General features: G+C 64.7%; 55 protein-coding genes (2 of these 55 only partly in view). 24 read left to right on the forward strand and 31 right to left on the reverse strand.

The window, feature by feature from the left end:
* The 3 genes from D6B98_RS25515 to D6B98_RS25525 form a co-directional block, all read left to right on the forward strand.
* On the forward strand, positions 1-133 hold the 3' end of the coding sequence (locus tag D6B98_RS25515) for an MBL fold metallo-hydrolase (protein ID WP_126259652.1). The gene continues 671 nt to the left of window position 1, outside the view; 133 of the gene's 804 nt are visible here — the last part of the coding sequence; the start codon falls outside the window, past its left edge; it ends in the stop codon at positions 131-133.
* Positions 134-272: 139 nt separating this feature from the next.
* Positions 273-1,289: an alpha/beta fold hydrolase gene (locus D6B98_RS25520; protein ID WP_126259653.1), complete on the forward strand. Its 1,017-nt coding sequence runs from the start codon at positions 273-275 to the stop codon at positions 1,287-1,289.
* Between the two features lie 16 nt (positions 1,290-1,305).
* Positions 1,306-2,298, forward strand: a complete 993-nt coding sequence (locus tag D6B98_RS25525) for a fatty acid desaturase (RefSeq protein ID WP_126259654.1) — start codon at positions 1,306-1,308, stop codon at positions 2,296-2,298.
* A 10-nt stretch (positions 2,299-2,308) separates the two neighbouring features.
* Here D6B98_RS25525 and D6B98_RS25530 read toward each other — a convergent pair whose 3' ends face one another.
* Both D6B98_RS25530 and D6B98_RS25535 read right to left on the reverse strand, forming a co-directional pair.
* Positions 2,309-2,557 carry a hypothetical protein gene (locus tag D6B98_RS25530; protein ID WP_035997328.1) on the reverse strand — a complete coding sequence of 83 codons (249 nt, stop codon included), beginning with the start codon at positions 2,555-2,557 and terminating at the stop codon, positions 2,309-2,311.
* Positions 2,558-2,694: 137 nt separating this feature from the next.
* Positions 2,695-3,675, reverse strand: a complete 981-nt coding sequence (locus D6B98_RS25535; RefSeq protein WP_126259655.1) for a helix-turn-helix transcriptional regulator — start codon at positions 3,673-3,675, stop codon at positions 2,695-2,697.
* Positions 3,676-3,764: 89 nt separating this feature from the next.
* On the opposite strand from D6B98_RS25535, the gene D6B98_RS25540 reads away from it, so the two are divergent.
* Positions 3,765-4,409 carry a glutathione S-transferase family protein gene (locus D6B98_RS25540; protein ID WP_126259656.1) on the forward strand — a complete coding sequence of 215 codons (645 nt, stop codon included), beginning with the start codon at positions 3,765-3,767 and terminating at the stop codon, positions 4,407-4,409.
* A gap of 83 nt (positions 4,410-4,492) precedes the next feature.
* Here D6B98_RS25540 and D6B98_RS25545 read toward each other — a convergent pair whose 3' ends face one another.
* From D6B98_RS25545 to D6B98_RS25555, 3 genes are all read right to left on the reverse strand, one after another.
* On the reverse strand, positions 4,493-5,278 hold the full coding sequence (locus D6B98_RS25545) for an enoyl-CoA hydratase/isomerase family protein (protein WP_126259657.1): 786 nt from the start codon (positions 5,276-5,278) through the stop codon (positions 4,493-4,495).
* A 13-nt stretch (positions 5,279-5,291) separates the two neighbouring features.
* A complete protein-coding gene (locus D6B98_RS25550) occupies positions 5,292-6,398 on the reverse strand; it encodes a cyclic nucleotide-gated ion channel (protein WP_126259658.1) in 1,107 nt (368 codons plus the stop codon).
* Between the two features lie 286 nt (positions 6,399-6,684).
* Complete coding sequence (locus D6B98_RS25555) at positions 6,685-8,130, reverse strand: TAXI family TRAP transporter solute-binding subunit (RefSeq protein ID WP_126259659.1); 1,446 nt, start codon at positions 8,128-8,130, stop codon at positions 6,685-6,687.
* 415 nt (positions 8,131-8,545) lie between these two features.
* On the opposite strand from D6B98_RS25555, the gene D6B98_RS25560 reads away from it, so the two are divergent.
* Positions 8,546-8,893, forward strand: coding sequence for a DUF3307 domain-containing protein (locus D6B98_RS25560; RefSeq protein WP_049820470.1), 348 nt, complete (start codon positions 8,546-8,548; stop codon positions 8,891-8,893).
* Positions 8,894-9,113: 220 nt separating this feature from the next.
* Positions 9,114-9,512 carry a hypothetical protein gene (locus D6B98_RS40105; protein ID WP_164718860.1) on the forward strand — a complete coding sequence of 133 codons (399 nt, stop codon included), beginning with the start codon at positions 9,114-9,116 and terminating at the stop codon, positions 9,510-9,512.
* On the opposite strand, the gene D6B98_RS25570 is transcribed toward D6B98_RS40105, so the two are convergent.
* Positions 9,509-9,832, reverse strand: a complete 324-nt coding sequence (locus D6B98_RS25570; protein WP_164718861.1) for a YkgJ family cysteine cluster protein — start codon at positions 9,830-9,832, stop codon at positions 9,509-9,511. The two genes, D6B98_RS40105 and D6B98_RS25570, sit on opposite strands and share 4 nt — an antisense overlap.
* Positions 9,833-9,837: 5 nt before the next feature.
* Positions 9,838-10,536: a helix-turn-helix transcriptional regulator gene (locus D6B98_RS25575; protein ID WP_126259662.1), complete on the reverse strand. Its 699-nt coding sequence runs from the start codon at positions 10,534-10,536 to the stop codon at positions 9,838-9,840.
* A gap of 113 nt (positions 10,537-10,649) precedes the next feature.
* On the opposite strand from D6B98_RS25575, the gene D6B98_RS25580 reads away from it, so the two are divergent.
* Entirely contained in the window at positions 10,650-10,910 is a 261-nt protein-coding gene (locus D6B98_RS25580; protein ID WP_126259663.1) for a hypothetical protein, read from the forward strand.
* Positions 10,911-10,948: 38 nt separating this feature from the next.
* The gene (locus D6B98_RS25585) at positions 10,949-11,677 is read left to right on the forward strand and encodes a glutathione S-transferase family protein (RefSeq protein ID WP_126259664.1); all 729 of its coding nucleotides are present in this window, start codon (positions 10,949-10,951) and stop codon (positions 11,675-11,677) included.
* 274 nt (positions 11,678-11,951) lie between these two features.
* Here D6B98_RS25585 and D6B98_RS25595 read toward each other — a convergent pair whose 3' ends face one another.
* The 10 genes from D6B98_RS25595 to D6B98_RS25640 form a co-directional block, all read right to left on the reverse strand.
* Complete coding sequence (locus D6B98_RS25595) at positions 11,952-13,103, reverse strand: ABC transporter substrate-binding protein (protein WP_126259665.1); 1,152 nt, start codon at positions 13,101-13,103, stop codon at positions 11,952-11,954.
* 79 nt (positions 13,104-13,182) lie between these two features.
* Positions 13,183-13,602 carry an acyl-CoA thioesterase gene (locus D6B98_RS25600; RefSeq protein ID WP_061029942.1) on the reverse strand — a complete coding sequence of 140 codons (420 nt, stop codon included), beginning with the start codon at positions 13,600-13,602 and terminating at the stop codon, positions 13,183-13,185.
* Between the two features lie 10 nt (positions 13,603-13,612).
* Positions 13,613-14,374, reverse strand: a complete 762-nt coding sequence (locus tag D6B98_RS25605; RefSeq protein WP_126259666.1) for an SDR family NAD(P)-dependent oxidoreductase — start codon at positions 14,372-14,374, stop codon at positions 13,613-13,615.
* 234 nt (positions 14,375-14,608) lie between these two features.
* On the reverse strand, positions 14,609-16,492 hold the full coding sequence (locus D6B98_RS25610) for a feruloyl-CoA synthase (protein WP_126259667.1): 1,884 nt from the start codon (positions 16,490-16,492) through the stop codon (positions 14,609-14,611).
* A complete protein-coding gene (locus tag D6B98_RS25615; protein WP_126259668.1) occupies positions 16,489-17,298 on the reverse strand; it encodes a crotonase/enoyl-CoA hydratase family protein in 810 nt (269 codons plus the stop codon). Before D6B98_RS25615 ends, D6B98_RS25610 begins: the two co-directional genes overlap by 4 nt.
* Positions 17,299-17,426: 128 nt before the next feature.
* On the reverse strand, positions 17,427-18,050 hold the full coding sequence (locus D6B98_RS25620) for a DUF2270 domain-containing protein (protein WP_235884909.1): 624 nt from the start codon (positions 18,048-18,050) through the stop codon (positions 17,427-17,429).
* 280 nt (positions 18,051-18,330) lie between these two features.
* Entirely contained in the window at positions 18,331-18,792 is a 462-nt protein-coding gene (locus tag D6B98_RS25625) for a DUF3237 domain-containing protein (RefSeq protein WP_126259670.1), read from the reverse strand.
* Between the two features lie 12 nt (positions 18,793-18,804).
* Positions 18,805-20,124, reverse strand: coding sequence for a TRAP transporter large permease (locus D6B98_RS25630; protein WP_126259671.1), 1,320 nt, complete (start codon positions 20,122-20,124; stop codon positions 18,805-18,807).
* A 2-nt stretch (positions 20,125-20,126) separates the two neighbouring features.
* Positions 20,127-20,636 carry a TRAP transporter small permease gene (locus D6B98_RS25635; protein WP_126259672.1) on the reverse strand — a complete coding sequence of 170 codons (510 nt, stop codon included), beginning with the start codon at positions 20,634-20,636 and terminating at the stop codon, positions 20,127-20,129.
* Positions 20,637-20,852: 216 nt separating this feature from the next.
* Positions 20,853-21,869: a TRAP transporter substrate-binding protein gene (locus D6B98_RS25640; RefSeq protein ID WP_126259673.1), complete on the reverse strand. Its 1,017-nt coding sequence runs from the start codon at positions 21,867-21,869 to the stop codon at positions 20,853-20,855.
* Between the two features lie 259 nt (positions 21,870-22,128).
* Here D6B98_RS25640 and pobA point away from each other — a divergent pair, with 259 nt between their 5' ends.
* On the forward strand, positions 22,129-23,298 hold the full coding sequence (pobA, locus tag D6B98_RS25645; RefSeq protein WP_126259674.1) for a 4-hydroxybenzoate 3-monooxygenase: 1,170 nt from the start codon (positions 22,129-22,131) through the stop codon (positions 23,296-23,298).
* Positions 23,299-23,522: 224 nt separating this feature from the next.
* On the forward strand, positions 23,523-23,942 hold the full coding sequence (locus tag D6B98_RS25650) for a PaaI family thioesterase (protein ID WP_126259675.1): 420 nt from the start codon (positions 23,523-23,525) through the stop codon (positions 23,940-23,942).
* 87 nt (positions 23,943-24,029) lie between these two features.
* On the opposite strand, the gene D6B98_RS25655 is transcribed toward D6B98_RS25650, so the two are convergent.
* Positions 24,030-24,914, reverse strand: coding sequence for a LysR family transcriptional regulator (locus tag D6B98_RS25655; RefSeq protein WP_126259676.1), 885 nt, complete (start codon positions 24,912-24,914; stop codon positions 24,030-24,032).
* A gap of 122 nt (positions 24,915-25,036) precedes the next feature.
* Here D6B98_RS25655 and D6B98_RS25660 point away from each other — a divergent pair, with 122 nt between their 5' ends.
* Positions 25,037-25,666 (forward strand): pyridoxamine 5'-phosphate oxidase family protein, encoded by a 630-nt coding sequence (locus D6B98_RS25660; RefSeq protein ID WP_126259677.1) that lies wholly within the window; start codon positions 25,037-25,039, stop codon positions 25,664-25,666.
* Positions 25,667-25,844: 178 nt separating this feature from the next.
* On the opposite strand, the gene D6B98_RS25665 is transcribed toward D6B98_RS25660, so the two are convergent.
* Genes D6B98_RS25665 through D6B98_RS25675 form a run of 3 tightly spaced genes read right to left on the reverse strand, consistent with a single transcriptional unit; the run spans position 25,845 to position 29,390 of the window.
* Positions 25,845-26,576 carry an ABC transporter ATP-binding protein gene (locus tag D6B98_RS25665; protein ID WP_126259678.1) on the reverse strand — a complete coding sequence of 244 codons (732 nt, stop codon included), beginning with the start codon at positions 26,574-26,576 and terminating at the stop codon, positions 25,845-25,847.
* A complete protein-coding gene (locus tag D6B98_RS25670) occupies positions 26,573-28,342 on the reverse strand; it encodes a branched-chain amino acid ABC transporter ATP-binding protein/permease (protein WP_126259679.1) in 1,770 nt (589 codons plus the stop codon). The genes D6B98_RS25665 and D6B98_RS25670 overlap by 4 nt, the downstream gene beginning before the upstream one ends.
* 7 nt (positions 28,343-28,349) lie before the next feature.
* Positions 28,350-29,390: a branched-chain amino acid ABC transporter permease gene (locus tag D6B98_RS25675; RefSeq protein ID WP_164718862.1), complete on the reverse strand. Its 1,041-nt coding sequence runs from the start codon at positions 29,388-29,390 to the stop codon at positions 28,350-28,352.
* A 177-nt stretch (positions 29,391-29,567) separates the two neighbouring features.
* On the opposite strand from D6B98_RS25675, the gene D6B98_RS25680 reads away from it, so the two are divergent.
* The 8 genes from D6B98_RS25680 (at position 29,568) to D6B98_RS25715 (ending at position 37,802) form a co-directional block, all read left to right on the forward strand.
* Entirely contained in the window at positions 29,568-30,113 is a 546-nt protein-coding gene (locus D6B98_RS25680; RefSeq protein ID WP_126259680.1) for a MarR family winged helix-turn-helix transcriptional regulator, read from the forward strand.
* Between the two features lie 303 nt (positions 30,114-30,416).
* Complete coding sequence (locus D6B98_RS25685; protein WP_126259681.1) at positions 30,417-30,689, forward strand: helix-turn-helix domain-containing protein; 273 nt, start codon at positions 30,417-30,419, stop codon at positions 30,687-30,689.
* Between the two features lie 13 nt (positions 30,690-30,702).
* Positions 30,703-32,703, forward strand: coding sequence for a hydrogenase 4 subunit B (gene hyfB, locus D6B98_RS25690; protein ID WP_126259682.1), 2,001 nt, complete (start codon positions 30,703-30,705; stop codon positions 32,701-32,703).
* On the forward strand, positions 32,700-33,656 hold the full coding sequence (locus D6B98_RS25695; RefSeq protein WP_126259683.1) for a respiratory chain complex I subunit 1 family protein: 957 nt from the start codon (positions 32,700-32,702) through the stop codon (positions 33,654-33,656). The genes hyfB and D6B98_RS25695 overlap by 4 nt, the downstream gene beginning before the upstream one ends.
* A gap of 1 nt (position 33,657) precedes the next feature.
* Entirely contained in the window at positions 33,658-34,320 is a 663-nt protein-coding gene (locus D6B98_RS25700) for a hydrogenase-4 component E (protein WP_028138582.1), read from the forward strand.
* Positions 34,317-35,756 carry a hydrogenase 4 subunit F gene (locus D6B98_RS25705; RefSeq protein ID WP_126259684.1) on the forward strand — a complete coding sequence of 480 codons (1,440 nt, stop codon included), beginning with the start codon at positions 34,317-34,319 and terminating at the stop codon, positions 35,754-35,756. The genes D6B98_RS25700 and D6B98_RS25705 overlap by 4 nt, the downstream gene beginning before the upstream one ends.
* 3 nt (positions 35,757-35,759) lie before the next feature.
* Positions 35,760-37,274, forward strand: a complete 1,515-nt coding sequence (locus tag D6B98_RS25710; RefSeq protein WP_126259685.1) for a hydrogenase large subunit — start codon at positions 35,760-35,762, stop codon at positions 37,272-37,274.
* 3 nt (positions 37,275-37,277) lie between these two features.
* Positions 37,278-37,802, forward strand: coding sequence for an NADH-quinone oxidoreductase subunit B family protein (locus D6B98_RS25715; RefSeq protein WP_126259686.1), 525 nt, complete (start codon positions 37,278-37,280; stop codon positions 37,800-37,802).
* Between the two features lie 56 nt (positions 37,803-37,858).
* On the opposite strand, the gene D6B98_RS25720 is transcribed toward D6B98_RS25715, so the two are convergent.
* The 4 genes from D6B98_RS25720 to D6B98_RS25735 form a co-directional block, all read right to left on the reverse strand.
* A complete protein-coding gene (locus tag D6B98_RS25720) occupies positions 37,859-39,142 on the reverse strand; it encodes a glycerate kinase type-2 family protein (protein ID WP_126259687.1) in 1,284 nt (427 codons plus the stop codon).
* Positions 39,143-39,331: 189 nt separating this feature from the next.
* Complete coding sequence (locus D6B98_RS25725; RefSeq protein WP_126259688.1) at positions 39,332-40,561, reverse strand: ABC transporter substrate-binding protein; 1,230 nt, start codon at positions 40,559-40,561, stop codon at positions 39,332-39,334.
* 169 nt (positions 40,562-40,730) lie between these two features.
* Positions 40,731-41,960 (reverse strand): ABC transporter substrate-binding protein, encoded by a 1,230-nt coding sequence (locus tag D6B98_RS25730; RefSeq protein ID WP_126259689.1) that lies wholly within the window; start codon positions 41,958-41,960, stop codon positions 40,731-40,733.
* A 258-nt stretch (positions 41,961-42,218) separates the two neighbouring features.
* The gene (locus tag D6B98_RS25735; protein ID WP_126259690.1) at positions 42,219-43,445 is read right to left on the reverse strand and encodes an ABC transporter substrate-binding protein; all 1,227 of its coding nucleotides are present in this window, start codon (positions 43,443-43,445) and stop codon (positions 42,219-42,221) included.
* A gap of 47 nt (positions 43,446-43,492) precedes the next feature.
* Between D6B98_RS25735 and D6B98_RS42000 the strand changes: the two genes are divergently transcribed.
* Positions 43,493-43,588 carry an MYXO-CTERM sorting domain-containing protein gene (locus D6B98_RS42000; RefSeq protein ID WP_430644599.1) on the forward strand — a complete coding sequence of 32 codons (96 nt, stop codon included), beginning with the start codon at positions 43,493-43,495 and terminating at the stop codon, positions 43,586-43,588.
* Here the strand turns inward: D6B98_RS42000 and D6B98_RS25740 are convergent.
* The 6 genes from D6B98_RS25740 to D6B98_RS25765 form a co-directional block, all read right to left on the reverse strand.
* Positions 43,563-44,798, reverse strand: coding sequence for an ABC transporter substrate-binding protein (locus D6B98_RS25740; RefSeq protein WP_126259691.1), 1,236 nt, complete (start codon positions 44,796-44,798; stop codon positions 43,563-43,565). The two genes, D6B98_RS42000 and D6B98_RS25740, sit on opposite strands and share 26 nt — an antisense overlap.
* A gap of 38 nt (positions 44,799-44,836) precedes the next feature.
* The gene (locus D6B98_RS25745; RefSeq protein ID WP_126259692.1) at positions 44,837-45,856 is read right to left on the reverse strand and encodes a branched-chain amino acid ABC transporter permease; all 1,020 of its coding nucleotides are present in this window, start codon (positions 45,854-45,856) and stop codon (positions 44,837-44,839) included.
* Between the two features lie 2 nt (positions 45,857-45,858).
* Positions 45,859-46,737, reverse strand: a complete 879-nt coding sequence (locus D6B98_RS25750; RefSeq protein WP_126259693.1) for a branched-chain amino acid ABC transporter permease — start codon at positions 46,735-46,737, stop codon at positions 45,859-45,861.
* Positions 46,738-46,750: 13 nt separating this feature from the next.
* A complete protein-coding gene (locus tag D6B98_RS25755; RefSeq protein WP_035711291.1) occupies positions 46,751-47,464 on the reverse strand; it encodes an ABC transporter ATP-binding protein in 714 nt (237 codons plus the stop codon).
* Positions 47,461-48,258, reverse strand: coding sequence for an ABC transporter ATP-binding protein (locus D6B98_RS25760; RefSeq protein ID WP_126259694.1), 798 nt, complete (start codon positions 48,256-48,258; stop codon positions 47,461-47,463). The genes D6B98_RS25755 and D6B98_RS25760 overlap by 4 nt, the downstream gene beginning before the upstream one ends.
* 66 nt (positions 48,259-48,324) lie before the next feature.
* A complete protein-coding gene (locus D6B98_RS25765; protein ID WP_164718863.1) occupies positions 48,325-49,191 on the reverse strand; it encodes an IclR family transcriptional regulator in 867 nt (288 codons plus the stop codon).
* Between the two features lie 130 nt (positions 49,192-49,321).
* Between D6B98_RS25765 and D6B98_RS25770 the strand changes: the two genes are divergently transcribed.
* The 4 genes from D6B98_RS25770 to pimC all read left to right on the forward strand — a co-directional run.
* Complete coding sequence (locus D6B98_RS25770) at positions 49,322-51,418, forward strand: 3-hydroxyacyl-CoA dehydrogenase NAD-binding domain-containing protein (protein WP_126259696.1); 2,097 nt, start codon at positions 49,322-49,324, stop codon at positions 51,416-51,418.
* A gap of 166 nt (positions 51,419-51,584) precedes the next feature.
* A complete protein-coding gene (pimA, locus tag D6B98_RS25775) occupies positions 51,585-53,267 on the forward strand; it encodes a dicarboxylate--CoA ligase PimA (RefSeq protein ID WP_126259807.1) in 1,683 nt (560 codons plus the stop codon).
* Positions 53,264-54,451: an acetyl-CoA C-acyltransferase gene (locus D6B98_RS25780; protein WP_126259697.1), complete on the forward strand. Its 1,188-nt coding sequence runs from the start codon at positions 53,264-53,266 to the stop codon at positions 54,449-54,451. Before pimA ends, D6B98_RS25780 begins: the two co-directional genes overlap by 4 nt.
* A 148-nt stretch (positions 54,452-54,599) precedes the next feature.
* Positions 54,600-54,954: the beginning of a pimeloyl-CoA dehydrogenase large subunit gene (gene pimC, locus D6B98_RS25785; protein ID WP_126259698.1), read on the forward strand. Its footprint extends 836 nt past the window's final position; only the first 355 of its 1,191 coding nucleotides appear in the window; its start codon is at positions 54,600-54,602; the stop codon falls past the right edge of the window.

Here is a 54,954-nt window from a genome sequence, read left to right on the forward strand (position 1 = left end):
GCGGATCGCGGCAGCCGTCGAGCCGCTCGCCTTCGATCGCATCTATGGCGCGTGGTGGGGACGCAACATCGCCAGCGGCGCCAAGGCCGCCTTCGCGGCGTCGGTTGCGCGCTATCTGGCAGCCATCGCCTGAGCCGGATTTATGTTGCTCGTCCTAAATAACTGTACTATAAGTACAGTATAAACTGCAATGACGCAGATGCGAGCTCGGCATGATCGATGCATCGTGGAAGCCGCGGCACCCTGCGGCCGCGTGAGCGGGAGTTGGACGCATGACGGGGCAGCAGGACTACGAGATTTTCGACGCCGGCGACGTCGTGCTGCAATCCGGGGCCGTCTTCCCCTCGCTGAAGCTCGCCTACAAGACCTATGGCACGCTGACCCCGGCCAGGGACAACGTCATCCTTTATCCGACCTCGTTCGGCGCGCAGCACGTCGACACCGAATGGCTGATTGGGCCCGACGGCGTGCTCGACCCCACGCGCTACTTCGTCATCATCCCGAACCTTTTGGGCAACGGCCTGTCATCTTCGCCGTCGAATACCCCCGCGCCATTTCCCGAGGTGACCTATCACGATGCGATCGCGGTCCAGCACCGCCTCCTCACCGAGCGCCTTGGCATTTCGAAGCTGGCCTTGGTCTATGGCTGGTCGATGGGCGGCATGCAGGCCTATCACTGGACGGCGCTGCATCCCGAGATGGTTGAGCGCGCGGCTGTGGTCTGCGGCAGTGCGCGTTGCGCGCCCTACAACTACGTCTTCCTGGAAAGCGTGAAGGCCGCGCTCACCGCCGATCCCGCCTTCCGCGACGGTCGCTTCGCCGAGAAGCCGGTCGCCGGCTATCGCGCCATGGGGCGGGTCTATGCCGGCTGGGCGATGTCGCACGGCTTCTATCGCGACGAGCTCTGGCGCGAGGCCGGCTTCAATTCGCTGGAGGATTATCTCGTCCGCACCTGGGACGCGACATTTGCCCGGCGCGACGCCAATGATCTCCTGGCGCAGGTCGGCATCTGGCAGAACGGCGATATCAGCCGCTGCGCGACGTTCGCAGGCGATTTCGATCGCGCGCTGGCGGCAATCAAGGCCCACATGCTGCTGATGCCGGGCGCGACCGATCGCTATTTCGACCTGCGCGACAACGAGGACGAGCTCGGCCGGCTGGTGAACGCGAAATCGGCCGTGCTGCGTCCGATCCCGTCGCTGCATGGCCATCGCGCCGGCAACCCAGTCAACAATCCGCGCGACCAGGCCTTCCTCAAGGCCGAGGTCGCGGCGCTTCTCGGCAAGTAGGACAGGCATTTCGATCATGACCGATGCGACCGTTTCAGAGACTGGCAACCGCCTGAAGCCGCTGACGCCGGCGATGCTGCGCGAATTGTCGGTCCGCTCCGATCTCAGGGGCGCCATGCAGACCCTTGGCCATTATGGCGCGATCGTGCTGGTGGGCGCGCTGATCTCTATGGTTTCGTCGAGATGGGGCGTGCTCTGGGCGCTGCCATTGATGGCGGTGCAGGGCTATGTCGTCGCCTTCCTGTTCATGGCGGTGCACGAGACCGCGCACAAGACCGCGTTCAGGAGCCGCGGCCTCAATCTCGCCGTGGGCCACGTCTCGGCCTTCATCATCGGATTGCCTTACGAATATTACTGCCTGTTTCACTGGGATCATCACCGCTACACCCAGGATCCTGACAAGGATCCCGAGCTGATCGTCGGGGTGAAACCGACATCCGGCACGCAGCTCGCGATCGCCTATAGCGGCCTGCTCCAGGTCGCCGGCCGTCTCAGGCTGATGCTCGGCCATGCCATCACCGGCAGCGTCACCGTGCCCTGGATCCCCGAGGGCAAGCGCGCCGTCATCGTGACAGAGGCGCGAGCCTATGTCGCGCTCTATGCTCTGCTGCTCGCGCTCTCGCTGTGGTTCACGTCAGCGCTGCTGCTCTGGGTCTGGATCGTCCCGCTCATCATCGGGCAGTTCTTCCTGCGGCCCTATCTCTATGCCGAGCATACCGGCTGCGAGCGCACCCGCAGCGCTTTTGAGAACACGCGCACCACCTACACCGCCGCGTTCGTCAAATGGTTCGCGTGGAACATGCCCTACCATGTCGAGCACCATGCCTATCCCTCGATCCCCTTTCATGCGCTGCCGAAGCTGAACGCGATCGTCGACGGCGAGATCGTCCATCGCGGCCACGGCTACATCAGAACGACGCGCGAGACCTGGGCCTGGTTTCGCCGGCAGCGGCAGGCTGCTTCATCAACGCAAAGCTCCGGCCGCGATGCGACCGGAGCTTTGTCGTGAAATCGAGATATCAGTAGATCCCGTAGGCGCAGACGTTCACGACGCGCACGCGCAGGCCGTGACGGGTCCGGACCAGGCGCTCCTGGTAGCAGTTGCTGACGCCGGTGTTGAGGTAGATGCCGCCGAATCCCCAGCCGGGACCCCAGTGGTGATGACCATGATGGTGATGGAAGCCGCCGGCCGAAGCGGCGGTGGGGGCCAGAGCGGCAACGCCGAGCGTACCGGCGGCGATCAGACCAAGAGCAAGCTTACGAAACATCTTCATTCTCCATTTGGCGCTAGGGCCGTTGTTGTGTCCCTGCATCTCGGTCGGGCCGAGATGCGATCGCGTTCACGCGGGATGAGGAGAATCGTGTTTCAGGATTGTTTCGTGGCCTGCGGCGAAATGTGCCGGCGTCATGTTTTCCGCGCCGCGCGATAGCGCGCGGCCATCGCCTGCGTCAGTTCCGTCATCCTGTCGCGGAGATCGGCGGGCTCCAGCACTTCGGCCTCGGGGCCCAGCCGCAACAATTCGGCTGCGGCGTGCCAGGATGTCTTGCCGACAGGCACGCGCGCAATGCGCCAGCCGTCGGCATCACTGGTCTCTGCGAGCTGCGTGCGTGCCTTGACGTAAGGCTGGCTCAGTGCGTCGAGCAGCTTGACGCCTAACGGCGAGAGCCGCACCACCGCGACATTGGGATGCATCTCGGCCTCGAGGCGAAGCGTCGCGGCCTGCCAATAGGCGGCGAGATCGAAATCGGCGGGGCGCTCGAAGTTTTCGTCGAGCGCCGTGCAGTCGAGCACGCGCGCGACGCGATAGGTGCGCACGGTGGCATCGACCTGACCCGCGAGGTACCAGTTCCCGCCCTTCAGCACGAGGCCGAGCGGCGCGAGGCCGCGCTGCTTCTCGGAACGCCAGCTCTGGTAGCGGATTTTCATCAATGTCCCGCGCAGCACCGCGCCGGCGATGGTGCGCAGATGTTTCGGTTCTTCCGCCTCGCCAAACCAGCCCGGCGCATCCAGGTGAAAGCGCTCCTGCATCCGGCTGGCGTCCTCGCGCAGATGGGCAGGCAGCGCCGCCATCAGCTTATTCTGCGCGGCGATCATCGCCGCATCGAGGCCGAGGGCGGCCGCAGGGCCAGGCAATCCGGTCAGGAACAGTGCGCCGGCCTCGCTCTGCGACAGGCCGTTCAGTCGCACGCGATAGCCGTCGAGCAGGCGATAGCCGCCCTCTGCGCCGCGGTCGGCGTAGACGGGGACGCCCGAGGCCGCGAGCGCGTCGATGTCGCGATAGATCGTGCGCACCGAGACCTCGCAGGCCTCCGCAAGCTCGGGCGCGGTGACCTGCCCCCTGGCCTGGAGGGTGGTGAGGATCGACAGCATCCGGCTCGCGCGCATGATTTCCTTAAACCATACCTGACAGAGGATGTCAGGTATGAGCCTCTACAAGATGCGCCTCGCCAGAGAGCGCCCCAGGAGAACCTGCCATGACCGATCCGAACCGCATCACGCTGTATTACTCGCCGCAAAGCCGCGCCACCGGCACGCGGGTGCTGCTGGAGGAACTGGGCGCGCCCTATGATCTCCACGTCCTCAACATGAAGGCCGGCGAGCAGCGGAAGCCGGCCTATCTCGCCATCAATCCGCTCGGCAAGGTCCCGGCGATCCGCCACGGCGAGGCGCTCGTGACCGAGCAGGTCGCGATCACCATCTATCTCGCCGATCTCTTCCCGCAGGCGGGTCTGACGCCCGCGCTGAACGATCCTCTGCGCGGCCCGTATCTGCGCTGGATCGCCTATTACGGCTCATCCTTCGAGCCGGCGCTGATCGACAAGTTCATGCAGCGCGAGCCGGCGCCCATTACCCAGTCTCCCTATGCCGACTACGACACCATGCTCGGCGCGCTCGAAGGGCAATTGTCGAGGGGGCCGTATCTGCTCGGCGAGCGCATGACGGCTGCCGATGTGTTGTGGGGCGTGGCGTTCAGCTGGACCATGATGTTCGGCATCGTGCCGAAGAAGGACGTCTTCGTCCGCTATGCCGAGCGCATGACCTCGCGACCGGCATTCCAGCGCATCAATGCGGCGGATGAGGAGATGGCCGCGCAGCATGCCAAGGCGATTCCGAGCTAAGCTGTCACGCCAACCTCCGCCGTCGTCCCGGATCTGCGCGCGCCTGAGGCGCGCTTGTCCGGGAAGCGGTGGGTTTGGCTCCCTCAAAACCTCGGCGCTCTCTTCTCCGCGAACGCCTTGATGCCTTCCTTGATCTCCTCGCCGCGCATGCTGTCGCGGTGGCGCTGGTCGGCGGCGCGATCATCGAGCTCGCCGCGAGCGAATTCGTTGATCGCGCGCTTCATGCCGCGCATCGCCTGCGGCGCGTTGCCGGCGAGAACCGAGGCGAGCTGGTCGACCTCCTCGTCCAGGAACTCCACCGGCACCATGGCGGTGAGATAGCCGATGCGCAGCATCTCCGGGGCGGTGATCTTTTGCGCGGTCAGGAACAGTCGTTTCGCGTTGTCGACGCCGAGGCGGGTGACGTAGCGCTTGATGCCGCTCCGGTAATAATGCAGCCCGAGCCGCGCCGCCGGCATGAACATCTCGGCGGTATCGACACCGATGCGGAAATCGCAGGCGAGCGCGAGATCGGTCGAGCCGCCATAGACGCCGCCGTTGAGCCGGCAGATCGTCGGCACGCCGAGATCCTCCAGCCGGTTGACGACGAGTTCGAAGGCAGAGCCCGCGCTCTGCTGCTCGTTTGCGCTGACGGCGCGCTCGGCGACTGAGTTGAGGTCATACCCGGCGGAGAAGGCGCGGCCGGTGCCGGTCAGCACCAGCACCCGGATATCAGGATCGGCCTCGATCAGGTCGAACAGCCTGACGAGCTCTTCGAGGTCTTCCGCCTGGAGCCGGTTGAGATGCTTCGGCCGGTTGAGGCGGATGGTGGCGCGCGCGCCGTCGCGTTCGAGCAGGGGGCCAGTCGCTGCGTCGGCGATGTCCGACATTCTTGTCTCCATCCTACTTGTTTTCGAGCGCGCGGCGTTTCGCCTCGGCGTCGATGGTCTCGGCGAGATCGGGGTGCCGTGCCATCAACACCCGGAAGTCGACGAGGTCGAGCACCAGCAGCCGCGACACTTTCGTGGTCGAAACGTTGGCGCCACGCTTGTTGTTGCCGAGCAGGGCCATCTCGCCGAAGAAGGCGCCGTCGCCGAGCTGAACTTTCTTGCCGGGCAGCTCGACCTCGACCTCGCCGGCGGCGATGAAATACATGCAATCGCCCTGCGTCCCCTTGCGGATGATCGTGGTGCGCGCCGGCAGCTCAATGGTCCGCAGCATGTGGGTAACGTCGGCGATTGCAGCGGGTCCCAGAGTTGCGAAGAACGGCACCTTGCTGACGGATTCCCAGGTCTTGAGGAAGTTGTCGCGCCGCGTCTCGGCGGCAAATCCGGTCGCCAGGATACCGGTCCAGAGGCCGAACACACCGAGGCCGGAGATCATCACCGCGGCCGCCACCAGGCGCCCGAGCGGCGTGACCGGCACGACGTCGCCGTAGCCCGTCGTGGTCAGCGTCACCACCGCCCACCACAGCGCGGCCGGCACGCTGCCGAACGTCTGCGGCTGCACATCCCGCTCCAGGAAATATTCGGCGACGGAGGCGAGGAAAACCACCATCAGGAAGATCACGAGCACGCTGACCAGAGGTCCGGATTCCAGCACCAGCACGCGGCGAAGCTGCCGCAGGCCCGGAATGCCCGGCACCACCTTGAGCACCCAGAGCACGCCGAGCAGCCAGGCCGTCCGGGGCTCGACGCCGAGAACCAGCGCGACCGGCACCGCCAGAGCCCCGATTGCGTCGACCAGCCCGGCGGAAGAGGACATGTACAGCGAAAGCCGCCCATGCTGCGTCATGTGGCGCAGCCGGACCAGCCATTCGAATACGAAATAGGCGAGGCAGGTCCAGAGCAGAGCGCTGATCCAGCCGTGCGCCTCGTGGGCCCGCTTGTCCGACAGCAACACCATGCTGAGCACGCCGACGGTGACCGCGACATAGGCCGCCTTGGTCATGTTGCGGCCGGCCGTGGCGGCCGCAAACTGGGCCAGAGCGGAAATCAGCGGCTTGGACATGCGGGAGGGCGGCTCGGTCTCTGGACAAATCTTCGGAATCCCGGCTGGGACGTCGGCGCCAAAGTGCCCGCCCCGGCGGGGGCCGTCAACGACGGGCGGGGGTATGATAAGGGGGAAGCCACAACCCCAGCCTCGTGCCCCGGACGCAGCGCAGCACGTAGTGATGCGCTGCAGAGCCGGGGCCCAGCAGCAGCGCATCCCCCGGCTTCCTGGGTGCCGGCTCTGCACGGCAGCGCCTTTGGCGTTGCGGCTTGTCCGGGACAAGAATGGCAAACGACCCGGCTTCTCAGGCGCTCTGGGCGGTCTTCACCACCACGACATTGCTGTCGTCGTGCGGGGCGGGACCGGCACCCGGCGCCGGCTTCCCGGTCTCGTTGGCATGGCGTTTCAGATAGTCGCGCCGCATGCCGATCTCGTCGCGGACGAACTCGTAGCCGAGCTTGAAGGTGTCGAGCCCGTCGGTACTGATCGTGCCGTCCCTGAGGCCGATAACGGCGCCGCGCAAGATGGCCTCCAGCTCGTCCTGGAGACATTCGAGCTGGTCCAGCGAGTGGGCATGCTCGATCCGCTCGCCGATGTCGAGGATGGCGGTGGAGAGTTCGCTGGCCTTCTCCGGCGCGATGCGGGTGATCTTGGCGTAGATCGCGGCGAAGATCGAGCCGATGACGCTGAGCGCGGCGGCGCCCACATACATCAGATCGCTGTACTTATCCATGAACGACTTGGTGTCGTCGTTGATGTAATCGGCCGCGCCCTGGTGCGCGATCACGAAGGCGTCCTTCTCGACAGAGGCCGGCTCGATCCTGGTGGCAAAGCCGTTGTCGAGCCCGAGCGCGGCTTTGTTCTCGTAGACGATGCGGGCGAGCTCGCCTGCCGCGGTCGGGGACATCCTGGATTGTGCGACCAGCAGCCATTCCAGCCCGATCGTGTCGAGGTCGTCATCGGGAATTTTCGGGGATGTCGATAGCGTGCCTGCCGTCAGCGTCTCGCTGGAAATGCCGGGAAGCTTGCGCGCCAGCGCCTTGGCCTCGTCGATCGCGTTGAGCGTGAAGCCGCCGCGCCTGGCGACCTGCTCATAGGCCTTGTCCCGCACCGCCCCGGAGGCATGGACGATGGCGATGACCGCGCCAAAGCCGTTTGCCGGTGCGAACAGCTTGTCGAGCGTTGCGCCCTGCGGCGCCATCTGGATCTTCGCCGCGTCCGGACCGTCGGGGATATCGAGAATGCTGCGGACGAAGGCGAGGGAGGATTCGCTCTCGGCGAAAACGGCGACCTTCTTCTTCTTCAATTCGGCGATCGATTTGATCTTCTTGTTGCCGGGACCGAGCAGAAGCACGAGATCGTGCTCGAGGATGGCAAGCGTGCGCGCCCGCAGCGGGACCTTGGCGTCGGTGCGCAGGACGGCAAGGTCGGCCTGCTTGCGGTCGAACTGTGCGAGCGCCTTGGCGTTGTCGGCGTTGTTGACGATCTTGATCCGGAAGCGCGAGGCGTTGGACGTCAGCACCGTGGCGAGCTTGGCCGCGAACAGCGCTTCGTCGCTGTTGGGAGCGCCGACGGCAAAGGTCAGCGTTTCCGAATTGTGCAGCATCGCGCGGCCGCCCCAGACGGTGGCCAGCGACAACAGCAGGGTCAGCACGACGTAGAGGAAGACCTGCTGCTGATTGGTCTTGATCACCTTGGGGCGCCGGGGCGGCGGTTCGGTGAGCGACGAGGTCGGGCCTTCAGTACTCATGGCAGCACTCTGGCCTTATTGTTTCGGTGGCGGGCGGCTCGCCGATGCGATCGCGGGGAGCGCCCTTAATTCGTAAACGCCTGAAAAAAGAAAGATATTCTCTATCCGCGATGATAGCGCGAAGGTCACGGAAAGCAAATTTCGAGCCGAAGGTAACCTTACGCGAGGCTTCCACGGCGATGGGGCGTCCTATGCCCGGTTAGCCACACTTGGCGAATTTCCGGTTCCCCCGGCTGCATTCCGCCGCGGGAGATGGCATAAATCGCGCCTCCCGGCGATTTGACCGGTCCAGAACTGGGTCCAAGAATAAGTTGCGCTGAACGCTCCAATCTTTCTTGTCACGTCAATGAGGGCGTCAGCCTTGTCGTTTCCACCCCTGTCATCGGCGATTCCGGTCGAAGCGCTCATTGGCTGGATGTTGCTGCTCACCTTCAAGCACATCATCGCCGACTTCGTCCTCCAGACCGCCTGGATGGCGCACGGCAAGGACCAGAAGCACGGCTGGGCCCTGCCGCTTCTGGTGCACTGCCTCGTTCACCTTGCGGTTGCGCTGCCGCTGATCCTGATCGTGGCGCCGAAATTCTGGTTCGTGGCCTTCATCGACTTCGTGATCCACATCACGATCGACCGTGCCAAGGGATTCGTCTCGGCGAATTTCGGGGTCGACCTGGCGCATCCCTGGTTCTGGACCCTGATCGGCGTCGATCAGGCGCTGCATCATCTGACCGGCTTCGGCCTTTCCATCTTCATGGCGGCGAACTGACGGCTGCGAAGTCATTCCGGGGCGGTCCGCAGGACCGAACCCGGAATCTCGAGATTCCGGGTTCTCGCTTCGCGAGCCCCGGAATGACGGCAAGCAGCAATTCCCGCCGCCCCACCAATTCGCGGCGCACGCGCGAGCACCCCGGGTGACTACCGGCCAGCGTGGTTAACCTTTCATTAGAGAATTGCGCTGCATCTTCCTCACACGAGGGAGAACTGCAATGTTTTCAAGCCGCGACGCCTTTGAAAGCGATTTCTGCCCGGTTCGCGACGAGCTCCTTGGCGAGATGTACCGCGCCAGCGAGAGTGGCCTGCCGAGGTTGGTTGAGAGTGTTTCCCCTGACGCGCGCGCCAGGCTGGCGCTGTTCTGCTATCGCCGCAACCATCTGCATTCGCTCGCGGTCGTGATCGCAGCGAGCTGCAGCGAGCGCGACCTGATCGAGAACGGCGGCCGTGTCGGCTCGACGCTCTATGCGCTATCGCGGGAAGGCGCGGCGAAAGCCTCGCCGTCGCTGTCGGGCGGCCGCAAGCCGATCACGCTGTCGACCAAGCCGCTCTCGGTGCTCGCACCGCTCGAGGACGAGCTCGACGACGAGATCGGCGAAGCAGTTCCGGCCTAAACGATAGCGATAGAAGGCAACCCGAACTTCCGCCGCGCCATCGCGCATTCGGCATCGCCCGGCATGCAGGTGCGGCACACCTCCGGCCGCATCGCATAGATGCCGCACGCCGTGGCTTTCCCGATGTCCCCCTGCAGGGCCGAGCAGCGATCGCCCTCGCAACGCATGCCGGACTGGCGTTCGTTGACCAGCGTCTCCGGAATCGCAGCAAGCTCCTCCTCGCTCTCGATCGAGAAGCGCGGCCAGTTGGCCGAATAGCCGCAGCACGCGCCGCAACTCTGGCAGCAGCTCGACGGATCGATGGGGGAGCTCTCTTGCATCTTCGTCACGTGTCCTTTGGCGGGCCCCAGACCAGGCTCTGACGCCATCTTGCGCGCAGCACGTCGCGTCGTTCCGGATATTTCTCGTCGAGATAGTTCGCCTCCACGACGCGGTCGGTGCGGAAGCTGCGGAAGTCGCCGCGCAGCTCGCACCAGGCGGCGAGCAGGCGCACCGCTTCGAGATAGCCGACCGAGATCGGCCAGATCGTGCGCTCGCTGGCGCGGCCCTGCTCGTCGCGATAGCGCAGCATGATCTTCTTGCCTTCGTGGATCTGGGTGCGGGTGCGCACCATGTCCAGGCGGTCCGGCTCCCTGTTCCAGCTTGGGCGTGCGCGGCTCGCCGGCTCCAGCACGAAGGGGCGCAGTCGCTCAGGCACGGTGTCGGCGATCTTGGCCATCAGATCTTCGGCCGCGCGCGCCAGCGCCGAATCGGCATGGCCGGCGACCCATTGTGCGCCCAGTACGGCCGCCTCGATCTCGTCGGGTGTCAGCATCAAGGGCGGCAGGTCAAATCCCTTCTCCAGGATGTAGCCCATGCCGGCTTCCCCGCGGATCGGCACGCGCTGGCCGATCAGCGTTGCGATGTCGCGATAGATCGTGCGCTTCGAGGTCTCGAGCTCGGCCGCGATGGCGTCCGCCGTCAGCGGCTTCCGCGTCCGCCGCAGCACCTGGATGATCTGAAACAGCCGGTCGGCGCGTCTCATGACAATTCTCTTATCGGTGGTCTTTTCAGAAGGCGGCGCGCGGCTGCTGACAGGATGTTGGCAGCAGGGGGGTTCTATACCGGGACAACACATCGACTGAAGGGGATTTGTCCATGATCATTCCAACCCATTTCGGCCCGGGGATTCCGATGCTGCGGGCACAGGCGTGGTCCGTATCGGCATTCGGGCGCCTCGTTTCGCTCGATCTCATGGCCTTCGACCTCCGGTTTGCCCTCGCAAGCGTCGTGGCACGCTTGCTGACCCAGGCCGCGGACGCGCTGGTCCGCCACGTGATGGGCCGCGCCTGGCGCGGGGCTCGCTTTGCAGAAGATATCACGGCTGCTGCCACCATGGTGGCAGCAGCCGGTCGCTAGGTTCCGCCAACTTTCGAGAGAGGTTCAGGAGAGCTCGCATGATCACGCTTTACGGCTTTGGCACCGGCTTCGGCCTGCCGGAAATCAGCCCCTTCGTCACCAAGACGGAGGTGCAGCTCAAGATGGCGGGGCTGCCCTATCGAAAGGAGCGGGCGATGCCGCCGGCCTCTCCCAAGGGGCAATTGCCGTTCATCGACGACGGCGGTGAGGCGGTGGCTGATTCCACCTTCATCCGCGCCCATATCGAGCGCCGCTACGGCTTCGATTTCGATGCCGGCCTGTCGCTGGCCGAGCGTGCGCAGGCCTGGGCGTTCGAACGGATGATCGAGCACCATATTTATTGGGGACTGGTCGGGGCACGCTGGGTCGATCCGGTGAATTTTGCCAAGGGACCCGCGCATTTCTTCGATGGCGCACCGGAGCACAACCGCGAGAAGCTGCGCGAGGATGCGCAGTTCCGCGTCGCCGAGAACTATCTGCTGTCCGGCCTCGGCCGCCACGCGCCCGATGACGACGTCGACCTCGCCGTGCGCTCGCTGTTTGCACTCTCGGTGCAGCTCGGCGACAAGGCGTACCTGATGGGCAACAAGCCCTGCGGCGTCGATGCTACCGCCTTCGGTATGCTCGCCGGCATCCTGACGCCGTTCTTCGAATCGGCCTTGCGCGAGCGCACCGAGGCATTTCCGAACCTCACCGCCTTTGTCGACCGCATGATGGACGACTACTATCCCGAGTTCGCCTGGACCCCGTTGCGGCAGGCGGCGTGAGGCGGATATTGTTTCCGCATGCACGGTGCACCTCTCCCGCTTGCGGGAGAGGTCGACGCGCTCGCAGAGCGCGGCGGGTGAGGGCTCTCTCGGCTGGGAGACTTTCTCGGCAAGCCTCGGGCAATCCCAACGCGGAAGCACCCTCTCCCCGACCCTCTCCCGCAAGCGGGAGAGGGAGCACATACCGCCGCCGGGGTTTCGGGCTATCTTCAAACGCAAGACAAAAGAGCCGGCCCATTGGGCCGGCTCTCGTCGTCTCAACTGCTGGCTGGGCCTACTTCACCATCGAGTACTTGCCGTCCTTCACCGTGAGCAGGATGCGCGAGCGCTCGTCGAGGCCGTAGCGGTCCTTTTCGGTGAAGTTGTAGACGCCCTGGCTGGCGGCCAATTCCTTCTCCGTCAGCAGCGCCTGGCGGATGGCTTCGCGGAATTCAGGCGTGCCGGGCTTGGCCGTCTTCAACGCAGCCGGAATGACGCGCTTGAGGATCTCGAACGCATCATAGGAATGGCCGGCGAACTGGCTGCGGCTGTTCGGACCGTACTTGGCCTCATAGGCCGAGTTGAGCGCGAGGCCCGGCTTCTTGGTCAGGGCGCTGTCCGGCTGTTCCTCGGGGGCCATGACGGGACCCGAAGCCATCAGTACGCCTTCGGCCGCTTTGCCGGCGATGCGGATGAAGTCCATGCTGGCGGCGCCATGAGTCTGGTAGATCAGGCCCTTGTAGCCGCGTTCGCGCAGCTCGGTCTGTGGCAGCGCGGCCGCGGTGCCGGACGCGCCGACCAGGATCGCGTCGGGATTAGCGGCAACGAGCTTCAGCACCTGTCCCGTCACGGACGTGTCGGGACGGGCGAAGCGCTCCTCGTCGACGATCGTCATGCCCATCGGCACGGCCTGCGCCTTGAGGTCGTTGAACCAGAGGTCGCCATAGGAGTCGGAATAGCCGATATAGCCGAGCGTCTTCACGCCCTTGGCCTTCATGTGGTCGTACAGCACCTTGCCGACGATCGGGATCGGCTGCGGCATCGCCACCGACCACTTCATGCGCTCCGGCGTGATCGGGAACGGCGCCAGGCCGAAATGCGGAATGCCGGCTTCGTTGGCGACGTTGGAGACGGCGATGGTCGGCGGCGTCAGCGCCGAGCCCATGATGATGTCGGCCTTGGATTCGGTCACGAAGCGGCGGGCGTTGGTGGTTGCAGTGGTGGGATCGCCGCCGTCGTCGAGCACGATCACCTTCAGCGGCACGCCGCCGATCTCCTTCGGCACAAACTCCAGCGCATTGCGCTCGGGAATACCCAACGCGGCACCGGGGCCGGTCGTGGTGGTGGTGATGCCGATCGTGACTTCGCTGGTCTGGGCCAATGCGGGCAGCGCCGGCAGGGCAAGCGCCGCCGCGGTGATGGCGGCAGTCAGGTAAAAGCGTTTCATCTATTTCCTCCCTTTACGTGTTTCTTTGAAAGCAGAAATCGGGGGGTAATTCAGCCCCCTCTTTTGGTGATGCGGCGATTTAGCTTCCCGTGAATTTGGCTACCATTTCCGCCGGGAATGGTGCCGATTTCAATTTGTCTGGGTTAACGGGATCGCGGCCGACCAGAACGCGGGTCTCGAACCCTTCGATCGCCAGCGCCTCGCCCTTGTAGACGTTGTGCTTCACCTCGAAGCTCGAGCGTTTGATGCTCTCGATTTTGGTTTCGATGGTGATCCAGTCGCCATAGGTCGAGGGGATGTAGAACTTGGCCCGCGTGTCGACCATGGGGATGCCCACCAGGCCGTATTTGCGGACCAGATCCTGCTTGGAGAAGCCGGCGACCTCGAACAGGGTCGAGGTCGAATCGTCGAACATCGCGAAATAGCGCGGGTAGTAGACGATGTTGGCGGGGTCGCAATCACCCCACTGGATCTGGACCTCGCGCCGGTTCACGAACATGGGCGGCGCCTTACTTCGGCGCCATACGCAGCGAGCCGTCGAGGCGCACCACTTCGCCGTTCAGATAGGCGTTCTCGACCATGTGCAGTGCGAGCGCGGCGAATTCGTCGGCTTGGCCGAGCCGCCGCGGAAAGGGGATGGCGGCGGCGAGCGAGTCCTGGGCTTCCTGCGGCAGGTTGGCGAGCAGCGGCGTCAGGAACAGGCCGGGTGCGATGGTCAGCACGCGGACGCCGAACTGCGCCAGTTCGCGCGCGATCGGCAGGGTCATGCCGACGATGCCGCCCTTGGACGCCGAATAGGCTGATTGCCCGATCTGGCCGTCATAGGCGGCAACGGACGCGGTGTTGATGATGACGCCGCGCTCGCCGGTCGCCTGCGGCTCGAGCTTGGACATCTCGGTCGCGGCAAGGCGCAGCATGTTGAACGTGCCGATCAGGTTGACCTTGATCACCTTGTCGAAATCGGCGAGCGCCATCGGGCCGTCGCGGCCGACCACGCGCTTGGCAACGCCGATGCCGGCGCAATTGACCAGCACGCGGGCCGGGCCGTGGGCCTTCGTCGCCTGCGCGATCGCGGCTTCAGCGGAGGCGGCATCGGAGACGTCGCAGGTCACGGCGACGCCCTTGATCTCGGCGGCGACCGTTTCGGCGAGCTTGGCATTGAGATCGAACACCGCGACCTTCGCGCCCTGCGCCGCCAGCTTTCGCGCGGTGGCCGCGCCCAGTCCCGATGCGCCGCCGGTGACGATGGCTGCCTGATCCTTCAACAACATGGCGTTTCTCCTTCGATTCTAATTCAGACGCGATCGTATCCAAGCGCTCGATGCGCTCCCTCGCCCCGCTTGCGGGGAGAGGGTTGGGGTGAGGGGGACTCTCCGCGGAGACGGCGAGAGTGAGACTCGCGGAGAGTCCCCCTCACCCGAATTTGCGCGTTGCGCAAATTCGACCTCTCCCCGCAAGCGGGGCGAGGTGAAGGAGCAGCCGATCGGTTCATTCCAATTGTCATGTTATCCGACCGATATCACACGGTTGGATGGATTGGCAGCGTAGAGCTCCTCGATCAATTCGGTGCGGTGCTCCAGCACGGCGCGCTGGTTGATCGAACCCTTGTCGGTGACCTCGCCCTTGTCGATCGAGAGCGGCGTGTCCATCAGGATCGCGCGCGTGATCCGCGTCGAGGATCCGGTGGCTTGGCTGAGGAAACGGGTCAGGCGCTCGCGAAAAGCCTCGCGTACCAGGCGGTCGCGCGTCGCGACGACGAGATCGTCGGCCGGCAGCGTCGGGTTGATCAGCCGGCAACCGTCGAGGTCGAGCACGACCAGCGCCGAGATCTCGTCGCGGTTGATGCCGGCGATGACGACGTCGCGCACCAGCGGGGCGCAGGCGGCCGTGAGGCGCGCGCGTAACGGGCCGACGCTGACCCAGGTGCCGCTGGCGAGCTTGAAGTCTTCGCCGACACGGCCGTCGAAATCGAAGCCGGCGTTGAGATCGTCGGGATCGGCAGGCTTGAGCGCATCGCCCATCTTGTAAAATCCTTCCTCGTCGAAGGATTTCGCGCTGATGTCGGGCTGGCGCCAGTAGCCGGGCATGACGTTCGGCCCCTTGGCCCGCACCTCCAGCTTGCCGTTGTTCGGCACCAGCTTGGCGTCGTTGCCCGAAACGGGCAGGCCGACATGGCCGGAGCGGCTGGTGCGCGGATTGACCGACATGAAGAACGGCGCGGTCTCGGTCGCGCCCAGCCCGGTCAGCATCGGCACGCGATAACCTTTTTCCTTCACCGCGAGCTCGTCGAGGCTGTCCCAGATGAACGGCGAGAGCGCGGCGCCCGAGAAGAACATCGCGTGCAGGCGGTCGAAGAATTTTGCACGCAGGCCCTGGTCCTCGCGCAAATAGGGCAGCAGCGATTCATAGCCTTTGGGCACGTTGAAATAGACCGTCGGCGAGATTTCCTGGAGATTGCGCACGGTCTCCTCGATGCCGCCGGGCATCGGCTTGCCGGCGTCCAGATACATCGAGCCGCCGTTGTAGAGCGTCAGCCCGATATTGTGGTTGCCGCCGAAAGTGTGATTCCAGGGCAGCCAGTCGACGATGACCGGCGGCTCGTCCTTGAGGAAAGCGAGCGTCTCGCGCAGCATCACCTGGTTGGCGCAGATCATGCGTTGGGTGTTGATGACGGCCTTCGGATTGCCGGTCGAGCCCGAGGTCAGCAGGAATTTCGCGATCGTGTCGGGACCGATCCTGCCATGGACGTCGTCGAGATCGCTGCGGATCGGCGTTGCCATGAGGTCGGCGAGCAGCGTGACGTCGCGGCCCGGCACGCCGCCATAGGAGGCGGCGATCTCGGTGCCGAGCGAGACGTTGGCGGCGAGCGCATCGGCGAACTTGTCGGCATCCTCGGCGAAGACGAGGCCGGGCGTCAGCAGCTTCATCAGATAGGACAGCTTGCCGTAGTCCTTCGACACCAGCGAATAGGCCGGCGACACCGGGCAGAACGGAATGCCGGCATAGAACGCGCCGAACGCGAGCAGGGCGTGGTCGATCGAGTTGCCGGAGAGGATGACGACCGGCCGCTCCGCCGACAGGCCGCGCGCAATCAGGCTTGACGCGATGTGCCGTGCCGCGACGAGCAGCTCGGCGTAAGTGATCTTGCGCCAGCCGCGGCCGCCTTCGCGCTCCGCCATGAAGACGCGATCCGGCGTGGTCGTCGCCCAATGATGCAGGCGGTCGGTGATGCGGACCGGATAATCGCCGAGCGGCTGCTTGGGCCGGAGGTAGATCGTGCCGTCGTCGCGCCGTTCGATGTTGACGGCGGGATCGCCGAACGAGATCGGCCGCAGCGGGAAAGTGCTCGCGCCGCGCTCCGTGCTGGAAGAGGACGGCTGTGCGCTCATGGCTTCGGCTTTACCTTTGCGGTCTTGTGCTCGAGGAATTCACGGATCCGGCGTTTTGCCTCTTTGTCGCTCTGGGCCACGGTCGCCATCAGCGATTCCATCAACAGACCGGTCTGCGGATTGGCCTCCGCGATCATCGGCAGGGCCTGGAGCACGGCGAAATTGGTCAGGGGCGCGTTGGAGGCGACTTTGGTCGCAAGCTCCATCGCCTTGCCGAGCGCGTTGCCAGCTTCCGTCACATATTGCGCGAAGCCGTAGGACGCGCCTTCGGTCGCGCTATAGACGCGGCCCGTCAGCATCATGTCCATCATCCGGGCGACGCCGATCAGCCGCGGCAGCCGCACCGAGCCGCCGCCGCCGACGAAGATGCCGCGTTGTCCCTCCGGCAGCGCGAAATAGGTGGAGGGCTCGGCGACGCGGATATGCGCCGAGCAGGCAAGTTCCAGCCCGCCGCCGATCACGGCGCCCTTCAGTGCGGCGATCACGGGAACGCGGCTGTACTGGATGCGGTCGAACACCCGGTGCCACATCTGGGAATGCAGCAGGCCGCCTGTCGCGTCGTGCTCGGTCAGCTCGGAGAGGTCGAGGCCTGAGGAGAAATGGTCGCCGACGCCGTGGATGACGACCGCGCCGATGTCCTCGGGCAGGGACGCAAAACACTCGCCGATTTCCAGGATGATGCCGTCGTTGAGCGCATTGCGCTTGGCCGGCCGGTTCAGACCCACGGTCAGAACCCGGTCCACCCTCTCGATCCGGAGTAGCCCGGAGGCGCCCGCGGCAGCGGGCTCGGCGTTTCCCTGTGTCATTTGCGTCCTTGTCAGAATAGTTATGTTGTATAACGAATTCTGGTGGAGTCAAGGAGGGGCGCGTTCCCGATCCACTCCTTAGGGGCGGGCGGGGGACCCCGGGGCTCGGCCGGACTTCCCCTCGCTAGCTAGCCCATTGCAACGCCATCGCCCTTGGTCCCGTGCTCGCGCTGGTCGAGCCAAAGCGTGCCGAACGCGAACGCCAGCCAGCCCAAATCGTAGGCGACCCCCATGAGCAGAATGATCCAGCCGGGAAGCGGTCCGACCGCCGCGCGATCGACAAATTCCGCCAAGCTCGCTGCGGGCGTCGGATGGATTGCAATCTTGCCGTAGTAGGCCACGGCCTGGATGGCGAGGATCCAAACGTAGTTGCGTCGCAGCCGCCGCCCCGCAGCGCGGACGAACGAAATGTGATGGCGGGGCGCGGTGTAATCACGCGCAAGAACCGTCTGCCAGCCGTCATCGTGCGCTTCGCCCGTGAACATCGGCGCGTAAAAATTCTTCTCGATCCAGCGGGCGCGGGCGCGCCAGACGTTGAAATAGCGATAGCGCCGCGCCTCCATCGCGAGGAACGCAGCAAGCAGCAACCCGACGAGCACGAGCGGCAGCGGAGATGCTTGCGGGCTCGAAAAGGTCGTCGACAGCGCGATGCCCATCGTGACAATGGCCCAATTGGTCGTGTTATCGAGTCGCGTTCGCCAGATCGTCGAGCGATAGACCTCGCCCCGATAGAGATGGGCGATGGCGCCCATCTCGGCAGGATCGAAGCTGTGTCGTGGATTTGAGTCGCTGGAAGCCATGAGGGACATGGTGGCACTCCCGTGGTCTGCGCAATCTTGCGCAAGTCGTATCCTGAACCAGCTCGGAGCCGCGTCATAGGCGGATTCAGCTCTCACCTTCAATGAGCTCAGGCACGCCGCCACACTCTCGCGGCAGGATCTGCCCGAGCTTTGCGCCCGCCGCGCTCCCGAATTGGCTCAGAAGGCGCAGGGAAGGCCGGGCACGGGTTGGTACCCGTGAGTTCCCAAAGAGTCACATCACCTGATGCACGTCGATCACGACGCGATCGGCATGGCGCGCGGCCGAGCCCACAAAAATGTGCTCCATCAGCCAGCGATATTTCTCGTGCCCCGTCTCGAATTTCGGGACGGTGCGAAAATAGATCAGCTTGGGATCGACCGGCTCGCCACGCTTGAGCTTTTGCAAGAGCTCGACAGGGCCAAAGCGCATGCCTTTGTTCTCGACATAGACGACGGCGCCGTCGTCGGTCTCGAAGGCGTATTTCGCCTCGAGGTCGATCAACTCGTTGGGTCGGATGGTCTGGAAGTCTGCGCCGAACGGCAATACCTTGCCTGTTATCGCGCCCGTCACCTCGCCGCCGATGATCGGGATGATGCGGCGAACGCCGATGCCGGTCTCACCGGCGGTGACGACGTCGCCAATCTTCGCCGTGATGGTGAAGACGTATTTGGTCTCGAGCGTCGGGGTGGTCATCGCTCCTCCTCGTCAATTCGCCATCATCCGGGTCGGCAGCCAGGTCGCCAGCAGCGGGAAGGCGATCAGGATCACGAGGCGGATCAGGTCCGTGACCACGAACGGAATCACGCCCTTGAAGATGGTGGAGAAGGAGACGTCCTTCACCACGCTCTTGATGACGAAGACGTTCATGCCGACCGGCGGGTGAATCAGGCCAAGCTCGACCGTCATGACGATGATGACGCCGAACCAGATCGGGTCGAAGCCGAGATGGGTGATGACCGGGAAGATGATCGGCACGGTGAGGATGATCATCGCCATGGCGTCCATCAGGCAGCCGAGCACGAGATACATCACCATGATCAGCGCCAGCACGCCGTAGCTGCCGAGGCCGAGGCCGGTGAGGAATTCGGTCACTTTCTGCGGCGTCTGCGTCACCGTGAGGAAATAGCCGAAGATCAGCGCGCCGATCAGCACGGTGAAGACCGCGGCCGCGGTACGCGTCGCCTGCAGCAGCGAGGCCAGGATCTTCTCGCGGTCGAGGCGGCCCGTCAGCACGCCGATGATGAAGGCGCCGGCGGCGCCAACGCCGCCGGCTTCCGTCGGCGTGAAGCGCGGCAGGAAGGGCAGGCCGTAGAGGCCGCCGATCACGAACACGAACAGCAGCACCGGCGCCCAGATCTCCTTCAACCCCGCAAAGCGTTCCCGCCACGGCGTCACCTTGCCCTTGGGCAGGAAGTCGGGACGGAAATAGCCGATCAGGAAGATCGTGATCATGTACATGGTCATCGCCAGCAGGCCCGGGATGATGCCGGCGATGAAGAGCTTGCCGATGTCCTGCTCGGTGATGATGCCGTAGACGGCGAGCACGGTGGAGGGCGGCAGCATCGCGCCCAGCGTGCCGCCCGCGGCGATCACGCCGGTGGCGAACGACTGCGGATAGCCGAAGCGGCGCATCTCGGGGTAGGCGACGGCGGAGAAGGTCGCGGCGGTCGCGACCGAGGAGCCGCAGATCGCGGCGAAGCCGCCGCAGGCGCCGACGGTGGCAATGCCGAGCCCGCCGCGCAAGTGGCCGACGAAACCGTTGGCGGCGCGGAACAGCTCCCGGCTCATGCCGGAATTGCTGACGAACGAGCCCATCAGCAGGAACATCGGGATGACGCCGAAGGTGTAGTCGGTGACCGTGCGCATCGAGGTCTGGCCGACCAGCTTCAGCGCGGCATTGCCGTTGACGAGGTAGGCGAAGCCGGAGACGCCGACGAGACCCATCGCCATGCCGACGGGCACGCGCAGCAGCATCAGGACAAACAGGGAAACGAAGCCGATTAAGGCGACGGCATCGGTGCTCATGATTACTCCGTCGCCTTCAATTTGGGATCGTGCATGTCTTCGGGATGGAAGATCAGGCGGTAGGTGCGGATCGCGATCAGCAGTACGGCGGAAACGTCGCCGATCCAGGCGACAAGGAAGAACGGCCATGTCGGCATGTGCAAGTCGAAGGTCTGGACGTTGTCGTTGTAGGTGCCGCGCACCTTGTCGAACAAAGTCCAGGTCTGCACGGTCACGACGAACAGCAGCACCAGGGTGGCGAACACGTCGATCCAGCGCTGGTAGCGCGGCCCGACATTGCCCCAGACCAGATCCACCGTGATGTGGGTGCCGCGATAGGAGGTCGCGGCGATGCCCCAGAAGATGAGGATGCCGAGCAGCATGCGGCCGATGTCGAAGCTGTCGGGGATCGAATAGTTTAGCGTATTGCGCAGCAGCACCGACAGGAAGATGTCGAGCGCGACGATGCCGACGAAGCCGGCCGCGATCCATTCGATCGAGTCGATGATGCGGTCCATCCAGGAGCGCTTCATGGGTGTGTCCTGTGTGATGTCATTCTTGTGCTCGACCCGGCTGCAGCCCTTCGCCTCTCCCCGCTTGCGGGGAGAGGCCGACACGCGAAGCGTGGCAGGTGAGGGGGACTCTCCGCGAGTCCATCCGTCACCATCTTTGCGGAAGCAGCCCCTCACCCCAACCCTCTCCCCGTAAGGACGGGGAGAGGGGGAAGAAGGACCGATCGCGTTCCGGCGCTACTCCGCCAGCGCGTTGTACTTCTTCAGCGAGGCCTTGAGGTCCGCGAGCGCGGCATCAGGATTGGCGCCGGCCTTCTTGGCATTGTCGCTCCAGGTTTTCACCAGCGGCTCGGCGGCCTTCTTCCAGGCGGCGGTCTGCTCGGCCGTCAGCTTGTAGACCTCGTGGCCGGACTCCGCCTTCACCTTGTCGATGCCGGCATCCTCGAACTTGCCCCAGTGCTCGCCGACCATGCCCGCCATCTCGACCGAGCAGTTCTTGTCGATCGCGGCCTTCTGCTTGTCGGACATCGCATTGTACTTGTCCTTATTGATGACGAACACGAAGGTCGTGGTGTAGAGCGGCGCCTCCATGTCGTACTTGGTCACCTTGTCGATGCCGAACAGCACCAGGGAGCCCCAGGGGAAGGTGACGCCGTCGGCGACGCCGCGCTCGATGATGTCACGCACTTCCGGCGCCGAGGACTGCACGTTGGTGCCGCCGAGCGAAGTGACGAAGTTCGCCATGGTGGCGTGCGCCGGGCGGATCTTCATGCCCTTCACGTCTTCGGGCATCACGATCTTCTTGGTCTTGGAATGGAAGGACGAGGGCGAGTGGACGAAGGCGAGGCAGTACTTGACGTCCTTCATCTCCTTCTCGGCATATTTGCGATACCAGGCGTCCAGGCCCATCGAGCCGCCCTTGGCGTCCGAGATCAGGAACGGCAGCTCGCCGGCGCCGACGATCGGGAAGCGGCCGGGCTGATAGCCGGGATTGACGTAGGTGACATCGGCGATGCCGTCGCGCGCCATGTCGTAATGGTCGAACGCCTTGCCGAGCTGCTGGGCCGGAAACACCTTGCCCTTGATGGTGCCGCCGGAATCCTTCTCGACCGCCGCGGCCCAGTCTTCCAGCGACTTCTGCAGCGGATGCGAAGCCGGCACCCAGTGCGAGATCTTCAAATCGAAGGTCTTGTCCTGCGCGAAGGCAGGCGTCACGCTCGCGGCCAGCAGCAATGCCAGACAGGCTCTTCTCATCACGCGTCTCTCCCTGTTGTCGACGGGCTTCGCTGGCCCGGTCTCATTAATTAACATGTTATCTAAATGGCGGACGGGTTCAAGCCAGAACTGGCGCGCACCTCTCGCATCCTCCGTCAGCCCCGTGCATGGATTTGTCGCCCTTCGCAGCGACCCGCGCGCCCCTTTTGCCCAACGATTATATGGTATAATTATCCCGAGCGTCTTGAAGCGACAAGCGAGCCGCCACGAAAGCCTACAGGATCGGAAGGAGCAAGTATTGCGGACAAAGGTCGCAATCATCGGGGCCGGGCCGGCCGGATTGTTGCTTGGGCAACTGCTGCATTCTTATGGCATCGACAACGTCATTCTGGAGCGGCAGAGCCCGGACTACGTGCTCGGCCGTATCCGTGCCGGCCTGCTGGAGGAGGGAACCGTCGCGCTACTCGACCAGATCGGCGCGGGGACCCGGGCGCATGCCGAAGGTCTGGTGCACGAAGGCATCGAGCTCGCTTTTTCCGGGCGTCGTCATCGCATCGACATGAAGGGTGCGACCGGCAAGACGGTCATGATCTACGGGCAGACCGAGGTCACGCTCGACCTGATGAATGCGCGCAAGGCCGCCGGTCTCGTCTCGGTCTACGAGGCCAAGGACGTCCAGCCGCACGATTTCGACGGCAGTCACCCGCGTGTAACTTACGTCAAGGACGGCGCCACCCACACGCTCGATTGCGACTTCATCGCCGGCTGCGACGGTTTTCACGGCGTCAGCCGCGCCAGCGTTCCGGCCTCGGCGATCGAGGAGTTCGAGCGGATCTATCCGTTCGGCTGGCTCGGCATTTTGTCGGACACCCCGCCGGTCAGCCACGAGCTGATTTACTCCAACCACGCCCGCGGCTTTGCGCTCTGCACCATGCGCTCGACCAGGCGTAGCCGCTACTACGTGCAGTGCACGCTCGACGATCATGTCGACCAATGGCCGGACGATCGCTTCTGGGACGAATTGAAGCGCCGGCTCGATCAGGAGGCCGCCGACAGCCTCGTCACCGGCCCCTCGATCGAAAAGAGCATCGCGCCCTTGCGCAGCTTCGTCGCCGAGCCGATGCGCTTCGGCAGGATGTTCCTGTGCGGCGATGCCGCCCACATCGTGCCGCCGACCGGCGCCAAGGGCCTCAACCTCGCCGCCAGCGACGCGCATTATCTGTCGAGCGCGCTGCGCGAATTCTACGACGAGAAGTCCAGCGCCGGCATCGACGCCTATTCCGCCAAAGCGCTGGCACGCGTCTGGAAAGCGGTGCGCTTCTCCTGGTGGATGACCTCGATGCTGCACAAATTCCCCGACACCGGCAGCATCGGCGCCCGCATCCAGCTCGCCGAGCTCGACTACGTCACGCAGTCGCAAGCGGCGATGACGTCGCTGTCGGAGAACTACGTCGGGCTGCCGTTTTAAGGACGGTGCCGTAGGGTGGGCAAAGCGTAAGCGTGCCCACCAATTTTCTCAATTGTGCAGAGATCGTGGCACGGCGCTACGCGCCTTTGCCCACCCTACGGCTCTGTCATTGCGGCACCGGGCGTTTCAAACACCCGCGCAAATCCCGTTTGAAACTTTGTAATTGATGCGCTCGTCGCGTCCGTCGTGTTCAATGCCGGCGACCTCAGCAACGCGAGACAGCCATGACCCTCACCGACATCCCCGCCGGCTTCGAGCCGCATTTCCGCAAGGCGCCGCTCACCGATCCCTGGGAGCCGCTCTACTCCAAGAAGACCGACAAGGGGGTCACCGTGGGATTGCGGCTGGCGACGCCGCACACCAACGCGCGCGGGCTAATCCATGGCGGGTTGATTGCGGCGCTGGCCGATGCCGCCATGGGCTATAGCTGTGCCCAGGCGACGGGCTGGTCGACCTCGTTGGTCACGATCTCGCTGTCGGTCGACTATGCCGGTGCCGCCGAAATCGGCCAGTGGCTCGCGGTCGAGGGTGAGGCGATCAAGACCGGCTCCACGATCTGTTTCGCGCAATGCCTGGCGAAGGCCGACGACGCCGTGATCGCGCGGGCGAGCGGGACATTCCGCGTGGTGCCGAAGAAGGGGTAATGCTGTCGTTCCGGGGCGGCGCGGAGCGCCGAACCCGGAACCTCGAGATTCCGGGTTCTCGCTTCGCGAGCCCCGGAATGACGATGGTCACCCGAACCTCCACTCCGCCGTCTCCACCACGAGATCGATGAACGCGCGCACCTTGGCCGAGAGCAGGCGCGAGGTGGGATAGACGATGTGGATCGGCAGCGCCGGCTGCTCGTATTTCGCCAGCACGATCTTCAGCCGCCCGCGCTTCAGCCCCTCGGCGGCCTGATAGGCCAGCACCCGCGTCACGCCGCCGCCGGCCTCGGCATATTGCAGGGCGGCGTCGGCGCTGTTGCTGGTGAAGCGCGGAGCTACAATCACCTCGATGTCGCGGCCGTCCTGGACGAAATGCCAGCTGGCGGATGGGCCGAACTGGATGGTCTGGTGCTCGCGCAGCGCCTCCGGCGTCCTCGGCTCGCCATGGCGCTTGAGGTAGGCGGGCGCGGCCACGACGATCCGCCGCATCTCGCCGACCTGGCGCGCCACCAGCGAGGAATCGGCGAGGTGGCCGATCCGCACCGCGGCATCGACGGCGTCCTCCACCAGGTTGACGAGATGGTCGGAGAGCCGCAATTCGCAGGCCACCTCGGGATAGCGCTTGAGATAGGCGGTCATGACCGGCCCGACATGCAGGCGGCCGAAGCCGACCGGGGCCGAGACCACCAGACGTCCGCTCGGCCGGTTGCGCTCCTCGCGTGCGGAGCCGTCGGCCTCCTCGACATCGGCTAGGATCCGCCGCGCCCGCTCCAGATAGCGCGTCCCGACGTCGGTCAGCGTCACCTGCCGCGTGGTCCGCTGCAACAGCCGCGCGCCGAGATGCTCCTCCAGCGCCGCGATCATCCGCGTCACCGCCGAGGGCGACAGCCGCAGCTTGCGCGCCGCCGGCGCAAAGCCGCGCAGATCGGCGACGGTGACGAAGACATGCATGGCTTCAAGGCGGTCCATGGTAATTATTGCATATATAGCAATGATGAAGTGTCAAGTGGATCGATTGTTTTAGCCTCCGGAAGGTCCATTTTGACCCCTGACAGACGCAGCAATGCGCCGGAATTCCAGGAGTTATTCCGATGACGGCAACTCACACCTACGCCAGCGACGTCGCCTTTTCGCCGGCGGTGAAATCGATCCAGACCCGGAAGGGATCGCGCGAGGGCTATGCCCATGCCGAGCGGCGGGGATGGCGCACCGAGGTCGATGACAACCTCGCCGCCTTCCTCGCTGACGCCGACAGCTTCTATTTCGCCACCGCATCAGCCGATGGCCAGCCCTATATCCAGCACCGCGGCGGCCCGAAGGGCTTCTTGAAGGTCTTGGACAAGCAGACGCTGGCCTTCACCGACTACGCCGGCAACCGGCAATACATCACGCAAGGAAACCTCTCGGAGAATCCCAAGGCGTACATCTTCGTGATGGACTACGCCCATCGCCGCCGCGTGAAGATCTGGGGCGAGGCGCACGTCGTCGAGGACGACGAGGCGCTGACGGCGTCGCTGATGCCGAAGGGTTACCGCGCCCGGCCGGAGCAGGTGATCCTGTTCAAGATCGCGGCCTGGGACACCAACTGCCCGCAGCACATTCCGCAGAAGTTCGACGCGGCGGATGTCGCGGCGGCACTGGCGGCGCGAGATGCGAGGATCGCAGAGCTGGAAGCGGAGGTTGCGGCCTTGAAGGGGGAGAAGGGGACGGGAGCTCGGTAACGCGGCGCTCACTTACCCTCCCCTGGAGGGGGAGGGTCGATCGCGCGAAGCGCGAGCGGGGTGGGGTGATCTCTCCGATCGGGCAGTGTTGGATGGGGAGAGACCGTCACCCCACCCCGCTCCGCATTTCGCTCCGCTGCATGCGAAGCGACCCTCCCCCTCCAGGGGAGGGTGAGAGTCACAACACACTCGCGCCTTCGTGCTGGAAGCCGAGATAGCTCGCCGCCACCCGCTCGTTCGCGGCGATGTCGCTGGCCTTGCCGCTGAGCACGAACTCGCCGAGCTCCATCACGTAAGCCTGGTCCGCGATCTTCAGCGCTGCCTGCGCGTTCTGCTCGACCAGCAGCACGGAGACGCCGGCGGCGCGGAGCTCGGTGACGATGCGGAAGATGTCGGCGACGATGATCGGGGCGAGGCCGAGGCTCGGCTCGTCCAGCATCAGCAGCTTCGGTTCGCCCATCAGCGCGCGGCCCATCGCGAGCATCTGCTGCTCGCCGCCGGAGAGCGTACCGGCGAGCTGCTTGCGCCGCTCCTTCAGCCGCGGAAACAGCGTGTAGACGCGCTCCATCGAGGCCCTCGCCTTGGACCTCTCGATACGGAAGGCGCCAAGCTCGAGATTGTCCTCGACATTCATGGTCACGAACAATTCGCGGTGCTCGGGGACGAGGCCGAGGCCCATCGCGACGCGGTCCTCGATGTCGAGCCGGGCGAGATCCTGCCCGGCAAAGACGACGCGGCCCTTCAGCGGCAGGATGCCCATGATGGCCGAAAGCAGCGTGGTCTTGCCGGCACCGTTGGCACCGACGATGGTGACGATTTCATTCGTGCCGACCTCGAGCGAGACCGAGCGCACCGCCTCGACCTTGCCATAGGCGACATGGGCATCGGTGACGGACAACAGCGCGCTCATGCCGCCACTCCGAGATAGGCCTTGATCACTTCGGGATTGGTCTTGATCGTGGCGGGGGTGCCTTCGGCGATCTTGGTGCCGAAATCGAGCACCACGATGCGGTCGGCGAGGTTCATGACGAAGCCCATGTCGTGCTCGACCAGGAGCACGCTCATGCCGCCGTCGCGCAAGTCACGCAGCAGCGTCGCCAGCCGCTGCTTCTCCATGTGGCGCAGGCCCGCGGCGGGCTCGTCGAGCAGCAGCAGCATCGGATCGACGCAGAGCGCCCGCGCGATCTCGACGATGCGCTGCTGTCCCAGCGAGAGCGAGCCTGCGAGCTGGTGCATCTGCTCGGTGAGGCCGACACGCTCGATCTGGCGGGCGGCCTCCGCAAGCAGCTTTGCCTCGTCGGCGCGATCGAGCCGCAGCATCGAGGAGATCGGCCCGGAATGGCCGCGCAGATGCGCGCCGATCGCGACGTTCTCCAGCACGGTCATGTCGGGGACCAGCTTCACGTGCTGGAAGGTCCTGCTGATGCCGAGCTTGACGATCTCCTGCGGCGGCGCGTTGTCGACCTTCTTGCCCAGCACCGAGACCGAGCCCGACGTCGCGGACAGCACGCCGGTGATCAGGTTGAAGGTCGTGCTCTTGCCGGCGCCGTTCGGGCCGATCAGCGCGACGATCTCGCGGGCCTGGACGTCGAAGGAGACGTTGTTGACCGCGACCACGCCGCCGAACTGTTTTCGCGCCTTGTCGACTTGGAGCAGGACGCCGGACTCGCCGACCGCACGGGCGCGATGTTCCAGCCTCTGCGAGGTGTCGGGCTTCTTGCCACTGGTGCGCTCCGGCAGGAAGGACATCAGCCAGGGCCAGAGGCCGCCGGGCGCAAGCTGCAGCAGCGCGACCAGCATGATGCCGAACACGATGGTCTCGACCTGTCCCGAGCCGGGCAGGATCAGCGGCAGATAGCTTTGCAGCACCTCTTTCAGGACCACGACGATCGCCGCGCCCAGGACGCCGCCCCAGACATAGCCGGCGCCGCCGACCACGGCGATGAAGAGATATTCGATGCCCATATGCGCGCCGAACGGGGTCGGGTTCACCGCGCGCTGGAGATGGGCGTAGAGCCACCCCGAAAGACCGGCGAGCACGGCGGCATGGATGAACACCAGCAGCTTGGCGCGCGGCGTATGCACGCCGAAGGCTTCCGCCGCGACATGGCCGCGCCTGAGCGCGCGGATGGCGCGGCCGGTGCGGGAGTCCAGCAGGTTCATCGTCAGCAGGGCCGAAACGATCACGGCGATCCAGATCGCGTAATAGATCGAGCCGGGCGAGAGCATCTTGAACGTGCCGATCGACAGCGGCGGGATCGCCGAGATGCCGTCGTTTCTCCCCAGGAATTCCAGCTTGCTGAATAGATAGAACAGGCCGAGCCCCCAGGCGAGCGTGCCGAGCGGCAGATAATGGCCGGAGAGGCGGACGGTGATCAGACCGAGCAGCACCGCCAGCGATCCGCTGACCGCCAGCGACAGCGGCAGCGTCAGCCAGGGCGACAGGCCATAGGCCGTCGACAGCACCGCCGTGGTATAGGCGCCGAAGCCGACGAACGCGGCTTGTCCGAAAGAGGTCAGGCCGCCGACGCCGGTCAGCAGCACGAGGCCCATCGCGACCAGGGCCGCGAGGCCGATATTGTCGAGCAGCACGATCCAGAACGGGGGCATCCCCGGGACAAACGGGATCGCCGCCATCACGAGTGCGAAGACAATGATAGGAAGCCGGCTCTGCATCTTGGCCTCAGTCCTTCTCTTCTTCGACGGCGGGCGCGGCGAGCGAGCGCAGCAGCAGCACGGGGATCAAGAGCATGAAGACGATCACCTCCTTGTAGTTGGAGGCATAGAAGGACGAGAACGCCTCGACGATGCCGACCACCAGCGCCGCGACGGCGGTCAAGGGGTAGCTGACGAGGCCGCCGATGATCGCGGCGACGAAGCCCTTCAGGCCGATCAGGAAGCCGGAGTCGTAATAGAGCGTCGTGATCGGCACGATCATGATGCCCGACAGCGCGCCGATGACCGAGGCCAGCAGGAAAGCGATCTGCCCCGACAGCGTGGTGCGGATGCCCGCGAGCCGCGCCCCGAGACGGTTCACGGCGGTCGCGCGCAGCGCCTTGCCGTAGAGCGTCAGGCCGAAGAACAGCCAGAGCCCGACGATGAAGGCGACGGTGATGGCGTAGACGGTGATGCTCTGGCCGGTGAAGCGCAGCGCGCCGGCGGTGAAGGCGCCGGACAGCACGGCAGGCCCGCGCTGGCCTTCGGCGCCGAAGAACAGCAGGCCGAGGCCCTGCAGCGCGAGGTGGACGCCCACTGAAGCGATCAGCAGCACCAGCACCGAGGTGTGCGCCAGCGGCTGGAACGCGATGCGATAGAGATAGAGGCCGATCATCGAGACGATCACCAGCGACAGCGCGATGCAGATCGCGACCGGCGGCTTCTGGGCGGCGAAGTACACGGTCACCGCCAGCACGATGGCGGGCAGCACGATGTTCGTGATGAAGCTGCGCACGACCAGCCGCCCGTGCAGCGCCTTGCGCGCCACGAACAGGTCGAAGGCGAAGGCGCCGATGCCCAGCGCCAGCGCCAGCTTTGCCGTCCCCGGCATCTGACCCGCGGCCAGCGAGGCATAGGTCAGCGCGCCGTAGGTGACGAACTCGCCCTGGGGAATGAGGATCACGCGGGTGACGGCGAACACCAGCACCAGCGCCAGGCCGAGCAGCGCATAGATCGCGCCATTGGTGATGCCGTCCTGCACCAGGAACAGCATGATGGTGGTATTCAAGACCGGACGCTCCCCCTCAATATTACGAACCGGTCCCCTCGATTGCGGTGGACGGTCCGCTCACAGCCATTGATACACGCATGCGATATTTGATATGGTCCATAACAATTATCAAATATAACATCAAGGGTGGGGAACGACCCGTCCCGAATTTAACGGCATTACGAGCACGAGGCGATGACCGTTTCCAAGGCTGCTGAAAAGACCGCTGAAAAGACCTCCGAAAAGCCGGCCGACCCGGCCAAGGGCCGCAAGGACGCGGCCGAATCGCAGGGGCAGGGGGCTGCCGAGGCGCTCCAGCTCGGCGGGCTTTCCGAACAGCTCGGCTATGTCTTGAAGCGGGCGCAACTCAAGGTGTTCGAGAATTTCTTGCGCTGCATGGCCTCGCTCCAGCTCACGCCGGCGCAGTTCTCCGTGCTACTGCTGGTCGAGAAGAATCCAGGCCGTAACCAGACCGAGATCGCCTCCACCCTTGGCATCCTGAGGCCGAACTTCGTGGCGATGCTCGACAACCTCGAGAGCCGCGACCTCTGCGCGCGGATCCGCTCCACCAACGACCGCCGCTCGCACATCCTGGTGCTGACCGACAAGGGCAAGGCCGTGCTGGCCCGCGCCAAGAAGCTCGTCGCCACCAAGCACGAGGCCCGGCTGAACGATCTGCTCGGGCAAAGCAACCGCGAAGCCCTGATTGCAATGCTTTCGAAGATCGCCAACGAGTTTTGAGGCGGGCAGTCACTCCCCGAGTGCGCGAGCGCGCCCCGGCCTGATTGGCTTCTGTCGCGGTGTCCGCGTCTCTCCTCTCGCTCTGTCGTTCCTGGACGGTCCGCCAGACAGCTGCACGATAACGCTCGGGGGCGCGTCAGGCGCGCCTTGAATAGGGACGAGCCTGCTGGTGCGAGCGCGTGAGTTCCGAGGACGTCGACCGGATATGACGCGCTGCATATATAAAATGATGCTTGAAACATCATTTTATGCGCCCTAAGCTTGGCAAATCAATCATTGTAATCGCCACGGACATCCTGCACCGTGATCACAGCCGCGCAGCTTCGAGCCGCCCGTGCCTTGCTCAGGATCGATCAGCGCGAACTCGCGCAGCGCTGTTCGCTGTCGCTGCCGACGATCCAGCGCATGGAGGCCTCCGAAGGGGTGATCCGCGGCAATGTCGATTCCCTGGTGAAGCTGGTTGAGGCGCTGTCGGTTGCCGGCATCGAGTTGATCGCCGAGGGGGCGGTGTCAAGCGCCGGGGGCCGCGGGGTGCGGCTGAAATCTCCACCTCCGAGCGCGGACGACAAACCATGATCGAGGACCGGCCATGATCGCCGTCGCGCTATGGTCGGTGGCCGCTCTGCTGGCGCTGGCTCCTGCCGGAATCGTGCTGTCGACGCGCCCGCGCGGCTCGATCATCCTTTACGGCGGATGCCTGATCGCCACATCGACGCTCTGTGTTACGGCGCTGTCCGGTCTGCTCTATCCCCCTCAGCCGGCGCCGAGCGCGATATTGCCGATCGGACTGCCCTGGCTCGGTGCTCATTTCCGCCTCGATGCGCTGTCCGCCTTCTTCCTCGTCGTCGTTAATCTCGGCGGCGTCGCCGCCAGCCTGTTCGCGCTCGGTTACGGCCGGCACGAGGATTCCCCCGGCCGCGTGCTGCCGTTCTATCCCGCCTACCTCGCAGCGATGAACGTCGTCGTGCTGGCAAACGACGCCTTCAGCTTCCTGGTCGCCTGGGAATTCATGTCGCTGACCTCCTGGGCGATGGTCGTGTCGCATCACCGGGACCCGGAGAATGTCCGCGCCGGCTATGTCTATATTCTGATGGCAAGTTTCGGCACGCTGGCGCTGCTGCTCGCCTTCGGCCTGCTCGCGAGCGACGCCGGTTACGATTTCGATGCGATCCGAGCCTCGCATCCTTCCGCTGAGCTGACCGGCACGGTGGTCATCCTCGTGCTGCTGGGTGCCGGCTCCAAGGCCGGCCTGGTGCCGCTGCACGCCTGGCTGCCGCTCGCCCATCCCGCCGCGCCCAGCCACGTCTCCGCACTGATGAGCGGCGTCATGACCAAGGTCGCCGTCTACGGCTTCGTGCGCATCGTCTTTGATCTCGTGCCCGAACCGGTGTGGTGGTGGAGCATGGTGGTGCTGCTGGTCGGCGGTCCGACGGCGACGCTGGGCGTGCTCTATGCGCTGATGCAGCGCGATATCAAGCGCGTGCTCGCCTATTCAACGATTGAGAACATCGGCATCATCTTCACCGGCCTCGGGCTGGCGCTGGCTTTCAAGGCGGAAGGGCTCGACTGGGTGGCGGCGCTCGCCTTCACCGCGGCGATGCTGCACGTCTTCAATCACGCGCTGTTCAAGAGCCTGTTGTTCTTCGGCGCCGGCGCGGTGCTGGGAGCGACCGGCGAGCGCGACATGGAGAAGCTCGGCGGCCTGATCCATCGCATGCCGAAGACGGCGTTCGCGATGCTGGTCGGCTGCGTCGCGATCTCGGCCTTGCCGCCGTTCAACGGCTTCGTTTCGGAATGGCTGACCTTCCAGGCGATCCTGCTGTCACCGCAACTGCCCTCTTGGGGCCTCAAGCTGGTCATTCCGGCGGTCGGCGGATTGCTGGCGCTCGCGGCCGCCTTTGCCGCGGCCTGCTTCGTCAAGCTCTACGGCATCAGCTTCCTCGGTCGGCCGCGTTCGGATGTGGCGGCGTCAGCGCGCGAGACTGACGGCTTCTCGCTGACCGCAATGTTCGCGCTTGCCGCCTTCTGTCTCATTGCCGGGATCCTCCCCGGGTTGTTCATCGACGCACTGGCGCCGGTGAGCAAGGACATGGTCGGCAACATCATGCCGCATCAGGTCGGATTGCAGTGGCTCACGATCGTACCGATTGCGGAAAGCCGCAGCTCCTATAACGGCCTTCTGGTGTTCCTGTTCGCGGCACTCTGCGGCACGGCCGCGGCGTCAGCCATTCACCGTCTCGCCTCCGACCGCTTGCGCCGCGCGCCGGCCTGGGATTGCGGCTATCCCGACGCGGACCCGGCGATCCAGTACTCGGCCTCCAGCTTCTCGCAGCCGATCCGCCGCGTGTTCGGCAGCGTCATCTTTGGCGCACGCGAGATCGGCGAGATGCCGCCGCCGTCCTCGGCGCTTCCCGCGCGGCTCAAGGTCGAACTGCACGATCTGATCTGGGACGGGCTGTACGCGCCGATCGCGAAGGCCATCGGCTTTGCGACGGAGCGCATCAATGTCCTGCAGTTCTTCAGCATCCGCCGCTACCTAACGCTGGTGTTCGTGGCGCTGGTCGTGCTGCTGCTGGTGGTGGCGCTATGAACGAGCTGCGCGACATCCTCTCCCAGGGCGCGCAGATGTCGCTGGTGCTGGGGCTCGCGCCGCTGCTGACGGGTTTCGTGCGGAAGGTGAAGGCTCGGCTGCTACGCCGGCGCGGGCCGCCGCTGCTCCAACCTTATCGCGACCTCATCCGCCTGATGCGCAAGGACGTGGTGCTCGCGGACAACGCCTCCTGGCTGTTCCGCGTCATTCCCTATCTGATCTTCGCGGGCACCTGGGTCGCCGCCTCGCTGGTGCCGACCTTCGGCAATGGTCTGTTGTTCTCCTGGACCGCCGATCTCATCGCCATCACTGCGCTGCTCGGCAGCGCCCGTTTCTTCCAGGCGCTCGCCGGCATGGACGTCGGAACCGCCTTCGGCGGCATCGGCTCCAGCCGTGAGGTGATGATCGCCTCCCTCGCCGAGCCCGCGATGCTGATCACCGCGTTCTCGGTTGCAATGATCGCCGGCTCGACGCAGCTCCCCACGGTGGCCGAGTTCATGGGCTCGGACGCGGTCGGCCTGCGCGTGTCGTTGGGGATGGCGTTCGTGGCGCTGACCATCGTGGCGCTGGCGGAGAATGCCCGTATCCCCATCGATAACCCCGCCACCCATCTCGAGCTCACGATGGTGCACGAGGCCATGGTGCTGGAATATTCAGGGCGGCATCTCGCGCTGATCGACTTGTCGTCGCAGCTCAAGCTTCTGCTCTATGTCTCGCTGATCGCCTGCGTGTTTCTGCCATGGGGCACGGCGACCGCGGATGCGAGCGTTGCAAGGCTCGCTCTTGGCGCGCTGGTCTATCTCGGCAAGCTGACGGTCCTCGGCTTCCTGCTTGCCGTGTTCGAGACCGCGATCGCCAAGATGCGCGTGTTCCGGATTCCGGAGTTCTTGGGCGCGGCGCTGATGCTGGCATTGCTTGCCACGCTGTTGCGCTTCGTGTCGGGGAGCCTGTGAGATGAGCAGCCTTCAATTCGATATCGCCCATCTGCTCGCCGGCTCCCTGGTGCTGGCGAGCTTCATGATGCTGTATCAGGATCGGCTCTATGCGCTGCTCAACGTCTATGCGCTGCATGCCGGCGTGCTGGCGCTGTCGGTGGGCTGGCAGGCCTATGTGCAGCAGGCGCCGCATCTCTATATCACGGCGCTGATCGCGCTGGTCTTCAAGGCCATCATCATCCCCGTGGCGCTGCACCGGATCATCAAGCGGCTCGGTATCCACCGCGAGATCGAGAACGTGATCGGCATCGGGTTGACGATGATGGCCGGGATAGGCCTCGTCGCGCTGTCGATGGTGGTGATGTTGCGGGTGACGCCGGGCGCCGATGCCCTCGCGCGCGAGGACCTCGCCTTCGCGCTGTCGGTGGTGCTGCTGGGACTCCTGATCATGGTTACGCGACGCAACGCCGTGAGCCAGGTCGTGGGCTTCATGTCGCTGGAGAACGGGCTGGTGCTGGCGGCAACCGGAGCCAAGGGCATGCCGCTGGTGGTCGAGATCAGCGTCGCCTTCTCGGTGCTGATCGCCTTCATCGTGATCGGGATATTCCTGTTCCGCATCCGCGAGCGCTTTGACAGCGTGGACGTGCAGGCGCTCGATCGCTTCCGGGGAGAGCGGCGATGACGATCGATGCGCTCGGTGCGATCCTGCTGATCCCGTCCGTCTCGGCCGCTCTGCTCGCGATCCTGCCTGGCTACATGCTGGCGGCAAAGCTCAACATCGTCGCGGCGCTCGCCACCTTCCTCACCTCGCTGTCCTTCTTCGCGATCGAGCCGGCGTCGGGGCAATATCTGCTGCTCGACGACCTCAACAAGGTCTTCATAATTCTGACCACCTTCATCGGCTTCACGACCTCGGTCTTCAGCGCGAGCTACATCCAACACGAAATCGAGATCGGGCGGCTGACGCCGGCCTTCCTGCGTTTCTATCACGCGATGTACCAGATGCTGATGTTCGCGATGAACCTCGCGCTCGTCGCCAACAATATCGGCCTGATGTGGGTCGCGGTCGAGGTGGCGACGCTGACGACCGTGCTGATGGTCGGCATTTACCGCACCCATGAGGCGCTGGAAGCCGCATGGAAATACTTCATCCTCGGTAGCGTCGGCATCGCGCTCGCGCTGTTCGGCACCATCCTGGTCTATATGGCGGCGCGCCCCGCGGTGGGCGAGGGCCTGGACGGCATGGTCTGGACGGTGCTGGTGCAGCACGCCGCACAGTTCGACCCGGCATTGCTCAACGTCGCCTTCGTCTTCCTCTTGCTGGGCTACGGCACCAAGGTCGGCCTCGCGCCGTTGCACGCCTGGCTGCCGGATGCGCATGCCGAGGGCCCGACGCCGATCTCGGCCGTGCTGTCCGGTCTGTTGCTCAATGTCGCGCTCTATGCGCTGCTGCGCTTCAAGATGATGCTCGCGGTCAACTCCGAGGCGATCGCGCCGGGTCCGCTGATGGTGACCATGGGCCTGATCTCGGTGATCTTCGCCGCGCTGATGCTGTACCGGCGCCGCGACATCAAGCGGATGTTCGCCTATTCCTCGATCGAGCATATGGGCATCATCGTCTTCGCCTTCGGCATGGGCGGCCCGCTCGCCAATTTCGCGGCTCTGTTGCACATGGCCATGCATTCGCTGACCAAGTCGGCAATCTTCTTCGCTGTCGGCCATATCGCCCAGGTCAAGGGCACACAGAAGATCGCCGATATCGGCGGCCTCACGACGACCAACCCCGTGCTCGGCTGGGGCCTGATGCTCGGCGTCATCGCCATCGTCGGGCTGCCGCCGTTCGGCATCTTCATGAGCGAGTTTCTGGTGGTGAGCTCGACGTTCGCCCGCGCGCCCTGGCTGACGGTGATCCTGGTGCTCGGCATCATCATCGCGCTCGGCGGGCTTTTCCTGCGGGTCGGCGTGGTGATGTTCGGCGAGCCCAAAGGCAGGACCGCACCCGCCGAAGCCTCCTACGTGCCGATGTTCATACACCTCGGATTGGTGCTGATGGCCGGCATCTATCTGCCGCCGGTGCTGGTCACCGGCTTCCAGAACGTCGCCAAGCTCCTGGGATAAGCGATGGGCATCCTCGACAGCATCCCCCATGTCAAAGCGGTGTCGTCGCACCGGCCCTGGCCGCGCGCCGTCGTGACGGAAGCGGGCTGGCAGGTGGCGATCGATCGGCTCGTCGAGGGGGGCCTCACACTGCTCGGCTTCTGGGGCGAGCCGACCGCAGTGCATATGGCGATGCTCGATGCAGGCTCGGCCGCGATCGCGGTCGTCACCTTCGAGTGTGCGGCCGCCACATTTCCAAGCGTCGCCAACCGTCATCTGCCGGCGCTTCGGCTGGAGCGGACCATCCATGATCTGTTCGGGCTTGTTCCGACAGCTGCGCACGATCTGCGGCCGTGGCTCGATCACGACGCCTGGGGCCAATCCCATCCGCTCTCCGGCCGCAACGCGTCGCGCGAGGTGCGGCCGTACCAATTCCTGCCGGCAGAGGGCGAGGCGTTGCACCAGGTGGCGGTCGGCCCGGTCCATGCCGGGATCATCGAGCCCGGCCATTTCCGCTTCACCGCCAATGGCGAACATGTGGTGCGGCTTGAGCAGCGGCTCGGCTACACCCACAAGGGCATCGAGTCGCTGATGCAGGGGGCGAGCCTCGAGGCCGCGGCAAAGCTCGCCGGCCGCGCCTCCGGCGACAGCGCCGTCGCCTATGCCTTCGCCTTTGCGTGTGCCGTGGAAGCAGCACTGCAGATCGAGGCGCCGAGGCGAGCGACCCTCTTGCGGGCGCTGATGGCGGAGCTGGAGCGGCTCGCCAACCATCTGGGCGACATCGGGGCCATCTGCAACGACGCGTCGTTCGCGCTGATGCATGCCCAGACCGGCATTTTGCGTGAGCGTTGCCTGCGCGCTGCGGACGTCGCGTTCGGCCATCGCCTGATGCTGGACGTCATCGTGCCCGGTGGCGTGAGGCGTGACATTGCGCCGGACGGCGTTTCCGCGCTACGCGCGCTGCTCGCGGAGCTACGCAAGGTCTTTCCGCGCTTGATCGAGCTCTATGACAACACGGCGTCCTTGCAGGACCGCACCGTCACCACAGGCATCGTGAAGGCGGAATATGCGCGCCAGTTTGGCGCCGGCGGCTATGTCGGCCGCGCCTCGGGCCGCGATTTCGATGCGCGGCGGGCGCTGGCCTACATGCCTTACGACGCGTTGTCGTTCGAAGTGCCGGTCCTGCAGGCCGGCGACGTGAACGCGCGGGTCTGGATCCGGATCCGCGAGGTCGAGCAGAGCGTCGCGTTGATCGAGCAGATTCTCGACCGGCTTGGCCCTGGCGAACTCGAAACCGCGCTGCCAGCCCGGAGCGGCGGCGGTGGCTGTGAAGGCATGGCGCTCACCGAGGCCTTCCGCGGCGACGTTCTGGTCTGGCTGCGGCTCGATGGCGAGTTGCGTGTCGACCGCTGCCACTTGCGCGACGCGTCGTGGTTCCAGTGGCCGCTGCTGGAAACCGCGATCGACGGCAACATCATTGCCGACTTCCCGCTTTGCAACAAATCGTTCAACTGTTCCTATTCGGGCGTGGACCTCTAAGCCATGCGCAAGACCCTGCTCGAAAGCCTCACCCATGGTTCGCTGACGGAGCCCGCTCCGGCGCCGGACGGTTCGGCGCTGGCCGAGCTTGCAGCCAAGGTCGACCGTGCTGCCCAGGCCCGGCTCGGGCGTTCTCTTGCCATTCGCGAGGTCGATGCCGGATCCTGTAACGGCTGCGAATTGGAGATCCACGCGCTTTCCAACGCCTTCTACGACATCGAACGTTTCGGCCTGCGCTTCGTCGCCTCGCCACGCCATGCCGACGTGCTGCTGGTCACGGGTCCCGTGACGAAGAACATGCGGGAAGCGCTGGAGCGGACCTACAACGCGACGCCAGATCCGAAATGGGTCGTCGCGGTCGGCGCTTGTGCGGTCGATGGCGGTATGTTCAGAGACAGCTACGCCTGCGTCGGCGGCGTATCCGAGACTGTCCCGGTGGATCTGCACATCAGGGGCTGCCCGCCGTCACCGACGGACTTGCTGAAGGGTCTGCTCGCGCTGCTGGAGCACGTCGGCGGCAAACGCTAAGCCGCCCACGCGCCGTCGCTGCGAATGTCCTGGATTCGCTTCCGCACGGGACGAGCCTAATCCACCAGGATGACCCTGATGTCATTGACGTTGGTCAGCGTCGGACCCGGCAGCAGCAGGTCGCCGGTGGCCTCGAAGAACGCGGTGGCGTCGTTGTTGTCCAGATATTCCTGCGGCTTCAGCCCCTGCGCCTTCATCTTGGCGAATGTCGCCGCGTCGACCAGCGCCCCGGCGGGGTCGGTGGGGTGACCGGCACCGCCGTCGGCGCCGTCGGTATCCCCTGCCAGCGCCGAAACGTCCGGCGTGTCTTTGAGCAGGTTGGCCAGCGCCAGCGCGTATTCCTGGTTCGGCCCGCCGCGCCCCTGGCCGCGCACGGTCACCGTGAGCTCGCCGCCGGAGAGGATCGCAAGGCGCCTGCCTTGCGCGCGCGCGTCCAGCGCCAGTCTGGCGTGCGCGGCGGCAACCTCGCGCGCCTCGCCCTCGAGGTCGGCGCCGAGGTCGATGGTCTCGTAGCCGGAATCGCGCGCGAGCTTCACCGCGGCGTCGAGCGACTGCTTGGGCCGCGCGATCAGTTCGAAACGCGCGCGCGCGAAGGCGGCATCGTCGGGCTTGCAGCTTTCGTTGGCGGGATCGTCGAGCGCGCGGCGGACGGCATCGTCGATGCCGAGCTTGTATTTCGCGACGATGGCGCGTGCGTCCGCCAGTGTGGTCGGATCGGGCACGGTCGGGCCGGAGGCGATTGCGGAAGGATCGTCATGCGGCACGTCCGAGATCGCGAGCGTCACGATCTCGGCGGCATTCTTGCCGGCGCGCGCCAGCCGGCCGCCCTTGATCCGCGACAGATGTTTCCGGACAATATTCATCTCGCCGATCGGCGCGCCCGAGCGCAGCAGCGCCTTGTTGACCGCCTGCTTCTGCGCGAAGCTGATGCCGTCCACCGGCGCGATCCAGTTGGCGGAGCCGCCGCCGGTGAGCAGCACCAGGAGCAGATCGTCCGGCCCGGCCTCGCCTGCGAGCGCGAGCGTGTCGGCGGCGCCCTTCAGGCCGGCTTCGTCCGGCACGGGATGACCGGCTTCGACCACGCGGATGCGGCGCGTCGGCACGCCGTAGCCGTGGCGCGTGGTGGCGATGCCGACGAGGCGTTCGGGCGCGAGCTGGAGCGTGTCGAGATAGTGCCGCTCGGCCGCCGCGGCCATGGCGCCAGCGCCCTTGCCGGCGGCGAGGCAGACCACGCGTCCTTGGGGCGCGGGCGGCAAGTGCGGCGCCAGCACCACATTAGGATGGGCGGCGGCGACGGCGGCGTCATAGAGTGCGCGGAGCAGGGGGCGTCGATCGGTCATCACGAAAGGCCTTGAGCAGACGGAACAAGCTGGCGGTCACGCCGCTCACATGCCTATCGCATCAGGCGCAAAAGCGTAAGCGGCCACTGCCATTATTCGATTGTGCAATCGCGTCATCATGATCGGCGCGCAAGCAAAAGCCCCCTGCGCGGTCGGCGCAGGGGGCGTGGCATTGGCAAGTCGCGCGGGCTAGCCGCCGGCGTCGGCGCTGATCACGTCGCCGAACAGGTCCCACTTCTCGCCCTTGAACTTCATGAGCTGAAGCGAGCTGATCGGTGCGAAGTCGTTCGGGCCGGTGTTGATCTTGATGCCGGGCAGCAGCACTTCGGTGCGGAAGTCCTTCAGGCTCGCCGCCTGCTTCATGACGTTCGCGCGCGTGAGGTCGTCGCCACACTTCTTCAGCACTTCCACCAGGGTCTGCGCCACGCCGTAGCCGACGATGGTGCCGCCGTCGAGCTTGTCGCCTTCAGGGAAGTACTTCGTCATGAACTCCAGGAAGGCTTTCATGCCGGCGTCGTCCTTCCACTGCGGGTCGGATACGTCCTTCAGATAGGCGGCCGAGATGATGTCCTGCGAATTCTCGAAGCCGGCGGGCTTGATCACGCTGCCGACCGAGGCCGAGACGTTGTTGAGGAAGTGGGTCGGCTTCCAGCCGATTTCGGAGATCTTCTTGATCGCCTGCGCCGCGAACTTGGGCGTGGTGATGTTGATGAAGACGTCGGCGCCGGTCGCCTTCAGCTTGACGATGTGATTGTCGATCGTCGGCTCCGACGTCTCGTAGCTTTCCTCGAGCACGATCATGCTCGCGGCCTTGGCGCCGAGGCCGTCCTTCAAACCCTTCAGGTAGTCCTTGCCGTAGTCGTCGTTCTGGTAGAGCACGCCGATCTTGGCGTTCGGCATGGCCTTCATGATGTACTTCGCGTAGATCTGCGTCTCGCTCTGGTAGTTGGGTTGCCAGCCCATCGTCCAGGGGAAATTCTGCGGATCGTTCCACTTGGTGGCGCCGGTCGCGACGAACAGCTGCGGCACCTTCTTCGAGTTCATGTATTTCTGGATCGCCGAGTTCGGCGGCGTACCGAGCGAGTTGAATACGAGCAGCACTTCATCGCTCTCGACCAGCTTGCGCGCCTGCTCCACCGTCTTCGGCGGCGAATAGGCGTCGTCGTAGGAGACGAAATTGATCTTGCGGCCGTTGATGCCGCCCTCGTCATTGACCTTCTTGAAATAGGCGGCTTCGGTCCGCCCGATGACGCCGTAGGCGGAGGCCGGTCCGCTGTAGGGCATGATGTTGCCGATCTTGATCTCGGTATCGGTCGCGCCGGTATCGTATTTTTTCTGGGCTGACGCGGTGGATGTCGTAGCCGCAAAGAGCGCAAGCGCCAGTGACGCAGCAGCAATTTTGCCGGTGACAGCAGGCATTCCAATCTCCCTGTTTTTTCTTGGTGTGTGCGTCCTTGTTCTTGGCTTGATGGTTCTTGGTGACGCGGTCGCAATTCAATACGATTTGCTCGAAAGCTTCAAGGAAAAGCCCCGCGGGCAGGGCCGCGGGGCTTGCTTCTTTAGTAGCCATTGGTGCCGGCCGGCCTCTTCAACCGCCGGCGTCGCTGCTAATGACGTCGCCGAACAGTTCCCATGTCTCGCCCTTCAATCGCTGCAGCTGCAATTGGGAGATCGGGGCGAAGTCGCTGGCACTGGTGTTAACCTTCACGCCCGGCAGCAGGCCAACAGGTTCGAAGTCCCTGAGGCTGGCCGCCTGCTTCATGACATTCTCACGTGACAGATTGTCGCCGCATGCTTTGAGTACCTGCACCATGCCCTGAGACACGATGAAGCCGTACATCACCGCCCCGTCGGCCCGGTTGGCCTCGGGATAGTATTTGTCCAGGAATTCGTTCCACGCCTTCATCGCAGCATCATTCTTCCATTGCGGATCGGTCGGATCCTTGAAGTACGCAGAGGAGATGATGTCCTGCGCGGCCTCGAAGCCGGCCGGCTTGATGACGCTCCCGATATTGGCCGAGACGTTGTTGAGGAAATGCAGCGGCTTCCAGCCGAGTTCGGCGTTCTTCTTGATCGCCTGCGCCGCGAATTTCGGCGTGGTGATGTTGATGAAGACGTCGGCGCCCGTGGCCTTCAATCTCACGATGTGCGAATCGATGGTCGGTTCGGAGACTTCATAGCTGTCCTCGATGACAATCATCGAGGCCGCCTTGGCGCCGAGTCCGTCCTTGAAGCCCTTCAGATAGTCCTTGCCGTAATCGTCGTTCTGATACAGCACCGCGATCTTGGCGTCGGGTTTGTTCTTCAGGATATACTTCGCGTAGATGATCGTCTCGCTCTGGTAGTTCGGCTGCCATCCCATCGTCCAGGGGAAGTTCTGCGGGTCGTTCCACTTGGTGGCGCCAGTGGCGACGAACAGCTGAGGCACCTTCTTCTGGTTCAGGTATTTCTGGATCGCCGTGTTCGGCGGCGTACCGAGCGAATTGAAGATCAGCAGCACCTCGTCGCTCTCGACCAGCTTGCGCGCCTGCTCCACGGTTTTGGGCGGCGAGTAGCCGTCGTCATAGCTGACGAAGTTGATCTTGCGGCCGTTGATGCCGCCTTCGGCGTTGATCTTGCGGAAATACGCCTCCTCGGTCTTGCCGATCACGCCGTAGGCGGAGGCCGGCCCGCTGTAGGGCATGATATTGCCGATCTTGATTTCGGTGTCGGATGCGCCGGTGTCGTATTTCTTCTGCGCGAACGCTGTCGTGGACAGAGTGGCAGTCAGCACGAGGGCGGCCGAGAAGGCCCCCAATCGCACATGCATTGCAGGCATCTTGCTCTCCCTAGTTCGGTTTGAATGTGTCGATTGTTCTTGTTGGGAGCGATCATTGCGCGCCGCTCTGACACGCATTGAATACCCTTCTCAGGCGCCCAGCAAGGACGACACCCGCCGCCGGCGTCGCGGCGAGGTGCTTCTTTTTCGAGGGGATGCGGAATATTCCGGCGGGCGAGATGAAGCGGGTCGTTGCTCAGCTGCGCAGAGGTTGTGCTGTAAAATATGAACTATTTTAAACTGTTCCCTTGTAGGGCTTCAATGTCCCATCTCGCTGGAGATGACGTCGCCGAACAGCTCCCATTTCCGGCCCTTGAAGCGCATCATCTGCAACTGCTCGATCGGGGCGAAATTGTCCGGCGCGGTGTTGATCTTGATGCCGGGCAGCAGCGTGTCGGGTTCGAAATCCTTCAAGGAAGCCGCCTGCTTCATGACGTTCTCGCGGGTGAGATCGTCGCCGCACATCTGCAGCACCTTCACCATGGTCTGCGCGGCGGCATAGCCGAACACGACGCCGGCCTCGAGCTTGTTGGCTTTGGGATCGTACTTCGCGAGGAAGTTATAGAACCTCTTCATGCCGTCATCGGCATTCCACTGCGGATCGGAGCCGTCCTTCATGTAGGTCGCCGACAGGACGCCTTGGGATATCTCGAGGCCGGCCGGTTCGATCACGCCGCCGACGGAGGCCGAGACGTTGGAGATGATGTGGACCGGATGCCAGTTGATCTCCGCCGCCTTCTTGATCGCCTGCGCGGCGAATTTCGGGGTGGTGATGCTGATGAAGACGTCGGCGCCCGAGGCCTTCAGCTTCACGACGTGCTCGTCGATCGTGGGCTCGGAGGTATCGTAGGACTCCTGCAGCACGATCATCGAGGCTTTGGCGCCGAGGCCGTCCTTCAACCCCTTCAGATAGTCCTTGCCGAAATCATCGTTCTGGTAGAGCACGCCGATCTTTCCGTCCGGCTTCTCCTTCATGATGTACTTGGCATAGATGCGCGCCTCGCTGGCGTAGCTCGGCTGCCAGCCCATGGTCCAGGGATATTGCTTCGGGTCGTTCCACTTCGAGGCTCCGCTCGCGACGAACAATTGCGGCACCTTCTTCTCGTTCATGTATTTGCGGATGGCGCTGTTGGTGGAGGTGCCGAGCGAGCCGAAGATCAGGAGCACCCCGTCGCTCTCGACCAGCTTGCGCGCCTGCTCCACCGTCTTCGGCGGCGAATAGGCGTCGTCGTAGGAGATGAGCCTGATCTTGCGGCCGTTGACGCCGCCCTCGGCATTGATCTTGTTGAAATAGGCTTCCTCGACCTTGCCGATCGCGGCATAGGCCGAAGCAGGGCCGCTATAGGGCATGATGTTGCCGATCTTGATCTCGGTATCGGAGGCGCCGGTGTCGTAATTGTTCCGCGCCAGTGCCGGGCTGCCCATTGCAGTGCACAATGCGACTGCGACCAGAAGCGCCACAACCTGACATCGAACGGCAGTCATCATTCTCCCACCCCGAGTTGGATCGCCGCATTGAACAAGATTGACGCGTGACGTCAACAAAAAGCCCCCGCGATCGCTCGTGGGGGCTTCTTGGGCTCGGACTATTAGGTCAGCGTGTCACTCGGAGGCGACGTCGCCGCTGATGATCTCACCGAACAGTTCCCACTTCTCACCCTTGAACCGCTGCATCTGGAGCTGCGAAATCGGGGCGAAGTCGGTGGGGCCGGTGTTGATCTTGACGCCGGGCAGGAGCGTGTCCGGCGCAAAATCCTTCAACGAAGCCGCCTGCTTCATCAGATTGGCGCGGGTCAGATCGTCGCCGCACAGTTCCAGGACCTTGGCCAGGGTCGAGGCTGCACCGTAGCCGTAGACCATGGCGGTGTCGGTCTTGTCGGCGCCGGGCATGTACTTGTCGACGAACTCATTCCACTTCTTCATGCCGGGATCGTTGGCCCATTGCGGGTCGGTGGAGTCCTTGGCATAGGCCGCCGACAGCACGCCCTGCGCGGCATCGAATCCGGCCGGCTTCATCACGCTGCCGACCGAGATCGACACGTTGGTGAGGATCTGCAGCGGCTTCCAGGTGAGCTCGGCCGTCTTCTTGATGGTCTGGGCCGCGAACTTCGGCGTCGCATAGATCAGGAGCACGTCGGGATTGGCGGCCTTGATCTTGACGATGTGGCCGTCGACCGACGGCTCCGAAACCTCATAGCTCTCTTCCATGACGATCATGGACGAGGCCTTGGCGCCGAGGCCGTCCTTGGTGCCCTTGAGGTAGTCTTTGCCGAAATCGTCGTTCTGATAGAGGATCGCGACCTTGGCGTCGGGCTTTTCCTTCATCAGCCATTTGGCATAGATCTGGGCTTCGCTCTGGTAGGAGGGCTGCCAGCCGATGGTCCAGGGGAAGTTCTTCGGATCGTTCCACTTGGTGGCGCCGGTGGCGACGAACAGCTGCGGAATCTTCTTGGCGTTGAGATATTTCTGGATGGCGCTGTTCGAGGGCGTGCCGAGCGGGTTGAACACGGCCAGCACCTCGTCGCTCTCGACGAGCTTGCGCACCTGCTCGACCGCCTTCGGCGGCGAATAGGCGTCGTCATAGGTGACGAAGTTGATCTTGCGGCCGTTGATGCCGCCCTTGTCGTTGATCATCCGGAAATAGGCTTCCTCGGTCTTGCCGATGATGCCGTAGGCCGATGCCGGACCGCTGTACGGCATGATGTTGCCGATCTTGATCTCGGTATCGGACGCGCCGGTGTCGTATTTCTTTTGGGCGAGTGCAGCGCCGGAGGTGAGGGCAATGGCCGCCGTTGCCGTGACCAGCGCGGCGGCTCGCAGTGTTCTTCCAAATCGCAATTCGGTCTCCTTGGTTTAAACAACAGTCTTCGAGTGTTTCAGTTTCTTCTGAGCTTGCCGGCGAATTGCTGGCCCAGGATCGCGATCTGCCTTGCGCCATGCGGCACGAGGTAGATGACCAGGAACAGCAGCACGCCGAACACCGCGCCGGAAAGGCCCTTGGAGATGCTTTCCGCCATGTTCGGCACGAAGATGATGAAGGCCGCGCCGACGAACGAGCCGGGCAGCCAGCCGACGCCGCCGACGACCATGCCGAGGAACAGCGAGATCGCCAGCGTGATGGTGTAGCTGTCGGGCGCCACGAACTGCACCGCGATGGCGCCGAGCGAGCCGGCGACGCCGGTGATGCCGGCGGACACGCCGAAGGCCAGCGTCTTGTACAGGGCGACGTTGACACCCATCGAGGAGGCCGCGATCTCGTTGTCGCGGATCGCCATGAAGGCGCGGCCGGAGCGGGAGCGCAGCAGGTTGACCGAGAAGACGTAGATCGCGACCGTCACGATCAGCGTGAAATAGTACAGCCACATGTCCTGCGACATCGGCAGGCCGAACGGCGCGTCCGGCTTGGTGACGACGAGGCCCTGCACGCCGCCAGTCCAGTGCTCGAGGAAGTTCAGCTTCAGCAGCTGCGGCATCGCGGTGGCGAGCGCGAAGGTCGCGAGCGCGAGATAGACGCCCGACAGCCTCAGCGCCGGCTTGCCGAACAGGTAACCGAATCCGAAGCAGACCGCCGCGGAAACCGGAATTGTCAGCGCGTAGTTGACGTTGAAGTACTCCATCAGCACCGCCGACGTATAGGCGCCGACGGCGTAGAACGCGCTCTGGCCGAGCGAGAACTGGCCGGAGCCGCCGGTCAGGATGTTCAGCGCCAGCACGGCCAGCCCGTAGATCAGGAGCATCGTCATCTGGAAGATGATGAAGTTCTTGACGAACACCGGCACGAGCAACAGCACCGCCAGCACCAGCAGCGAGGTGCCGGTGCCCAGCGTCATCGCCCGCTTCGGAACGGCCTCGACCGCCTGGTGGCCTTCTGCAACGACTTCTTCTGCAGCGCTCATGATCAAACTCGCTTGACGATGTGCCGGCCGAACAGGCCAGCGGGTTTGACGACCAGGACGGAGATGATCAGCGCGAGCGCGATCGGGAGTTTCAGCTCGTTGCCGACGCCGGGGATGTAGGTTCCGGCGAGGTTCTCGAAGACGCCGACCAGGAAGCCGCCGACCACGGCGCCGAACGGGCTCGACAGTCCGCCGAGCACCGCGGCGGCGAAGCCGTAGATCAGCACGCCGCCCATCATGTTGGGCTCCAGGAACACCACCGGTGCGATCAGCATGCCGGCGATCGAGCCGATCGCGGTCGCCATGCCCCAGCCGAGCGCGATCATCCAGCTCGTGTTGATGCCGACGAGGCGGGCCGATTCAGGCACCGAGGCCGCCGCGCGCATCGCCAGACCGATCCGCGTGTACTGGAAGAAGAAGTAGAGGCCGAGCAGCAGCAGCACGGTGACGCCGATCATGCCGGCCTGGTGGGTCGAGATCAGCTGGCTGCCCAGGAACGGCGAGGAGCCGAACGGGGTCGGGTATTGCTTGATGGTGAAGTCCCAGATCAGGCCGGCCGAGGAGTTGATGATCGCAAACAGCGCGATGAAGCCGGCGACGTTGGTCAGCACCGGCGCTTTCGCCAGCGGCTTGAACAGGATGCGCTCGATCGCAATTCCGGCGACGAAGGAGAATGCCAGCGTGATCAGGAAGGCGGCCCAATAGGACAGGCCCCATTGCATCAGCTGCCAGGAGATGAAGGTCGAGAACATCGCCATCTCGCCTTGCGCGAAGTTGAGATGATCGATGGCCTGGTAGATCATCACCACGGCCAGCGCCATGCAGGCGTAGATCGCGCCCGTGGCGATGCCGGCCAGGACCTGGTTGGTAAACAGTTCCATTGTCCCGGCTCCCTCAGTAACCCAGATAGGATTTGCGGATTTCTTCGTTGTTCGCGATGTCCTTGGCCTTGCCTGACATCACGATGCGGCCGGTCTCGATCACATAGGCCTGGTCGGCGAGCTCGAGCGCGAGCTGGGCGTTCTGCTCGACCACCAGGATCGAGACCTTGTCCTCGCGATTGATCTTGCCGAGAATGCCGAACAGGTCGCGCACCACCAGCGGCGCGAGGCCGAAGGACGGCTCGTCCAGCAGCATCAGCCGCGGCCGCAGCATCAGGGCGCGGGCGACCGCAAGCATCTGCTGCTCGCCGCCGGAGAGCGTGCCGGCCTGCTGGGTGTGGCGCTGCTTCAGCACCGGGAAATGCGCATACATGCGCTCGATGTCGGAGACGATGCCGGCGCTGTCCTTCCGGGTGATGGCCCCGAGCTGGAGGTTCTCCTCCACCGTCATGGTGGTGAAGGTGCCGCGGCCCTGCGGCACATGGGCGATGCCGAACCGCACGATGCTCTCGGTGGAGCGGTTGTTCAGCGGCTTGCCGTCGAACTCGATGCCGCCGGTCGAGCGCACCATGTTGCAGATCGCGCGCAGCGTGGTGGTCTTGCCGGCGCCGTTGGCGCCCAAGAGCGTCGTCAGCGAGCCTTCGTTGAGCGAGAAGGACAGGCCGTGGAGCGCCTGGACCTGGCCGTAATAGGCGCGCAGGTCCTTGACGTTGAGCAGTGTCGTCATTGGTCCTTGCTCCCGAGATAGGCCTTGATGACGTCGGGGTCTGCCTGCACCTGGGCGGGCGTGCCTTCCGCGAGCTTCTTGCCGAAGTTCAGTGCAACCACGTGGTCGGCGATCGACATCACGAGGCCCATGTGGTGCTCGACCAGCAGCACGGTCATGTGGCGCTCGTCGCGGATGCGGCGGATCAGGTCGCCGAGCACATGGACTTCCTCGTGATTGAGGCCGCCGGCGGGCTCGTCGAGCAGCAGGATCTTCGGATCGGCCGCGAGCGCGCGCGCCAGCTCGACGCGCTTCTGCGTGCCGAAGGGCAGGCCGGAGACGACGGTGTGGGCGACGTCCTCGAGGTCGAGATAGGCGAGGATCTCGTGCACCTTCTTGTTGACGTCGGTTTCGCTGCGGCGAATCCAGGCCAGGCGCAGCGAGTCGCTGATGATGTCGCTGGAGGTCCGGGCGTGCGTTCCGACGCGAACGTTGTCCATCACCGAGAGGTTCGGAAACAGCGCCACGTTCTGGAAGGTGCGGCCGATGCCGATCTCGGCGATCCGGTGCGGCGGCCGCGTCAGGATGCTTACGCCATCCATCAGGATATCGCCGGACGAGGGCTGATACAGCCGGGACAGACAGTTGAACAGCGTGGTCTTGCCGGCACCGTTGGGGCCGATCAAGCCGAGGATCTGGCCCTTGTGCATGTCAAAGGACACGCCGTTGAGCGCGATGATACCGCCGAACACGACGCTGACGTCGCGAACCGCGAGCAGGGGCGATGTCCCCTGCGCGAGCTGTGCCTGCGTCATCTCGTCTCGCTCACGTCGTTCGGTGAGCGAAGGGGCGATGCGAACCGCTCCCGCCGATGAAAAAGGCTATCTGATCCCCTCGGGCACACGCGCAACTTTTCCTCCTGATTTCAGCTTTTTGCTGACGTCTTTTTTGGAATGCGGCATCAGACCCCCGAGCGCCGCTTCGATGTTCCTTACCATCGCCAAGAGACGCGGTCCAATGTCGTTGATCAAACGCTCTTCCGTGAAGCGGAATGCGGGGGCGCCGCAATTGAATGCGTAAGGTCCGGTTCCGTCGTTGAGCTTGAGCGCAACGCCGGCGGCGCCGATGTCGTCGTGCCAGTCGCCGACCGAAATCGCAAAGCCGTATTTCGCGACGGTTTCGCCGGAGCGTTCCAGCCCGTCGCGCATCTTTGCCCAGCGGCTGCCGTAGTGTTCGCGCAACAGACGCGACAACTCCGCGCGGTCGGCGTCGTCGAGCGCCCAGAAATAGGCACGGCCCATCGCACTGGTTGCGATCGGCACGCGGGAGCCGACGTCAAGTTGAACGCCGACCGTCTCGCTGCCGCGGCTTTGCCCGAAATAGATCATGCTGTGACGGTCGCGGCCGCCGACCGCGACGGCGCCGCCGGTCGCGCGCATCACTTCCTCGCGGAACGGCTCGGACAAATGCCGAACGCCGAGATTGGCGAGCGCGGCGTAGCCGAGCGACATCGCGGCGGGTGTGAGCTGGTACTTCTCGAAGCGGGGAACCGGCGCGAGATAACCCAGCTTGGTCAGCGTGTAAGTCAGCCGCGACACCGTCGGCTTCGGCAAATTGGTGCGCGCCGCGATCTCCTGATTGCCGAGAAGGCCGTCGTTCGGGTGGAATGCTCGCAATACGTCCAGTCCGCGGGAAAGCGCGACGACGAAATTCCGATCGGTCGCTGTCTTCTTTCCTGTACGCTTCATCCCTGATCTGCTTCTTGCGCGGAGTCGTTGACAACGTCCGTGCTTCAAAATAACCCTGCCGTCAAGATGCGGAATTAAATTCCGCACCGCGAAATCGAACAAAAGCAATCCCCACCAAGGAGGGAACACCGTGAGCGAAGTGGTCAAGCTTGAGCGTCATGACGAGATCGGCATCGTCACGGTCGACAGCCCGCCGGTCAACGCGCTGAGTGCCGCGGTCCGCGGTGGCATCCTGGAGTGCATCAAGGCGGCAATCGCCGATCCCGCCATCAAGGGCATCGTGCTGACCTGCGCCGGCCGCACCTTCATCGCCGGCGCCGACATCACCGAGTTCGGCAAGCCGCCGAAGCCGCCCGCCCTCAACGACGTGCTGTCCGAGATCGAGAACTCGCCGAAGCCGGTGGTCGCTGCGATCCACGGCACGGCGCTCGGCGGTGGCCTCGAGGTCGCGCTCGCCTGTCATTTCCGCGTCGCGGTGAAGGAGGCCAAGCTCGGCCTGCCCGAGGTGAAGCTGGGTCTGCTGCCGGGCGCCGGCGGCACCCAGCGCCTGCCCCGCGCGGTGGGTCCTGAGCTCGCGGTCAAGATGATCGTCGGCGGCGATCCCATCGGTGCCGCGGAAGCGCTCAAGAACGGCCTGATCGAGGAGATCATCGAGGGACCGGCATCGGGCGGCGAAGCTTTCGTGCGCAAGCTCATCGCGGAGAAGCGTCCGCTGCGGCGTCTGCGCGACGACGATTCCAAGATCGCGGCCGCCAAGGCCGACCGCTCGATCTTCACCAATGCGGTCGCCGCCATGACCAAGAAGTCGCGCGGCCTGGAGGCGCCGTTCGCCGCCGCCGACGCCGTGGGCTACGCCATTGACCTACCCTTTGACGAAGGTCTGAAGAAGGAGCGCGAGGGCTTCCTGAAGCTCGTCGCCAGCGACCAGTCCAAGGCGCAGCGCTACGCCTTCTTTGCCGAGCGCGAGGCCGCCAAGATCGCCGGCGTTCCTGAAGGCACCAAGTCGCGTCCCGTGAACCGCGTCGCCATCCTCGGCGCCGGCACCATGGGCGGCGGCATCGCGATGTCCTTTGCCAATGCCGGCATCCCCGTCACCCTGATCGAGACCGCCGAGGAGCAGCTCAAGCGCGGCATGGGCATCATGCAGAAGAACTGGGAAGCGACCGCGGCGCGCGGCGGCATCCCGGCAGACGCGCCCGCCAAGCGCATGGCGCTGATCAACGGCGTCGTCGGCATCGAGAATGTCGGCGATGCCGACCTCGTCATCGAAGCCGTGTTCGAGACCATGGCGGTGAAGAAGGAGGTGTTCGGCAAGCTCGACCAGTACGCCAAGCAGGGCGCCGTGCTCGCCTCCAACACCTCGTACCTGAACATCGACGAGATCGCGAAGTCGACCAAGCGTCCGCAGGACGTGCTCGGCATGCACTTCTTCTCGCCGGCCAACGTCATGAAGCTGTGCGAGATCGTGCGTGCCGACAAGACCGCGCCGGACGCCCTCGTGACGGCCGTCAACATCGCGCGCAAGATCGCAAAGGTGCCGGCAGTGGTCGGCGTCTGCGACGGCTTCGTCGGCAACCGCATGCTGGCCCAGCGCGGCAAGCAGTCGGAAAAGCTCTTGTTCGAGGGAGCCTTGCCGCAGCAGGTCGATGCCGTCGTGACAAAATTCGGCATGCCGATGGGACCGTTCGCGATGGGCGATCTCGCCGGCCTCGACATCGGCTGGCGCTCGCGCAAGGACCGCGGCATCAAGTCGGAGATCGCGGATGCGCTGTGCGAAGCCGGCCGCTTCGGCCAGAAGACCGGCAAGGGCTACTACAAGTATGAAGCCGGCTCCCGCGCGCCGCTGCCCGATCCCGAGGTCGAGAAGCTGATCGACGAGACGCTTGCCCGCCTCGGCCGCAAGAAGCGCGTCGTCAGCGACGAGGAGATCCTCGAGCGCATGATGTATCCGATGATCAACGAGGGCGCGAAGATCCTGGAAGAGGGCATCGCGGCACGTCCGTCCGACATCGACGTGGTCTGGCTCTACGGCTATGGCTGGCCGATCTACCGCGGCGGCCCGATGTTCTGGGCCGACAGCGTCGGCCTCAAGCACATCGCCGATCGGCTCTCCTACTACGCCAAGGAGACCAACGATCCGAGCCTCGAGCCCGCGCCGCTGCTGAAGAAGCTCGCGGCGGAAGGCAAGACCTTCGCCTCGCTCGCCGCGGCGTCGAAAGCGGCCTGATGGGGGCTTGCACTCTCGGCGTCATTCTCCGTTGCGCAATTGCGCAACGTAGATGGCCCGCAGGGCCAGGCCCGGAATCCATTTCGCCTTCGAGTGTGTTGCCCGATGGATTCCGGGTTCGATGCTTCGCATCGCCCCGGAATGACGACCGAGTGTGATGCAGACAATGACCCATCCCGGCGAACAGTTTTACCCCGAGGGCGTGCGGTGGGACGATCCGATCGTCCAGGGCACGTTGCCCGACCTGCTGTCGAAGGCTGCCGCCGATTACGGCCCGCGCACCGCGTTGGAGTTCCGGGACCGTCCGATCACCTACACTCAGCTCGCAGCCCAGGCCGAGCGGGCGGCTGCGGCGTTCCTGCGCGCCGGCTGCGGCAGGAACTCTTCCGTCGCGCTGTTCCTCGGCAACACGCCGGACCATCCCGTCAATTTCTTCGGTGCGCTGAAGGCGGGTGCCCGTGTCGCGCACCTCTCGCCGCTCGACGGCGAGATCGCGCTGACGCACAAGGTCTCCGACTCCGGCTCGCGCCTGCTCGTCACGTCGAACCTGGCCGCGCTGCTGCCGACCGCGCTGAAATTCCTGGAGAAGGGGCTGATCGACCGCCTGGTCGTCTGCGAGGACGACGCTTGGGGCAAGGTCGGCACGCCGCAGGCGGCGATCCCCGATGATCCCCGCATCGTCACCTTCAAGGCCTTCGTCGAGGGCGCGACAGCGCCCGCGCAATGGCCGTCCTTGACGGCCGATGACGTCGCGCTGCTGCAATATACCGGCGGCACCACCGGCCTGCCCAAGGGCGCCATGCTGACCCACGGCAACCTCACCTCCGCCGTGTCGATCTACGACGTCTGGGGCAAGCCGGGGCGCGCCGCGCGCGGCGACGTGATCGAGCGCGTGATCTGCGTGCTGCCGCTGTTCCACATCTACGCGCTCACCGTGGTGCTGTTGTCCTCGCTCAGCCGCGGCAACCTGATCTCGCTCCATCAGCGTTTTGACGTCGAAGCCGTGATGCGCGACATCGAGGTCAAGCGCGCGACGTACTTTCCGGGCGTGCCGACGATGTGGATCGCGATCGCGGCGCTTCCCGACCTCGACAAGCGCGACTTCTCCTCGCTCGTCACCATCGGCTCCGGCGGCGCGCCGCTGCCGGTGGAGATCGCGAGCTTCTTCGAGCGCAAGGTCGGCAAGAAGCTGAAGAGCGGCTGGGGCATGACGGAGACCTGCTCGCCCGGCACCGGCCATCCGCCTGACGGTCCCGAGAAGCCCGGCTCGATCGGCCTGATGCTGCCCGGCATCGAGCTCGACGTCGTCGCGCTGGACGATCCCAGGCGCGTGCTTCCGCCCGGCGAGGTCGGCGAGATCCGCATCAAGGGCCCGAACGTCACCAAGGGCTATTGGAACAAGCCGGACGGATCCACCGACGCCTTCGTCGACGGCCGTTTCCTCACCGGCGACATCGGCTATGTCGACGCCGACGGCTATTTCTTCCTGGTCGACCGCAAGAAGGACATGATCATCTCCGGCGGCTTCAACGTCTATCCGCAGATGATCGAGCAGGCGATCTACACCATTCCAGGCGTGCACGAGGTGATCGTGCTCGGCATCCCCGACCCCTATCGGGGCGAGGCCGCCAAAGCCTTCATAAAGCTGAAGCCGGGCGCAAAGCCGTTCTCGCTCGACGAGCTGCGCACTCAGCTCACTGGCAAGCTCGGCAAGCACGAATTGCCGGCCGCGGTCGAGTTCGTCGACGATCTGCCGCGCACGCCGGTCGGAAAATTGTCGCGCCACGAATTGCGCCAGCAGCAGAAACCGTCACAATCCACGAAAGCAGCATCAGGAGGTCGTTCTTGACCGACGCCGTCATCGTTTCCACCGCCCGCACCCCGATCGGCAAGGCCTATCGCGGCGCGCTCAACGCCACCGAGGGCGCAACCTTGCTCGGCCACGCCATCGGCGAAGCCGTCGCGCGCGCCAAGGTCGATCCGAAGGAGATCGAGGACGTCGTGATGGGCGCCGCCCTCCAGCAGGGCGCGACCGGCGGCAATATCGCGCGCAAGGCGCTGCTGCGCGCCGGCCTTCCCGTCACCGTCGCCGGCACCACCATCGACCGGCAATGCGCCTCGGGCCTGCAGGCGATTGCGCTCGCCGCGCGGTCGGTGCTCTTCGACGGCGTCGAGATCGCGGTCGGCGGCGGCGGCGAGTCGATCAGCCTCGTGCAGAACGACAAGATGAACGGCTTCCACGCCCAGGACCCGGCGGTGCTCAAGATCAAGGGCGAGGTCTACATGCCCATGATCGACACGGCGGAGGTCGTCGCCAAGCGCTACGGCATCTCGCGCGAGAAGCAGGACGAGTATTCGCTGGAGAGCCAGCGCCGCACCGCGGCGGCCCAGCAGGGCGGCAAGTTCAAGGAGGAGATCGCGCCGATCACGACGCAGATGGCGGTCACCGACAAGGCGACCGGCGCGGTGTCGATGAAGGACGTCACGCTGTCGCAGGACGAGGGCCCGCGTCCCGAAACCACGCTCGAAGGCCTTGCCGGCCTCAAACCCGTGCGCGGCGAGGGTTTCTCGATCACCGCCGGCAATGCCAGCCAGCTCTCCGACGGCGCCAGCGCCTCGGTGATCATGAGCGACAAGGAAGCTTCCAAGCGCGGCCTCAAGCCGCTTGGCATCTTCCGCGGCTTCGTCTCCGCCGGCTGCGAGCCGGACGAGATGGGCATCGGCCCGGTCTTCGCCGTGCCGCGCCTGCTCAAGCGCCACGGCCTCACCGTCGACGACATCGGCCTGTGGGAGCTCAACGAAGCCTTCGCGGTGCAGGTGCTGTATTGCCGCGACAAGCTCGGCATCGACCCCGACAAGATCAACGTCGACGGCGGCGCTATCGCGGTCGGCCATCCCTACGGCATGTCGGGCGCGCGCCTCACCGGTCACGCCCTGATCGAGGGCCGCCGCCGCAAGGCAAAATACGCCGTCGTCACCATGTGCGTCGGCGGCGGCATGGGCGCGGCGGGCTTGTTCGAGGTGCTGCAGTAAATGTTTCTGTCATTCCGGGGCGCCGCGAAGCGGCGAGCCCGGAATCCATAACCACAAGTCGGGGATATGGATTCCGGGCCTGCGCCTTACGGCGCATCCCGGAATGACGGCGGGTTTGGTAAGAAAAAAACGTTCACAGGAGGATCCGATGGATCTCGCATTCACGAAGGAAGAGCAGGCGTTTCGCGAGGAAGTGCGGCAGTTCTTCCGCGACAACGTGCCGCCGGATACGCGGCGCAAGATGGTCGAGGGCCGTCATCTCTCGAAGGACGAGATGGTGACGTGGTGGCGCATCCTCAACAAGAAGGGCTGGGGCGTCAGCCACTGGCCGAAGGAATATGGCGGCACCGGGTGGACGCCCGTGCAGCATTATATCTTCAATGAGGAGCTGCAGGCGCATCCCGCGCCGCAGCCGCTCGCCTTCGGCGTCAGCATGGTCGGCCCCGTCATCTACACCTTCGGCAACGAGGAGCAGAAGAAGAAGTACCTGCCGCGCATCGCCA

The organism is Bradyrhizobium sp. LVM 105 (genome assembly GCF_003957705.1).
GTDB classification, from domain to species: domain Bacteria; phylum Pseudomonadota; class Alphaproteobacteria; order Rhizobiales; family Xanthobacteraceae; genus Bradyrhizobium; species Bradyrhizobium frederickii.

What these genes read in the sequence shown, in the direction of transcription:
- D6B98_RS25760 (WP_126259694.1), bottom strand. Translation starts at nt 48,258, where the DNA reads ATGACGCAGGCACAGCTCGCGCAGGGGACATCGCCCCTGCTCGCGGTT.
- hyfB (WP_126259682.1), top strand. Translation starts at nt 30,703, where the DNA reads ATGATCGCCGTCGCGCTATGGTCGGTGGCCGCTCTGCTGGCGCTGGCT.
- D6B98_RS25720 (WP_126259687.1), bottom strand. Translation starts at nt 39,142, where the DNA reads ATGACCGATCGACGCCCCCTGCTCCGCGCACTCTATGACGCCGCCGTC.
- D6B98_RS25555 (WP_126259659.1), bottom strand. Translation starts at nt 8,130, where the DNA reads ATGAGTACTGAAGGCCCGACCTCGTCGCTCACCGAACCGCCGCCCCGG.
- D6B98_RS25580 (WP_126259663.1), top strand. Translation starts at nt 10,650, where the DNA reads ATGATCATTCCAACCCATTTCGGCCCGGGGATTCCGATGCTGCGGGCA.
- D6B98_RS25560 (WP_049820470.1), top strand. Translation starts at nt 8,546, where the DNA reads ATGTTGCTGCTCACCTTCAAGCACATCATCGCCGACTTCGTCCTCCAG.
- D6B98_RS25630 (WP_126259671.1), bottom strand. Translation starts at nt 20,124, where the DNA reads ATGAGCACCGATGCCGTCGCCTTAATCGGCTTCGTTTCCCTGTTTGTC.
- D6B98_RS25535 (WP_126259655.1), bottom strand. Translation starts at nt 3,675, where the DNA reads ATGCGCGCGAGCCGGATGCTGTCGATCCTCACCACCCTCCAGGCCAGG.
- D6B98_RS25545 (WP_126259657.1), bottom strand. Translation starts at nt 5,278, where the DNA reads ATGTCGGACATCGCCGACGCAGCGACTGGCCCCCTGCTCGAACGCGAC.
- D6B98_RS25745 (WP_126259692.1), bottom strand. Translation starts at nt 45,856, where the DNA reads ATGAGCGCTGCAGAAGAAGTCGTTGCAGAAGGCCACCAGGCGGTCGAG.
- D6B98_RS25550 (WP_126259658.1), bottom strand. Translation starts at nt 6,398, where the DNA reads ATGTCCAAGCCGCTGATTTCCGCTCTGGCCCAGTTTGCGGCCGCCACG.
- D6B98_RS25585 (WP_126259664.1), top strand. Translation starts at nt 10,949, where the DNA reads ATGATCACGCTTTACGGCTTTGGCACCGGCTTCGGCCTGCCGGAAATC.
- D6B98_RS25595 (WP_126259665.1), bottom strand. Translation starts at nt 13,103, where the DNA reads ATGAAACGCTTTTACCTGACTGCCGCCATCACCGCGGCGGCGCTTGCC.
- D6B98_RS25665 (WP_126259678.1), bottom strand. Translation starts at nt 26,576, where the DNA reads ATGAGCGCGCTGTTGTCCGTCACCGATGCCCATGTCGCCTATGGCAAG.
- D6B98_RS25530 (WP_035997328.1), bottom strand. Translation starts at nt 2,557, where the DNA reads ATGTTTCGTAAGCTTGCTCTTGGTCTGATCGCCGCCGGTACGCTCGGC.
- D6B98_RS25520 (WP_126259653.1), top strand. Translation starts at nt 273, where the DNA reads ATGACGGGGCAGCAGGACTACGAGATTTTCGACGCCGGCGACGTCGTG.
- D6B98_RS25640 (WP_126259673.1), bottom strand. Translation starts at nt 21,869, where the DNA reads ATGAGAAGAGCCTGTCTGGCATTGCTGCTGGCCGCGAGCGTGACGCCT.
- D6B98_RS25570 (WP_164718861.1), bottom strand. Translation starts at nt 9,832, where the DNA reads ATGCAAGAGAGCTCCCCCATCGATCCGTCGAGCTGCTGCCAGAGTTGC.
- D6B98_RS40105 (WP_164718860.1), top strand. Translation starts at nt 9,114, where the DNA reads ATGTTTTCAAGCCGCGACGCCTTTGAAAGCGATTTCTGCCCGGTTCGC.
- D6B98_RS25755 (WP_035711291.1), bottom strand. Translation starts at nt 47,464, where the DNA reads ATGACGACACTGCTCAACGTCAAGGACCTGCGCGCCTATTACGGCCAG.
- D6B98_RS25735 (WP_126259690.1), bottom strand. Translation starts at nt 43,445, where the DNA reads ATGACTGCCGTTCGATGTCAGGTTGTGGCGCTTCTGGTCGCAGTCGCA.
- D6B98_RS25540 (WP_126259656.1), top strand. Translation starts at nt 3,765, where the DNA reads ATGACCGATCCGAACCGCATCACGCTGTATTACTCGCCGCAAAGCCGC.
- D6B98_RS25700 (WP_028138582.1), top strand. Translation starts at nt 33,658, where the DNA reads ATGAGCAGCCTTCAATTCGATATCGCCCATCTGCTCGCCGGCTCCCTG.
- D6B98_RS25650 (WP_126259675.1), top strand. Translation starts at nt 23,523, where the DNA reads ATGACCCTCACCGACATCCCCGCCGGCTTCGAGCCGCATTTCCGCAAG.
- D6B98_RS25765 (WP_164718863.1), bottom strand. Translation starts at nt 49,191, where the DNA reads ATGAAGCGTACAGGAAAGAAGACAGCGACCGATCGGAATTTCGTCGTC.
- D6B98_RS25525 (WP_126259654.1), top strand. Translation starts at nt 1,306, where the DNA reads ATGACCGATGCGACCGTTTCAGAGACTGGCAACCGCCTGAAGCCGCTG.
- D6B98_RS25695 (WP_126259683.1), top strand. Translation starts at nt 32,700, where the DNA reads ATGAACGAGCTGCGCGACATCCTCTCCCAGGGCGCGCAGATGTCGCTG.
- D6B98_RS25605 (WP_126259666.1), bottom strand. Translation starts at nt 14,374, where the DNA reads ATGTTGTTGAAGGATCAGGCAGCCATCGTCACCGGCGGCGCATCGGGA.
- D6B98_RS25705 (WP_126259684.1), top strand. Translation starts at nt 34,317, where the DNA reads ATGACGATCGATGCGCTCGGTGCGATCCTGCTGATCCCGTCCGTCTCG.
- D6B98_RS25615 (WP_126259668.1), bottom strand. Translation starts at nt 17,298, where the DNA reads ATGACACAGGGAAACGCCGAGCCCGCTGCCGCGGGCGCCTCCGGGCTA.
- D6B98_RS25635 (WP_126259672.1), bottom strand. Translation starts at nt 20,636, where the DNA reads ATGAAGCGCTCCTGGATGGACCGCATCATCGACTCGATCGAATGGATC.
- D6B98_RS25710 (WP_126259685.1), top strand. Translation starts at nt 35,760, where the DNA reads ATGGGCATCCTCGACAGCATCCCCCATGTCAAAGCGGTGTCGTCGCAC.
- D6B98_RS25625 (WP_126259670.1), bottom strand. Translation starts at nt 18,792, where the DNA reads ATGACCACCCCGACGCTCGAGACCAAATACGTCTTCACCATCACGGCG.
- D6B98_RS25610 (WP_126259667.1), bottom strand. Translation starts at nt 16,492, where the DNA reads ATGAGCGCACAGCCGTCCTCTTCCAGCACGGAGCGCGGCGCGAGCACT.
- D6B98_RS25575 (WP_126259662.1), bottom strand. Translation starts at nt 10,536, where the DNA reads ATGAGACGCGCCGACCGGCTGTTTCAGATCATCCAGGTGCTGCGGCGG.
- D6B98_RS25620 (WP_235884909.1), bottom strand. Translation starts at nt 18,050, where the DNA reads ATGGGCGCCATCGCCCATCTCTATCGGGGCGAGGTCTATCGCTCGACG.
- D6B98_RS25750 (WP_126259693.1), bottom strand. Translation starts at nt 46,737, where the DNA reads ATGGAACTGTTTACCAACCAGGTCCTGGCCGGCATCGCCACGGGCGCG.
- D6B98_RS25725 (WP_126259688.1), bottom strand. Translation starts at nt 40,561, where the DNA reads ATGCCTGCTGTCACCGGCAAAATTGCTGCTGCGTCACTGGCGCTTGCG.
- D6B98_RS25715 (WP_126259686.1), top strand. Translation starts at nt 37,278, where the DNA reads ATGCGCAAGACCCTGCTCGAAAGCCTCACCCATGGTTCGCTGACGGAG.
- D6B98_RS25680 (WP_126259680.1), top strand. Translation starts at nt 29,568, where the DNA reads ATGACCGTTTCCAAGGCTGCTGAAAAGACCGCTGAAAAGACCTCCGAA.
- D6B98_RS25670 (WP_126259679.1), bottom strand. Translation starts at nt 28,342, where the DNA reads ATGCAGAGCCGGCTTCCTATCATTGTCTTCGCACTCGTGATGGCGGCG.
- pimA (WP_126259807.1), top strand. Translation starts at nt 51,585, where the DNA reads ATGACCCATCCCGGCGAACAGTTTTACCCCGAGGGCGTGCGGTGGGAC.
- D6B98_RS25730 (WP_126259689.1), bottom strand. Translation starts at nt 41,960, where the DNA reads ATGCCTGCAATGCATGTGCGATTGGGGGCCTTCTCGGCCGCCCTCGTG.
- D6B98_RS25600 (WP_061029942.1), bottom strand. Translation starts at nt 13,602, where the DNA reads ATGTTCGTGAACCGGCGCGAGGTCCAGATCCAGTGGGGTGATTGCGAC.
- D6B98_RS25655 (WP_126259676.1), bottom strand. Translation starts at nt 24,914, where the DNA reads ATGGACCGCCTTGAAGCCATGCATGTCTTCGTCACCGTCGCCGATCTG.
- D6B98_RS25660 (WP_126259677.1), top strand. Translation starts at nt 25,037, where the DNA reads ATGACGGCAACTCACACCTACGCCAGCGACGTCGCCTTTTCGCCGGCG.